46 protein-coding genes and 1 pseudogene are annotated in these 47,369 nt (G+C 68.3%); 21 read left to right on the top strand and 26 right to left on the bottom strand.

Translation table 11 applies throughout. The annotated features are described in order from the left end of the window. Window positions 1-962: ribokinase (locus LRM18_RS17850; protein ID WP_270955172.1), on the bottom strand; the 962-nt coding region annotated here is incomplete at its 3' end. A gap of 25 nt (window positions 963-987) precedes the next feature. Beyond that, complete coding sequence (locus LRM18_RS17845; protein WP_049466534.1) at window positions 988-2,286, bottom strand: nucleoside transporter C-terminal domain-containing protein; 1,299 nt, start codon at window positions 2,284-2,286, stop codon at window positions 988-990. Between the two features lie 193 nt (window positions 2,287-2,479). On the opposite strand from LRM18_RS17845, the gene LRM18_RS17840 reads away from it, so the two are divergent. The 5 genes from LRM18_RS17840 to LRM18_RS17820 all read left to right on the top strand — a co-directional run bounded on the left by LRM18_RS17840 (window position 2,480) and on the right by LRM18_RS17820 (window position 7,896). Next, the gene (locus LRM18_RS17840; RefSeq protein WP_270955171.1) at window positions 2,480-3,451 is read left to right on the top strand and encodes an aldo/keto reductase; all 972 of its coding nucleotides are present in this window, start codon (window positions 2,480-2,482) and stop codon (window positions 3,449-3,451) included. A gap of 290 nt (window positions 3,452-3,741) precedes the next feature. Continuing rightward, entirely contained in the window at window positions 3,742-3,936 is a 195-nt protein-coding gene (locus tag LRM18_RS17835) for a hemin uptake protein HemP (RefSeq protein ID WP_270955170.1), read from the top strand. 154 nt (window positions 3,937-4,090) lie between these two features. Further along, window positions 4,091-6,283 carry a TonB-dependent hemoglobin/transferrin/lactoferrin family receptor gene (locus LRM18_RS17830; protein ID WP_281058430.1) on the top strand — a complete coding sequence of 731 codons (2,193 nt, stop codon included), beginning with the start codon at window positions 4,091-4,093 and terminating at the stop codon, window positions 6,281-6,283. Between the two features lie 4 nt (window positions 6,284-6,287). Continuing rightward, a complete protein-coding gene (locus LRM18_RS17825; RefSeq protein ID WP_049466538.1) occupies window positions 6,288-6,887 on the top strand; it encodes a hypothetical protein in 600 nt (199 codons plus the stop codon). A gap of 73 nt (window positions 6,888-6,960) precedes the next feature. After that, window positions 6,961-7,896, top strand: a complete 936-nt coding sequence (locus LRM18_RS17820) for a DUF6607 family protein (RefSeq protein WP_270955169.1) — start codon at window positions 6,961-6,963, stop codon at window positions 7,894-7,896. 102 nt (window positions 7,897-7,998) lie between these two features. On the opposite strand, the gene LRM18_RS17815 is transcribed toward LRM18_RS17820, so the two are convergent. Beyond that, a complete protein-coding gene (locus LRM18_RS17815) occupies window positions 7,999-10,509 on the bottom strand; it encodes an FtsX-like permease family protein (protein WP_270955168.1) in 2,511 nt (836 codons plus the stop codon). Continuing rightward, on the bottom strand, window positions 10,506-11,153 hold the full coding sequence (locus tag LRM18_RS17810) for an ATP-binding cassette domain-containing protein (protein WP_053462195.1): 648 nt from the start codon (window positions 11,151-11,153) through the stop codon (window positions 10,506-10,508). The genes LRM18_RS17815 and LRM18_RS17810 overlap by 4 nt, the downstream gene beginning before the upstream one ends. A gap of 75 nt (window positions 11,154-11,228) precedes the next feature. Here LRM18_RS17810 and LRM18_RS17805 point away from each other — a divergent pair, with 75 nt between their 5' ends. The 3 genes from LRM18_RS17805 (at window position 11,229) to LRM18_RS17795 (ending at window position 14,096) form a co-directional block, all read left to right on the top strand. Next, on the top strand, window positions 11,229-11,870 hold the full coding sequence (locus LRM18_RS17805; protein ID WP_270955167.1) for an arylesterase: 642 nt from the start codon (window positions 11,229-11,231) through the stop codon (window positions 11,868-11,870). A gap of 87 nt (window positions 11,871-11,957) precedes the next feature. After that, window positions 11,958-12,671, top strand: coding sequence for a response regulator transcription factor (locus tag LRM18_RS17800; RefSeq protein WP_002811889.1), 714 nt, complete (start codon window positions 11,958-11,960; stop codon window positions 12,669-12,671). Between the two features lie 153 nt (window positions 12,672-12,824). Further along, window positions 12,825-14,096: a HAMP domain-containing sensor histidine kinase gene (locus tag LRM18_RS17795; RefSeq protein WP_053462197.1), complete on the top strand. Its 1,272-nt coding sequence runs from the start codon at window positions 12,825-12,827 to the stop codon at window positions 14,094-14,096. A gap of 93 nt (window positions 14,097-14,189) precedes the next feature. On the opposite strand, the gene LRM18_RS17790 is transcribed toward LRM18_RS17795, so the two are convergent. After that, a complete protein-coding gene (locus tag LRM18_RS17790; RefSeq protein ID WP_049466550.1) occupies window positions 14,190-14,891 on the bottom strand; it encodes an SGNH/GDSL hydrolase family protein in 702 nt (233 codons plus the stop codon). 213 nt (window positions 14,892-15,104) lie between these two features. On the opposite strand from LRM18_RS17790, the gene LRM18_RS17785 reads away from it, so the two are divergent. The 9 genes from LRM18_RS17785 to LRM18_RS17745 all read left to right on the top strand — a co-directional run bounded on the left by LRM18_RS17785 (window position 15,105) and on the right by LRM18_RS17745 (window position 22,469). Further along, window positions 15,105-15,500, top strand: coding sequence for a diacylglycerol kinase (locus LRM18_RS17785; protein WP_064237688.1), 396 nt, complete (start codon window positions 15,105-15,107; stop codon window positions 15,498-15,500). Window positions 15,501-15,533: 33 nt separating this feature from the next. Beyond that, window positions 15,534-16,283: a TerC family protein gene (locus tag LRM18_RS17780; protein WP_005408127.1), complete on the top strand. Its 750-nt coding sequence runs from the start codon at window positions 15,534-15,536 to the stop codon at window positions 16,281-16,283. A 229-nt stretch (window positions 16,284-16,512) separates the two neighbouring features. Beyond that, window positions 16,513-17,673 carry an MFS transporter gene (locus LRM18_RS17775; RefSeq protein ID WP_270955157.1) on the top strand — a complete coding sequence of 387 codons (1,161 nt, stop codon included), beginning with the start codon at window positions 16,513-16,515 and terminating at the stop codon, window positions 17,671-17,673. 563 nt (window positions 17,674-18,236) lie between these two features. Then, on the top strand, window positions 18,237-18,857 hold the full coding sequence (locus tag LRM18_RS17770) for a LemA family protein (protein ID WP_049404134.1): 621 nt from the start codon (window positions 18,237-18,239) through the stop codon (window positions 18,855-18,857). A 3-nt stretch (window positions 18,858-18,860) separates the two neighbouring features. Further along, window positions 18,861-19,748 carry a TPM domain-containing protein gene (locus LRM18_RS17765; protein ID WP_270955156.1) on the top strand — a complete coding sequence of 296 codons (888 nt, stop codon included), beginning with the start codon at window positions 18,861-18,863 and terminating at the stop codon, window positions 19,746-19,748. After that, a complete protein-coding gene (locus tag LRM18_RS17760) occupies window positions 19,748-20,242 on the top strand; it encodes a TPM domain-containing protein (protein WP_049470590.1) in 495 nt (164 codons plus the stop codon). The genes LRM18_RS17765 and LRM18_RS17760 overlap by 1 nt, the downstream gene beginning before the upstream one ends. A 51-nt stretch (window positions 20,243-20,293) precedes the next feature. Next, window positions 20,294-21,181, top strand: coding sequence for a prolipoprotein diacylglyceryl transferase (gene lgt, locus LRM18_RS17755; protein WP_053506405.1), 888 nt, complete (start codon window positions 20,294-20,296; stop codon window positions 21,179-21,181). After that, window positions 21,178-21,972 carry a thymidylate synthase gene (locus LRM18_RS17750; RefSeq protein WP_270955155.1) on the top strand — a complete coding sequence of 265 codons (795 nt, stop codon included), beginning with the start codon at window positions 21,178-21,180 and terminating at the stop codon, window positions 21,970-21,972. The genes lgt and LRM18_RS17750 overlap by 4 nt, the downstream gene beginning before the upstream one ends. A gap of 5 nt (window positions 21,973-21,977) precedes the next feature. After that, window positions 21,978-22,469 (top strand): dihydrofolate reductase, encoded by a 492-nt coding sequence (locus LRM18_RS17745; protein ID WP_270955173.1) that lies wholly within the window; start codon window positions 21,978-21,980, stop codon window positions 22,467-22,469. A gap of 124 nt (window positions 22,470-22,593) precedes the next feature. On the opposite strand, the gene LRM18_RS17740 is transcribed toward LRM18_RS17745, so the two are convergent. From LRM18_RS17740 to LRM18_RS17695, 10 genes and pseudogenes are all read right to left on the bottom strand, one after another. After that, window positions 22,594-23,238: a DUF1287 domain-containing protein gene (locus LRM18_RS17740; RefSeq protein WP_270955154.1), complete on the bottom strand. Its 645-nt coding sequence runs from the start codon at window positions 23,236-23,238 to the stop codon at window positions 22,594-22,596. Continuing rightward, on the bottom strand, window positions 23,235-24,251 hold the full coding sequence (locus tag LRM18_RS17735) for a symmetrical bis(5'-nucleosyl)-tetraphosphatase (protein ID WP_103282782.1): 1,017 nt from the start codon (window positions 24,249-24,251) through the stop codon (window positions 23,235-23,237). The genes LRM18_RS17740 and LRM18_RS17735 overlap by 4 nt, the downstream gene beginning before the upstream one ends. A gap of 15 nt (window positions 24,252-24,266) precedes the next feature. Further along, on the bottom strand, window positions 24,267-24,650 hold the full coding sequence (gene apaG / locus LRM18_RS17730; protein WP_008268668.1) for a Co2+/Mg2+ efflux protein ApaG: 384 nt from the start codon (window positions 24,648-24,650) through the stop codon (window positions 24,267-24,269). A gap of 13 nt (window positions 24,651-24,663) precedes the next feature. Continuing rightward, entirely contained in the window at window positions 24,664-25,467 is an 804-nt protein-coding gene (gene rsmA / locus LRM18_RS17725; protein ID WP_270955153.1) for a 16S rRNA (adenine(1518)-N(6)/adenine(1519)-N(6))-dimethyltransferase RsmA, read from the bottom strand. Beyond that, a complete protein-coding gene (pdxA, locus tag LRM18_RS17720; RefSeq protein ID WP_053506410.1) occupies window positions 25,464-26,444 on the bottom strand; it encodes a 4-hydroxythreonine-4-phosphate dehydrogenase PdxA in 981 nt (326 codons plus the stop codon). Before pdxA ends, rsmA begins: the two co-directional genes overlap by 4 nt. Before the next feature lie 18 nt (window positions 26,445-26,462). Further along, window positions 26,463-27,791, bottom strand: a pseudogene (locus LRM18_RS17715) (peptidylprolyl isomerase); the annotation flags it as partial. Continuing rightward, on the bottom strand, window positions 27,788-30,268 hold the full coding sequence (lptD, locus tag LRM18_RS17710) for an LPS-assembly protein LptD (protein ID WP_080355593.1): 2,481 nt from the start codon (window positions 30,266-30,268) through the stop codon (window positions 27,788-27,790). The pseudogene LRM18_RS17715 and the gene lptD, both read right to left, overlap by 4 nt. Before the next feature lie 89 nt (window positions 30,269-30,357). Continuing rightward, window positions 30,358-31,296 (bottom strand): histone deacetylase family protein, encoded by a 939-nt coding sequence (locus LRM18_RS17705; protein WP_270955152.1) that lies wholly within the window; start codon window positions 31,294-31,296, stop codon window positions 30,358-30,360. A gap of 9 nt (window positions 31,297-31,305) precedes the next feature. Continuing rightward, window positions 31,306-31,860, bottom strand: coding sequence for a cob(I)yrinic acid a,c-diamide adenosyltransferase (locus tag LRM18_RS17700; protein WP_049470556.1), 555 nt, complete (start codon window positions 31,858-31,860; stop codon window positions 31,306-31,308). 8 nt (window positions 31,861-31,868) lie between these two features. After that, window positions 31,869-32,453: a hypothetical protein gene (locus LRM18_RS17695; RefSeq protein ID WP_049470553.1), complete on the bottom strand. Its 585-nt coding sequence runs from the start codon at window positions 32,451-32,453 to the stop codon at window positions 31,869-31,871. Window positions 32,454-32,562: 109 nt separating this feature from the next. Here LRM18_RS17695 and ubiH point away from each other — a divergent pair, with 109 nt between their 5' ends. Both ubiH and LRM18_RS17685 read left to right on the top strand, forming a co-directional pair. After that, window positions 32,563-33,771: a 2-octaprenyl-6-methoxyphenyl hydroxylase gene (ubiH, locus tag LRM18_RS17690; protein WP_270955151.1), complete on the top strand. Its 1,209-nt coding sequence runs from the start codon at window positions 32,563-32,565 to the stop codon at window positions 33,769-33,771. Further along, window positions 33,768-34,949, top strand: coding sequence for a UbiH/UbiF family hydroxylase (locus LRM18_RS17685; protein WP_270955150.1), 1,182 nt, complete (start codon window positions 33,768-33,770; stop codon window positions 34,947-34,949). The genes ubiH and LRM18_RS17685 overlap by 4 nt, the downstream gene beginning before the upstream one ends. Window positions 34,950-35,018: 69 nt before the next feature. Here LRM18_RS17685 and LRM18_RS17680 read toward each other — a convergent pair whose 3' ends face one another. From LRM18_RS17680 to LRM18_RS17655, 6 genes are all read right to left on the bottom strand, one after another. Further along, window positions 35,019-35,417 (bottom strand): EF-hand domain-containing protein, encoded by a 399-nt coding sequence (locus tag LRM18_RS17680; RefSeq protein WP_206633235.1) that lies wholly within the window; start codon window positions 35,415-35,417, stop codon window positions 35,019-35,021. 65 nt (window positions 35,418-35,482) lie between these two features. After that, window positions 35,483-36,550, bottom strand: coding sequence for a 23S rRNA (cytidine(2498)-2'-O)-methyltransferase RlmM (gene rlmM, locus LRM18_RS17675; RefSeq protein ID WP_182068352.1), 1,068 nt, complete (start codon window positions 36,548-36,550; stop codon window positions 35,483-35,485). Further along, a complete protein-coding gene (locus LRM18_RS17670) occupies window positions 36,534-37,094 on the bottom strand; it encodes a nucleoside deaminase (RefSeq protein WP_019661129.1) in 561 nt (186 codons plus the stop codon). Before LRM18_RS17670 ends, rlmM begins: the two co-directional genes overlap by 17 nt. A 96-nt stretch (window positions 37,095-37,190) precedes the next feature. Further along, entirely contained in the window at window positions 37,191-37,913 is a 723-nt protein-coding gene (locus LRM18_RS17665) for a DUF6348 family protein (protein ID WP_154330079.1), read from the bottom strand. 50 nt (window positions 37,914-37,963) lie between these two features. Next, on the bottom strand, window positions 37,964-38,617 hold the full coding sequence (locus tag LRM18_RS17660; protein WP_049469715.1) for a membrane protein: 654 nt from the start codon (window positions 38,615-38,617) through the stop codon (window positions 37,964-37,966). Between the two features lie 43 nt (window positions 38,618-38,660). Beyond that, entirely contained in the window at window positions 38,661-40,409 is a 1,749-nt protein-coding gene (locus LRM18_RS17655) for a glutamine--tRNA ligase/YqeY domain fusion protein (protein ID WP_053506418.1), read from the bottom strand. Between the two features lie 352 nt (window positions 40,410-40,761). Here LRM18_RS17655 and LRM18_RS17650 point away from each other — a divergent pair, with 352 nt between their 5' ends. Further along, on the top strand, window positions 40,762-41,025 hold the full coding sequence (locus tag LRM18_RS17650; RefSeq protein WP_049467989.1) for a DUF2007 domain-containing protein: 264 nt from the start codon (window positions 40,762-40,764) through the stop codon (window positions 41,023-41,025). 30 nt (window positions 41,026-41,055) lie between these two features. Continuing rightward, window positions 41,056-41,721, top strand: coding sequence for a peptide-methionine (S)-S-oxide reductase MsrA (msrA, locus tag LRM18_RS17645; RefSeq protein ID WP_032956996.1), 666 nt, complete (start codon window positions 41,056-41,058; stop codon window positions 41,719-41,721). Between the two features lie 675 nt (window positions 41,722-42,396). On the opposite strand, the gene LRM18_RS17640 is transcribed toward msrA, so the two are convergent. The 5 genes from LRM18_RS17640 to ahpC form a co-directional block, all read right to left on the bottom strand. Then, window positions 42,397-43,353, bottom strand: a complete 957-nt coding sequence (locus LRM18_RS17640; protein ID WP_103282772.1) for a transaldolase — start codon at window positions 43,351-43,353, stop codon at window positions 42,397-42,399. Window positions 43,354-43,403: 50 nt separating this feature from the next. Continuing rightward, window positions 43,404-43,808 carry a nucleoside diphosphate kinase regulator gene (gene rnk / locus LRM18_RS17635; RefSeq protein ID WP_053462222.1) on the bottom strand — a complete coding sequence of 135 codons (405 nt, stop codon included), beginning with the start codon at window positions 43,806-43,808 and terminating at the stop codon, window positions 43,404-43,406. A gap of 123 nt (window positions 43,809-43,931) precedes the next feature. Then, a complete protein-coding gene (locus LRM18_RS17630) occupies window positions 43,932-44,894 on the bottom strand; it encodes a LysR substrate-binding domain-containing protein (RefSeq protein ID WP_103282771.1) in 963 nt (320 codons plus the stop codon). Between the two features lie 85 nt (window positions 44,895-44,979). Beyond that, the gene (ahpF, locus tag LRM18_RS17625) at window positions 44,980-46,572 is read right to left on the bottom strand and encodes an alkyl hydroperoxide reductase subunit F (protein WP_049466519.1); all 1,593 of its coding nucleotides are present in this window, start codon (window positions 46,570-46,572) and stop codon (window positions 44,980-44,982) included. Between the two features lie 223 nt (window positions 46,573-46,795). Continuing rightward, window positions 46,796-47,359: an alkyl hydroperoxide reductase subunit C gene (gene ahpC, locus LRM18_RS17620; RefSeq protein ID WP_005408159.1), complete on the bottom strand. Its 564-nt coding sequence runs from the start codon at window positions 47,357-47,359 to the stop codon at window positions 46,796-46,798. Between the last annotated feature and the right edge of the window lie 10 nt (window positions 47,360-47,369).

Genomic DNA, 47,369 nt, shown 5'->3' with positions numbered 1-47,369 from the left:
TTGGCTTCGGAATCGGCCGGGGTGAAGCGCGGCATCGCTGCAGCGGCGCCTTCCTTCTCGGTCGAACGACCGGCGAACTGGTTGGCGAAGCGTACGTGGCGGGCGAACGGTGCATCGGCCACCTGTGCCAGCGACGCAGCCAGCGCACCGTTGAAGGCATCACCGGCACCGGTGGTGTCGATGGCCTGCACCTGTTCGGCACCGACGCGGTAGTACGGCTGGGTGTCGCCGCGCAGGTTCTCGTCGGCGTGCGAGACGAACACGCCCACCGAACCCAGCGTCACCACCACGGTACCGTTGCCGACCAGCTTGCGGCACAGCGCGTGCAGGCTGGCGCCATCCAGCGCGGCGACGTCGTTGGCATCCACGCGCTCACCGACATGGCGGCCGAGCAGGGCGGCGAACTCGGTCTCGTTCGGGGTGATCACATCGGCCAGCTTGAGCAGGCCGATGGTCGAGGGCGCATCGGCCGGCGCGGTGTTGAGCACGGTGGTGACACCGGCCTCGCGGGCCGTGGCCAGCGCCGCTTCGATGGTCTGCACCGGCGATTCCAGCTGCACCAGCACCACCTTGGCACCGGTCAGCAGGGCCTGCTGCTGTTGCAGGAAATCGGTGCCCAGCGCGGCGTTGGCGCCCGGTCCGATCACGATCGTGTTGCGGCCACGCGCATCCACGTAGATGCCGGCGGTGCCGGTCGGCTCGCTGCTGGCCTCGGCGATCAGCGCGAAGCCATCCTGCGCAGCCAGTTCACGCGCAGTGGCGCCACCGGCGTCATCGCCCAAGGCGCACACGAAGTGCGTCTGGGCACCGGCGCGGCAGGCCGCCACGGCCTGGTTGAAGCCCTTGCCCCCGGGGCCGGTGCTGTAGCGGCCGGCAATGGTCGCACCCGGTGCCGGCAGCGACTCGCACCGCCACACGTGATCGACATTGAAGGAACCGACGACAACGACACTGCTGCTCATAGGAAATCTTTTCTCAACCAGGGGTTCAACTGAAGTGCGTGAGCACGCCGGCGATGGTCGCCGTCATGAAGGTGGCAATGGTACCGCCCAGCACCGCGCGCAGGCCGAACTTGGCCAGGTCGTGGCGACGTTCCGGGGCCAGGCCGCCGATGCCGCCGATCTGGATCGCGATCGAGCTGAAGTTGGCAAAGCCGCACAGTGCATAGGTGGCAATCAGGCGACCTTCGGCGGACAGGCTCACGCCGGGGATCTGGCCGTTCACGATCTGCGACAGCTCGGTGTAGGCGACGAACTCGTTGATCACGACCTTCTGGCCGATCAGCGAGCCGACGGTGGTGGCGTCGGCCCACGGCGTGCCGATCACCCAGGCGATCGGGGCCAGCACGTAGCCGAAGATGGTCGACAGGTTGGTCGGCTTGCCGATGGCAGCGGCCAGGCCGGTCACCTCGCCGAACCAGGTCAGCGGGGCGTTCAGCAGCGCGATCAGGGCGATGAAGGCCAGCAGCATCGCGCCGATGTTCAGCGCCAGCTTCAGGCCGTCGCCGGCACCGGCAGCGGCCGCATCGATGATGTTGCTGGAGGTCTTTTCGACTTCCATCTTCACCGTGCCGCGGGTCAGCGGGGTGCCGGTTTCCGGAATCAGCAGCTTGGCCACGACCAGGGTGGCCGGTGCGGCCATGATGCTCGCTGCCAGCAGGTGCTTGGCGTAGAAGGCCTGCTGCGCCGGGTCGCCACCGCCGAGCATGCCCACGTAGGCCGCCAGCACGCCGCCGGCGATGTGCGCCATGCCGCCGATCATCATGGTCAGCAGCTCGGACTGGGTCATCCTGGCGATGTACGGGCGCACGGTCAGCGGCGCCTCGGTCTGGCCGATGAAGACGCTGGCGCAGACGCTGGTGGTTTCCGCGCCGGACACGCGCATCACCTTGGTGATCGACCAGGCCATCACGCGCACGATCGCCTGCATGACGTTGAGGTGGTACATCACCCCCATCAGCGCCGAGAAGAAGATGATGGTCGGCAGCACCTGGAAGGCGAAGATGAAGCCGTAGTTCTTGGTGTCCATCAACGAGCCGAAGATGAAGCCCGAGCCCTCGTTGACGAAGCTGAGGATCTTGACGAAGCCCTTGCCCAGCGCATCGAACACGTCGCGCCCGCCCGGCACCAGGATCACCAGCGCCGCAAAGGCGATCTGCAGGGTGATACCGGTGGCAACCAGCTTCCAGTCAACTGCACGCTTGTTGTTGGAAAACAACCAGGTGATGCCGATCAGCACCGCCAACCCGAACAGGCCGAAGCCGATCCTGCCCAAACCTTCGACCATGTGAGTGACTCCCCTGGGGCGTCGCGAAAAACGGGAAGCCTAGTGCAGGGCAGGGGCCGGGGCAAGAAAAAGCAGCGTGCGCGCACCCAACGGTACCGATCGGGCCAGCAACGGCAAGGGCTTGCGGCCGGCGACGGCAGGTAGAATGGGGTTCGATCCCGGCCCGGATGCGGGCCCGCAGCAGGAGATTCGCATGCAATACCGTCGCCTGGGCTCTACCGGCCTGCCGATTTCCGCCCTGTCCTTCGGCGCCTGGGTGACCTTCGGTGACCAGATCCCGCGCGACGAGGCCCGCAACCTGGTGGCGGCCGCCTGGGACCACGGCGTCAACTTCTTCGACAACGCCGAGGGCTATGCCAACGGCCGCGCCGAACAGGTGATGGGCGATGTGATCGCCGACCTGCGCCTGCCGCGCGACGGCATCTGCGTCTCCAGCAAGGTGTTCTTCGGCAGCGCCAAGGACCCACGGCCGACCCAGCGCGGCCTGTCGCGCAAGCATGTGACCGATGCCTGCCACGCCGCGCTCAAGCGCCTGCGGGTGGAGTACCTGGACCTCTACTACTGCCACCGGCCGGATCCGGACGCGCCGATCGCCGAGACCGTGCACGCCATGGACACCCTGGTGCGGCAGGGCAAGATCCTCTACTGGGGCACCTCGGAGTGGTCGGCGGCGCAGATCCAGCAGGCGCTGGACATCGCCGAAGCGCACAACCTGCAGGGCCCGTCGATGGAACAGCCGCAGTACAACCTGCTGCACCGCGAGCGTGTCGAGGTCGAGTACGCGCCGCTGTATGCCGGTGCCGGGCTGGGCACCACCATCTTCTCGCCGCTGGCCTCGGGCCTGCTGACCGGCAAGTACGACCAGGGCATCCCGGCCGATGCGCGGCTGGGCCGCGAGGGCATGGAATGGCTGCAGGCGCTGGTGCTGGGTGACGACACCGAGGCCCGCCTGGCCCAGGTGCGCCGCTTCAGTGCGGTCGCGCGCGCACTGGGGCAGGCGCCGGCCACGCTGGCCATCGCCTGGTGCCTGCGCAACCCGAACGTCTCCAGCGTGATCCTCGGCGCCAGCCGGGTCAGCCAGCTGCTGCAGAACCTGCAGGCACTGGACGTGCTGGAGCAGGTCGACGCGGCCGCCTGGGCCGACGTCGAAGCCGCCTTCGCCTGAACCCCAGGGCCGACCGGGCCTGGGGCTCGGTCGGGACGGCTCGGCCGAGGGAACGGGAACGGGAACGGTAGAGTCGACTGTCAGTCGACTGCTTCGAATGACCGACGGCTTCGAGCAACCGCAGTCGACTGACAGTCGACTCTACACGGCTGCGTCGTCCTTTGATTGACATGATCTATCGAATTTCAGAATTCGATCATTAATCTCATCAATCAAATTGAGAATGGTTGTTGATTGTCAACTGAGAATCATTATCATTTAACTCGTCCCTCGCACGAGTCCAGATGCTCATGAATGCTCAACCTGTACTGCTGCGCCCCGAAACGCTGACCCTCCGCGATCGCCCGGTCCGTTTCGTTCCGCCGGAAGAGGTCATCGACAGCGAGGCCCTGCTCAAGGGCCGTCGTGAAATCCTGATCCAGCACGGCGACCGCTTCTATCGCCTGCGGCACACCAGCAACGACAAGCTGATCCTGACCAAGTAATCGCGGCCTGGTCGCCCGCCCGCCCTCCCTCCTGCCGGCCGCGCCGGCAGGGTGGGCGACCCGTCCGCTCCCGCTCTCTCCCCCCCGGTCTACCGCGTGCACCTTCCGGGTGTGCCGGTAACCGGGGGTTCCCCTGCCTGACCGAACGAACCCGATGACCCGCCCTACCGCCCTTTGCGTTGCCGTCTGGATGGCCCTGCCGCTGTCCGCCCATGCTGCTGACGCGGCCACCGCCGCACCCGATGCGCGCGAATTCGACCGCGTGCAGGTCACCGCCACCCGCACCGAGCGGGCGGTCAGTGACGTGGCGGCCACCGTCGATGTCATCGACCGCGAGCAGATGGACCGGCACCTGGTGCAGGACATCAAGGACCTGCTGCGCTACGAGCCGGGCCTGTCGGTCAGCCGCAGTGCCGCGCGCTTCGGCCTTGGCAGCATCCGCATCCGCGGCCTGGACGGCAACCGTGTGCGCGTGCAGACCGACGGCATCGCCATGCCCACCAGCTTCGCGATCGGTTCGTTCTCCAACGCCAACCGCAACTTCACCGATCTGGACACGCTCAAGCGCGTGGAGATCGTGCGCGGTCCGGCCAGCTCGCTGTATGGCTCCGATGCGCTCGGGGGCGTGGTCGCCTTCGTCACCAAGGATCCGGCCGATTACCTGAAGGATGGCAAGGACAGCTACGTCGGCCTGAAGTTCGGCTACGACGGCGAGTGGAAGGGCCTGCTCGGCGGCGTGACCGGCGCGTTTGGTGGCGAGCACTGGAGCGGCATGGTCAACCTCAACCATCGCCAGGGCCAGGAAACCGGCAACAAGGGCGATGTGCGCAGCCTCGACAACACCCGCACTGCGCCCAACCCGCAGGACCGCGACGGTCGCAGCGGCCTGGCCAAGCTGGTCTATGCGCCCAGTGAAGACCAGCGTTTCCGCCTGACCGTGGAAGGCAACGAAGACACCACCGATACCCACGTGCTGTCCTCGATCGACCGCACCACCACTACCGGCATGAAGGCACGCGATACCCAGAACCGCACCCGCGTGTCGTTCGCCCATGAAATGGATGCGCTGGACAAGGGCTTCGCCGACAGCCTGCACTGGCAGCTGTATACCCAGCACAGCGAGACCACCCAGGTCACCGACGAAGACCGTGCCAACCGCAGCCGTCGCCACCGCGCGTTCAATTTCGACCAGCGTGTCTACGGCCTGCAGGCACAGTTCAACAAGGCGTTCAGCACCGGCAGTGTCGAACACGCGCTGACCTACGGCTTCGAGGGCGCGCGTACCGAGATCCGCCAGAAGCGCGACGGCTACCAGGTGCTGGCCAATGGCCAGACCAGCACCACCATCCTGCCCGACGCCTTCCCGGTACGCGATTTCCCGATCAGCAAGACCACCGAGCTGGGCCTGTACGCGCAGGATGAAATGCGCATGGCCGGCGGCAAGCTGTCGCTGGTGCCGGGCGTGCGCGTGGACCGCTACGAACTGAAGCCGGAAGTGGACAGCATCTTCGCCGAGGACAATCCCGGCGTTGCGGTGGCCAGGCTGACCAAGACCAGCGTCTCGCCGAAGCTGGGCATGGTCTATCGCTTCACCGACGAATGGTCGCTGTTCGCCGGCTACTCGCGTGGCTTCCGCTCGCCGCCGTACAACGACGTCAACCTCGGTTTCACCAACTTCGCCTTCGGCTACACCGCCATTCCCAATCCGGACCTGAAGCCGGAAACCAGTGATGGCCTGGAGCTGGGCCTGCGCTTCCTGTCGCCGGTGGCCTACGTCAGCGTCAGCGGCTACTACAACGAGTACAAGGACTTCATCGAGTCGCAGTCGCTGGTCGGCACCAACGCGCAGGGCCTGATGGTGTTCCAGTCGCGCAACATCGCCGATGCGCGCATCTACGGTGCTGAACTGAAGGCCGGCGTCGACTTCGGCCAGATCAGCCCGGGCCTGCAGGGCTGGGCACTGCGCAGTGCGGTGGCCTGGTCGCGCGGCGACAACAAGACCGAAGACACGCCGCTGGATTCGGTCGACCCGCTGCGCGGTAGCGTCGGCCTGATGTACGACACCGATACCTGGGGCGTCGAACTGGCCGGTACCTTCGTCAAGCGCAAGGACCGCGTCACCGCAGCGACGGTGTACCGCCCGGCCGGCTACGGTGTGGCCGACCTGATGGCGCACTGGAACTTCGCGCCGGGCGCCACTTTCAACGTCGGTGTGTTCAACCTGGGCGACAAGCGCTACATCGACTGGTCCAACGTGGGCTCGACACTGTCGCCGACCAGCCGCGTGCTGGATCGCTACACCAGCCCGGGCCGCACCTTCTCCGCCAGCCTTGCCGTTTCCTGGTGACCCCATGAGCCGAGCACTGTCCGCACGCAGGAATGACACCATCGCCGCGCTGCACAGCGCGGCCTGGCCGACCCCGGCACAGCTGGCCACGCTCGGCACCGTGCTGTGCCTGTACCACGCCGATGGCAACGAGCTGGGGGGCTGGCGGCAGGCCGTACGCGTGCACGCCTGCCAGGGCGTGGACAGCGAAGGCCTGCGCGAAAGCCTGTGCTTCCTCGATGGCCGCGGCCGCTGCGTGTGGCGCCTGTACCTGCTGCCCGACAGCGATTTCCTGGCCTGGGACCGGCTGGTCGCGGCGCTGCCGCCGGGCCCGGCGCACGACAGCGAGGGCAGTGTCGGCGAGCGCCTGTGGCGGCGCCTGGCCGGCCATCTCGGTGGCCAGCGCTGGCGGCTGTGTGCGCTGCGCCTGCATGCCGCCGACGACGGCCGCACGCTGGCGGCCAGCCTGTCGACGCTGTCGTCGCTGGGCGCGACCGCCGCGCGACGTATTGCGCGCCTGGAAGGCGCCGAAGGCGAGCTGGTCGTCGACGATTGCTGCTGCGCCGATGCCGCACGTCGACCTGCGGCGCGCCTGCCCGGCGAGCCGCCACTGATCCGCCTGTGATCGGCGGCGGGCCGAATGTCCGTTGGCCACCGATGGCCTCTCATTACATCTGCAACCCCGAAGGAAGACCCCGATGAAGCTCCAGACAGCCAGCGTCCTGCTGCTGCTCGCCACCGGCGGCGTGGCCAGCGCGCAGCCCTCCGACGTCGCCCGCGACCACGACAGCATTCTTGCCCTGCAGGGCGAGTACACCGTCGATTTCGCATTCGACGAGACCGTGCTGCTGAAGCCCGGCTACGAGCGCGCCCCGGCGATGCGCAGCGGCGGCAACGAGCTGGTGATCGTGGTCGAGGACACGCCGAAGCGCATCGTGCTGCAGCACCTGCTGCTGGATGAGAAGAGCGGCCACATCACCAAGCACTGGCGCCAGGACTGGGTCTACGAAGCACACAGCCGCTTCGAGTTCAGCGCCGACCAGACCTGGCAGGTGCGCCGCATTCCCGCAGCGGTGAACCAGGGCGCCTGGACCCAGTGCGTGTACGAAGTGAGCGACGCACCGCGCTACTGCGGCACCGGCAAATGGACCTACACCAACAACGTGCCGAGCTGGACCAGCGACCTGAGCTGGCGCCCGTTGCCGCGCCGCGAGTACACCAAGCGCAGCGACTACAACGCGCTGGCCGTGGTCAACCGCCACACGCTCACGCCCAATGGCTGGACCCACGAGCAGTTCAACACCAAGGTGCAGCGCAACGCCGACGGCAGCCAGGTGGAGATCGCCCGCGAGTTCGGCTTCAACGACTACGTCAAGACCACCGAGGTCGACTTCACCCCGGCGCGTGACTACTGGAAGGCCACTGCCGGTTACTGGGCCAAGGTGCGCCAGCGTTGGGACGGTTTCCTCGGCCAGGCCCCGGGCGTGCACCTGAAGACCAGGATCGATGGCATGGCGATGATCATTCCGCTGTTCACCCAGGCCGAAGCGATCCAGTCTGGCAAGAAGGTGAAGGACAAGCAGATCGACGAAGTGTTTGCCAAGTACGTGGAAAAGGCGCCGAAGGAAGGCTGATCGCCGCGGTGGAGAAGGGTGCCGGGCGTACCCGGCACCGCATCCACCTGCTTCCGGTGGGTGCCGAGCCTGCTCGGCACGCCGTCCGGAGGCGCAACCGATTCAGGCCTCGCGCAGCGCCAACGCCGGCGGCGTATGCAGGATCGCCCGCGTACCCCACCAGCCCGCCAGCAGGCTCAACCCGATGCCGACCACGCCGCCGATCAGCAGGCCCGGCCACGGCGGCAGCAACGGCAGCTCGAACACCTTCTGCGACACCGCCACACCGATCGCTGCGGCCGCGCCCACCGCCAGCATCGCCGCCAGCGTGCCCAACGCGCCGAACTCCACCAGCACGGCACCGCGCAGCTGGCGCCGGGTCGCACCCAGCGTGCGCAGCACCGCGCTGTCGTAGCGGCGCTCGCCGGCGGTGGCCTGCAGCGCCGCCAGCAGCACCAGCACGCCGGCCAGCAGGCTGAACACCATCACCAGTTGCACCGCCTGCGCCACGCGCTCCATCACGTCGCGCACCTGCGAGATCACCGCGTCCACGTCCAGCAGCGACAGGTTCGGCTGCGCGCGCACCAGCTCGCCCAGCCCGGCCGCGTTGCCGGACGGCAGATGGAAGGCCGACAGCAGGTTGTGCGGCGTATCGCCCACCGCGTTGGGGTTCAACAGCACGAAGAAATTCGGCCGGAACGTGTTCCAGTCGGCCTTGCGGATGCTGGTGACGGTGAACTCGCGCTGCTGCTCGCCTACGGAAATCGTAATGCGATCGCCCAGGTGCGCGCCGTAGCGCCGCGCCCAGCCGGTTTCCACCGAGGCTTCCGCCGCGGTGCTGCCGGCCTGCCAGAAGCGGCCTTCCAGCAGCGCATTGGCGGGCGGGAACGTGCTGCGCCAGCTGAAGTTCAACGGCCGGTTCTCGTCGTCGTCCTCGCGGGGGCCGTTGCTCGTGCCGTTCCCTTCGGCGGCGGCCGGGTCCACGCGCAGCGGCGGCTTGCCGTTGATCGCGATCAGGCGGCCGGTCGCCATCGGCTCGATGCTGGCGTCGCCGGCGCCCAGTCCACGCAATGCGGCCAGCACACTGTCGCGTTGCTCGGGCTGGATGTTGATCAGGAAGTAGTTCGGCGTATCCGCAGGCAGGCGCTCGCGCCACTGCTGCAGCAGGCCGGGGCCGGTCACCGCCAGCAGCAACAGCGCGCACAACGACAGCGACAGCCCGACCAGCTGCATCACTGCCAGCATCCGGCGCCGGGTCAGCGCGGCCAGGCCGAGCCGCCAGTGGCCATGCAGGCGGTGCTGCAGGCCGCGCAGCAGCTGCAGCAGCACGAAGCCGACCGCACCGGCCGCCAGCGCCAGCGCGGCCAGGCCGCCGAGCACCCACAGCGCCAGTTTCAGATCGCCGGTGACCTGCACCGCCAGCAGCAGGCTGGCCGCCAGCGCCGCCACATAGGCCAGCAACGACGCCGGCGGCAGGGCGGCGAAGGAACGGTTGAGCACGCGCATCGGCGGTACCCCGCGCAGGCGCAGCAGCGGCGGCAGGCCGAAGCCGAACAGCAGCAACAGGCCAATGCCCGCGCTGGTCAGTGCCGGCATCGCTTCCGGCAGCGGAAGGCGCTGCGGCACCAGGCTGCCCAGCACCTGCACCAGGCCTTCCTGCGCGGCCATGCCCAGGCCGATGCCGAGCGCGCAGGCCGGCACCGCCAGCATCAGCAGCTGCAGCGCCAGGCCCAGCAGGATGTCGCGCTGGCGCGCGCCCAGGCAGCGGAGGATCGCGACCTGGTCGATGCGGCGCAGCGCGAAGCGGTTGGCCGCCAGCGCGGTGGCCACACCGGCCAGCAGCACCGCCAGCAGCGCGCTCAGGCCGAGGAAGCGCCCGGCCAGATCGAACGCCTGGCGCACGCCGCGCTGGGTGTCGTCCACGCTCAGCAGGCGCAGGCCCTTGACCTGCGGCAGCAGCCACTGGCGCAGGGCGGCAACCTGATCGGCCGGTCCGGCAAACATCAGCCGGTAATTGATGCGGCTGCCGGGACCGAGGAGGCCGGTGCCCTCCACATCGGCGCGGTTGACCAGCAGGGTGGGCGACAGTGTCAGCAGGTCGCCGCCGGCATCCGGCTCGGCCTCGATGATGCCGGCGATGCGCAGCGTGCCGGCGCCGAATTCGAGGTCATCGCCGGCCTTCAGGCCCAGTCCCTGCAGCAGGCGCGGGTCGGCATAGGCCTGGCCCTTGGGCGGCATGCCGGCACCTGTGATCAGCGCCCCGCCGGGCGTGGCCCGAACCCGCAGCGTGCCGCGCAGCGGATAACCCGCCTGTACCGCCTTGATGCTGGCCATCTGGCTGGCATCGCCGTTGAAGAGCACGCTGCCGAAGCTGGCGATGCGGGTATGCGCCAGGCCACGCCGTTGCGCCTCGTCGGCGAATGCCTGCGGCGGATCATCGCGCCCGGCGATGCCGAGGTCGCCGCCGAGCATTTCCGCCGCGCTGCCGGTCAGCGCCAGGTTGACCCGGTTCACCAGCGTGCCCACGGCGGTCATCACCGCCACGCCCAGCACCAGCGCGGCGAACACGGTCAGCAGATCGCCGGCCAGGGCTTCGCGGCGCAGCGCGCGCCACGCGTGACGCAGCAGCTTCATGCCTGCGCCCCGCGCTCGACCGGCAGCAGGCGGCCGTCATCGATGCGGTGGATGTACTGGCAGCGCTGGGCCAGGCGCAGGTCGTGGGTGACCAGGACGAGGGTGGTGCCGCTGCCGGCGTTGAGTTCGAACAGCAGGTCGCTGATGTGCTGGCCGGTGGCATGGTCGAGCGAGCCGGTCGGTTCGTCGGCGAACAGGATGCGCGGGCGGGTGACGAAGGCACGTGCCAGCGCCACGCGCTGCTGCTCGCCACCGGACAGCTGGCGCGGGTAGTGGCGGGCGCGATGGGCCAGGCCGACCTGGGCCAGCACCTGGTCCACCCGTGCGCGGTCCTCGCGTCCGGCCAGTTCCAACGGCAGCGCGACGTTCTCGGCGGCAGTCAGCGCCGGCAGCAGGTGGAAGCTCTGGAACACGAAGCCTACCTCGCGCGCGCGCAGCTGGGCCCGAGCTTCCTCATCCAGGTCGCCCAGGTTCTGGCCCGCCAGCGCGATGTGGCCGCGGCTGGGCAGGTCCAGTCCGGCCAACAGGCCGAGCAGGGTGGTCTTGCCGGACCCCGAGGCACCGACGATGGCCACACTGGTACCTTCATGGACGGTCAGGGTGATGTTGTCCAGTATGTGGACTTCACCCTCCGGGCCCTGCACGGACTTGCCGACCTGGTCGACGGCGATGGCGACGGGCGCGCTGCGGGGGGACAGGCTGTCGATGAGGAGACTCCAATGCGCAAGACGGGATGGAGCCGGCGAGCCGGCGCGATGATGGTGCTGCTGCTGGGATTGCTGCTGCCCGGGCTGGCCGGAGCCAAAGGCCCGGCGGGCACGGTGCTGGTCCTCGGCGACAGCCTCAGTGCTGCCCACAATATCCCCGCCGACGCCGGCTGGGTCAGCCTGCTGCAGCAGCGGGTCAGGCAACAGTCGAAAACACCGGCGCGCATCGTCAATGCCAGCATGAGCGGAGAGACCACTGCCGGCGCGCTGACCCGCCTGCCGGGCCTGCTGGCGAAGGAAAAGCCGACGGTGGTGGTGATCGCGCTGGGCGGCAACGACGCGCTGCGCGGGCTGACCCCGGCACAGGTGCAAGGCAACCTGGAAAAGATGGTGCAGGCCAGCCAGAAGGCCGGCGCCAAGGTGCTGCTGCTGGGCATCGACGTGCCGCCCAACTACGGGCCTGCTTACCGCCAGCGCCTGGCTGCGGCCTACAAGGCGCTCGCCACGCAGTACAAGGTGCCGCTGCTGCCGTTCCTGCTGGAAGGCGTGGCCCTGCAGCCGGACATGATGCAGGCCGATGGCCTGCACCCCACGGCGCAGGCGCAACCGAGGGTGCTGGACAACGTCTGGCCGCTCCTGCGGCCCCTGCTCTGAACGATTTACAACCCTCTTGACGGAACTTCACATCGCGTCCACCGTCGATCCGGCATGTTTCACAAAGCTGAAGTTAGAGGGAATCACATGCGTCAGACGAAGGAGACCTCCGGCTTGGTGCTGGTGGTCGAAGACAACCGCAACATCTCCGAGATGATCGGGGAATACCTGGAAGGTCGCGGCTTCGAAGTCGACTATGCACAGGACGGCCTGGATGGCTACCGCCTTGCGGCGGAGAACAGCTATGACGTCGTGGTGCTCGATCTCATGTTGCCGCGCCTGGATGGCATCGAAGTATGCCGTCGCCTGCGCAACGATGCGCGCAAGTCCACACCGGTGCTGATGCTCACGGCACGCGACACGCTGGACGACAAGCTCACCGGCCTCGGTTTCGGCGCCGATGACTACCTGACCAAGCCCTTCGCGATCCAGGAGCTGGAAGCCCGCCTGCGCGCGCTGATCCGTCGCGAACGCCGCCAGGTCGGTTCGGAAGTGCTGAAGGTCGCCGACCTGGTGCTCGACCCGGTCAGCATGCGTGCCACCCGCGCCGGCACCGAGCTGCAGCTGTCGCCGATCGGCCTGCGCCTGCTGACCATCCTGATGCGCGAATCGCCGCGCGTGGTCACCCGCCAGGAGATCGAACGCGAGATCTGGGGCAATGGCCTGCCGGATTCGGACACCCTGCGCAGCCATCTGTACAACCTGCGCAAGATCATCGACAAGCCGTTCGACCGTCCGCTGCTGCACACCGTGCAGAGCGCCGGTTACCGCATTGCCGATATCGCCCAGCCGATGGCCTGATCGGGGCCAGGCCGGTGCAGCATCAGGCCCGGCCGGGCAACGACCCCGCACCGGGCACGGATGACCGGCCGGCGCTGCCGCCGGTCATCCTCCGTGCACGACTACGGCGCAGCGCGCTGCCTATAATCGCAGCGCTCTGACCGGGACCCCGCAATGCCGCACGGCCTGCCGCGCAAGATCCGTATCGCCTTCATCCTGCAGGCAGTTCTGGCCAGCCTGGGCATCCTGCTCGGTGCCTGGCTGGTTTCGCTGGTGATCAAGCACAGCCTGGTCGGCGCCGCCCTGCGCGAGGAAGCGGCCTATTACTGGACGCTGCACGAAGCCTCGCCGGTACAGCCACCGCCCAACACCCAGAACATCCGCGGCTACCTGCTGGAAAGCGGGCAGTCGGCGCTGTCCCTGCCGGCCAACCTGCGCAACCTGGAGCCGGGGTTCCACGAGCTGCGCGGGGACGACCAGCTGGTACTGGTCGATGTACGTCCGGCCGGCCGCCTGTACCTGGTGTTCCTGCGTTCGCGTGCGGAGATGCTGGCGTTCTGGTTCGGCATCGTGCCGGTGCTGCTGACCCTGTTGGCGGTGTATGGCGCCAGCTGGGTCACCTACCGTGCCTCCAAGCGCTTGGTGTCGCCGGTGAACTGGCTGGCACGGCGCGTCTCGCGCTGGGACCCGGGCCACCCCGAAGCGGCCGATCTGGAGCCGAACAAGCTGCCGGCGGACATGCAGGGCGAGACCCGGCAGCTGGCGGCCGCCCTGCATTCGCTGGCCAACCGGGTCAGCGCGCACGTGGCCCGCGAGCGCAACTTCACCCGCGATGCCAGCCACGAGCTGCGCACGCCGTTGACCGTCATCCGCGTGGCCAGCGACATGGCGTTGGGCGATGAGACCCTGCAACCACGCCTGCGCCGCAGCCTGCAGCGCATCCAGCGTGCCGGCCGTGACATGGAAGCGGTGATCGACGCGTTCCTGATCCTGGCGCGCGAGGCCGATGTCGAACCGCAGATCGAGCTGTTCGATGTCAACGACATCGTCCGCTACGAGGTGGACAACGCCAACGAACTGCTGGGCAACCGGCCAGTGTCGGTGCACCTGCACAGCGAAGGCCCGGTGCAGCTGCACGCACCGCCACGGGTGCTGCAGGTGGTGGTCAGCAACCTGGTGCGCAACGCCTGCAGCTACACCGACGAAGGGCGCATCGACGTGCACGTGCTCAACGATCGCGTGGTGGTGCGCGACAGCGGCATCGGCATGTCCGCCGAGGCGCTGTCGCGCGCGTTCGAGCCGTTCTACCGCGCCGAGCCGAGCCGCCCGCAGGGAACCGGCCTGGGCCTGTCGATCGTACGCAGGCTGTGTGATCGCTTCGGCTGGAAGGTCAGCCTGGCCAGCGAGCCAGGGCAGGGCACCGAGGCCACGGTGATCTTCCGCTGATCCCCCGACCCCATTGCCCGTGATTCAGTAGATCCACGCCATGCGTGGATGGGGTTGCGGTAGCGCCGGGCCATGCCCGGCGTCCGCAGTCCCTCAGTTGCAGTGGACCTTAGGCGCCAGCGCCTTGGTCCAGATCGCGTAGCCGGCCGGGGTCATGTGCAGCATGTCCTCGCGGAACAGTGTCGCATCCGGCTGGCCGTCGGCGCCGAGCATCGGCGTGTAGATGTCGGTAAAGCCGGTGTTGGGCAGCCTGGCCAGCGCAGCCTTGATCAGCGCGTTGGCTTCCTTGATTGCCGGCAGCAGGTGCGCGCGCGACGGGCTCGGCTTGATGGACAGGTATTCCACCCGGGTCTTCGGCAGGTCGCGGTGCACGCGCTGCACGAAGGCGACCACATCGTCGCGCACCTGCACGGCGCTGCGGCCGCTGTTGAGGTCGTTGTCACCGGCGTAGAAGAACACCTTGCACGGCGCATACGGCACCACGATGCGGTCGGCATACCAGGTGCTGTCGCGCACTTCCGAACCGCCGAAGCCGCGGTTGAACACCGGCTGGCCGGGGAAATCGGTGGCCAGGCTCTCCCAGAAGCGGATGGAGGAGCTGCCGATGAACTCGATGCCACCGCGCGGCGGCGGGTTCGCCTGGTCCGCGCTGGCGAAGTGGGCCATGTCGCCGGCCCAGGCCACGTTGGAGACCTGTTCGGGCACCTGCGGCGGCCTGGCCGGGCCCAGGGCCTGGGCAAGCGGTGCGGCAGTCAGCAGGCCCAGCATCAGCAGGCAGGTGTGGCGACGGGACATCAGGCGCTCCAGCAGGCAAGGGAAGACCCATCATAGGAGCATGGCGCGGCCCGGTGCTTGCCCCTGGCAGGCCATTCGCCCGGGCCGCCGGGGATAGGGCCGGCGGCCTTGTGGCAAAATGGCGGCCGTCTGCCTATTCCTGTGCACCCATGATTCCCTGCCGTGCGTCTGAGCGGTTGCTGCGCCGCGCCCCTGTTGCTGGACGTTCCACCCGTGGCTGATCAGTTCGGTCATCTGCCGCGCGGCCCTCGCCGCATCTTCCAGGCCGCCCGCTGGTCCTGGCAGGGCCTGCGGGCCGCCTGGCTGCACGAGTCGTCGTTCCGGCTGGAGGTGTACCTGCTGATCCTGCTGACGCCCGCCGCGGTCTGGCTGGGCCAGACCCCGGTCGAACGCGCGTTGCTGATCGGCTCGATGCTGCTGGTACTGGCCATGGAGCTGGCCAACTCGGCCATCGAAGCGGTCATCGAACGCTACGGCAGCGAGATCCACGAACTGGCCGGCCGTGCCAAGGACATGGGCTCGGCGGCGGTGTTCGTGCTGATGATGAACGTGCTGCTGTGCTGGGCGCTGGTCGTGGTTCCGCACGCGCTGGCCGGCAGCTACGGCTGAAACCCCATTCCCCCACTGCCTTGAAGAGTTTCCATGTCCTTTGAGTTCCTCGCCGACCCCAATGCCTGGGTGACCCTGTTCACGCTCAGCGCGCTGGAAATCGTGCTCGGCATCGACAACCTGGTGTTCATTTCCATCGCGGTCAGCAAGCTGCCGGAAGAGCGTCGTCCGTTCGCACGCAAGCTGGGCATCGCGGTGGCCTGCATCACCCGCATCGGCCTGCTTGTCTCGCTGGCCTACCTGGCGCACATGGCGGCCAACCTGTTCACCGTGGCCGGCATGGGCATCTCCATCCGCGACCTGGTGCTGATCGTCGGCGGCCTGTTCCTGATCATCAAGGGCTGCATGGAGATCAAGGAGCTGATCAGCGGCGGCGAGGATGAAGACCCCAGCACCACCAAGGCCTCGGCCGTGTTCGGCTACGTGATCGCGCAGATCGCGGTGATCGACATCGTGTTCTCGCTGGACTCGGTGATCACTGCCGTCGGCATCGCCGACCACATCCCGGTGATGGTGGCCGCCATCCTGCTGTCGGTGCTGGTGATGCTGCTGGCCGCCAACCCGCTGGGCCGCTTCATCGACGCCAACCCCACCGTGAAGATGCTGGCGCTGGCCTTCATCCTGATGATCGGCGCGGTGTTGATCCTGGACGGCCTGGACGTGCACGTGCCCAAGCCCTACATCTACGCTGCGATGGGCTTCTCGGTGCTGGTCGAGTGGCTGAACCTGCTGATGCGCCGCCGCGCCCGCGAGCACAACGTGCCGGGTGCCGGCAACTGGTAAGCACGCCACCGGCGTACACGTTTCCCCCAGAACCCCCGGCCCCGGCCGGGGGTTCTGCGTTGTGGGGGCCCCGGCTCTGCAACCGCCCAGGGGTTTTTGCACGGATGGCGGATTTGCGGGGTCCACTTGTGAATCAGGATCAACAGTGTTTTCCCGGGCCGAGGCTTAATCCGGCGCAGCAAAGCGCGCAGGCTACGCACTCCCGATTCCCGCCCCCCAGGAAACCCCCATGAATTCCAGAGCCGCCTTGCTGGCGCTTGCCGTTGGCGCCTTCGCCATCGGAACCACCGAGTTTGCCCCGATGGGCCTGCTGCCGGTCATCGCCGACGGCGTGGGGGTCTCGATCCCCACCGCCGGCATGCTGATCACCGCCTACGCCGTGGGCGTGATGCTGGGCGCGCCGGTGATGACCCTGCTGATGGGCCGTTTCGGCAAGCGCACCGCGCTGATGCTGCTGATGTCGATCTTCGTGGTCGGCAACCTGCTGTCCGCGCTGGCCCCCAACTACGGACTGCTGCTGCTGTCCCGCCTGGTCACCAGCCTCAACCACGGCGCGTTCTTCGGCATCGGTGCGGTAGTCGCCGCCAGCCTGGTGCCGAAGGAAAAGCAGGCTGCGGCCGTGGCCACCATGTTCATGGGCCTGACCATCGCCAACATCGGCGGCGTGCCGCTGGCGACCTGGGTAGGCCAGCAGCTGGGCTGGCGCCTGTCCTTCGCGGGCACTGCGGCGCTGGGCCTGATCGCGATCACCGCACTGGGCTTCGCGCTGCCGGCGTCCGCGCCGGGACCGCGCCCGGACGTGCGCCGCGAACTGAAGGCGATCCTGCAGCCGCAGGTGCTGCTGGCGATGGCCACCACCGTGCTGGGCGCCGGTGCGATGTTCACCCTCTATACCTACGTCGCACCGGTGCTGACCGAATTGACCGGCGCCTCCAATGCCTTCATCGCGATGTCGCTGGCACTGATCGGCATCGGCTTCACCTTCGGCAACGGCATCGGCGGGCGCATGGCCGACTGGTCGCTGGATGGCGCCACCCGCATCCTGCTGGCCGTACTGGCGGTGCTGATGTTCGTGCTGCCGCTGGCCTTCATGAGCCACGCCACTGCGGCGCTGGGCGTACTGCTGTTCGGCGCGGCGACCTTCGCCCTTGTGCCGCCGCTGCAGATCCGGGTGATGCAGGTGGCCAGCGAGGCGCCGGGCCTGGCGTCGTCGATCAACGTGGGGGCGTTCAACCTGGGCAATGCGGTGGGTGCGGCGCTGGGCGGTGCGGTGATCAGCTCGGGCCTGGGCTACGCCGCGATTCCGGTGGCCGGTGGCCTGCTGGCGGCATCGGGCCTGCTGCTGGCGTGGCTGGGGCGTCCGCGCACTGCGGTGGCCGAGGTCTGCTGAGGGGGGGGGCCGGCAGGGCTTGCAGCCCTGCACCCGCTACAGGCCAAGGCAACGGCCGAAGCAACAGCAACCGCAACAGCCGGCGCTGGTTTTCTGAGGGTTGGGCGGGGCGGTGTGGGTTGGCAGGACACGCCGTGAACCCATCCATGGGGGCTCGATGGCGCCATCCATGGCGCCAACGGTCCTGCCAACCCACACCGCCCCACCTCCGACAGATTGCTGCGATCGGTCGGAACGGCGTCCCGCTCTGGCAGGTGTCGACCTTGATCGACTCGAATGCCTGAAAAACCGGCTTTTGCTTTTGATTTTTTGTTTTGATCTTCCCGCGGTGTGCAGGAAATTGTCCGTGGCCGGGAGGGTGGGTTGGCTGGGGGCGTGAGCGCCATGGATGGCGCGACCGAGCCTACATGGACGTATTCACGGCGTCCCCCAGCTGACCCACCCTCCCGGCCGATCCCGATAGCGCTTCCTTGCCAACCACCGCGGAGGGGGCGGCGCCCGATGGCCGGTCTTTCACCCGGACCATGGCATGCTCGGCGCCAAGCCCACCCGGAACCTCCGCCATGCGCCTGTTCACCCGTGTCCTGCCCCTGATGCTGCTGGCCTCCCTGCTGTCCGGCTGCGGCTACAACGCCATCCAGCAGAAGGATGAGGCGGTCAAGGCCAGCTGGTCCGAAGTGCTCAACCAGTACAAGCGCCGCGCCGATCTGGTGCCCAACCTGGTGCAGACGGTGAAGGGCTTTGCCAGCCAGGAAGAGCGTGTCCTGACCGAAGTCACCAACGCCCGTTCGCGCGTCGGCCAGATCAACGTCAACGCCGACGACGAAGCCTCGCTCAAGCAGTTCCAGCAGGCCCAGGGTGAACTCGGCAGCGCACTGTCGCGGCTGCTGGTGGTCACCGAGAACTACCCGGTGCTGAAGTCCGACCAGAACTTCCGCGACCTGCAGGCCCAGCTGGAAGGCACCGAAAACCGCATCACGGTCGCGCGCGGCCGTTACATCCAGCAGGTGCAGGACTACAACACCTACATCCGTTCGTTCCCGCAGGTGGTCACCGCCAAGATCTTCGGCTACAAGACCAAGCCGAACTTCACGGTGGACAACGAAGCGCAGATCTCCAACGCACCAGCGGTCGATTTCGGCAACGCGCCGCAGCAGCAGCCGGCACCGCAGCCGGGCCACTGACCGATGCGCCTGGCCACCGCGCTGCTGGCCCTGCTGCTGTGGCTGCCGCTGGCAGCGCAGGCACAGCCGCTGGCGCCGATCCCTGCGCTGGACTCGCCGGTGGTCGATACCACCGGCACGCTGGACGCCACGCAGAAGCAGGCGCTGGTGCAGCAGGCGATCGAGCTGCAGCAGCGCAAGGGCAGCCAGCTGCAGGTGCTGGTGGTGCCCACGACCCAGCCGGAGGACATCGCGCAGTACACCACGCGGGTCTTCGACCAATGGCAGATCGGCCGCAAGGGCGTGGATGACGGCGTGCTGCTGGTGGTGGCCAAGGATGACCGGCGCGTGCGCATCGAGCCGGGCTACGGTCTTGAAGGCGCCATCCCCGATGCCATCGCCAACCGGGTCATCCAGGAATACCTGGTCCCGCGCTTCCGCAGCGGCGACTATGCCGGCGGCATCACCGATGCCACGGCGGTGCTGGTCAAGCTGATCGACGGCGAACCGCTGCCGGCACCGGTCAGCGGCCATCGCGGGCGCGAGCCCGGCGCTGGCGGCGACACCTGGTTCCTGGCGCTGTTCCTCGGCGTGTTCGCCGGCAGCATCCTGCGCGGCGTCTTCTCGCGCGTGCCGCGTCCGCTGCGCGGCCTGCTCGGCGGCGCGGGTGCGGCGCTGGCGGCGTTCCTGTTCACCTCCACGCTGCTGGCCAGTGGCCTGGCCGGCGTGGTCGGCCTGATCGTGGCGATGCTGTCCGGGCACCCGGGCCGCTTTGCCGGCGGTGGCGGTTGGGGCGGTGGCAGCTGGGGCGGGGGAGGCGGTTTCGGCGGAGGCGGTGGATTCGGCGGCGGTGGCGGCTGGGGCGGCGGCGGTGGCCGTTCCGGTGGCGGTGGCGCTTCGGGAGGCTGGTGATGATCCAACGTCTGTTCCGCCATGCATTTTCGCCCTCGGTGCGGCGCGCGTTCCCGCCGGCCACGTTGCAGGCGATCACCGAGGCCATCGCGGCCGGCGAGCAGCGCCACGGCGGGCAGGTGATGTTCGCGGTGGAAGCGGATCTGCCGCTGGCCGCGCTGTGGCACAAGGTCACCCCGCGCCAGGCCGCCGAGCAGGCGTTCGCCCGGCTGCGCACCTGGGACACCGCCCACAACAACGGGGTGCTGATCTACCTGCTGCTGGCCGACCACGCGATCGAGATCGTCGCCGATCGTGGCCTGCACGGCCGGGTCAGCCCGGCGCAGTGGCAGCGGGTCTGCACCCACCTGCGCGAGGGCCTGCGCGGCGCCCATCCGGTCGAGGCATTGCAGGATGCGATCGATGAGGTCTCCAGCCTGATCGAAGGGCACTTTCCCGCTTCGACGCGGTCAGACGATGACGGCCTGCCCAACACGCCCCAGCTCCTTGGTTGAGCCGGGGCGGCACTGGCCCGAGAATAGGCGTTCAACCGCAAGGCACCTTCCATGATCTATTTCCACGACATCGACCCCATCGCCCTTTCGCTGGGGCCGATCAAGGTGCATTGGTACGGCATCATGTACCTGCTTGGCTTCACCGCGGCCTGGCTGCTGGGCCGCACGCGCATCGCCGCGGGGCGCCTGCCGGGCGTCGATGCCAACGGATTCTCCGACCTGCTGTTCTACGCCATGCTCGGCGTGGTGCTGGGCGGCCGCATCGGCTACATGCTGTTCTACGCGCTGGGTGATTTCCTGCACAACCCGCTGCTGCTGTTCAAGGTCTGGGATGGCGGCATGAGCTTCCACGGCGGCCTGCTCGGCGTGCTGGGTGCCTGCTGGTGGTGGTCGCGCAAGCACCGCCTGCACTTCTTCGACACCATGGATTTCATGGCGCCGCTGGTGCCGCTGGGCCTGGGCTTCGGCCGCATCGGCAACTTCATCGGTGCCGAGCTGTGGGGCAAGTACACCGACGGGACCTGGGGCGTGGTGTTCCCGTCGGGCCTGCCGGCCCCGCTGAACCAGCTCGACACTGCCACCCTGCAGGCGCAGTTCGCCACCGGCGCATTGAACCCGTACGCCCGCCATCCGTCGCAGTTGTATGAAGCGTTCCTGGAAGGCCTGGTGATGTTCGTGGTGCTGTGGACGGTGTCGGCCAAGCCGCGCCACCGCTATCTGGTCGGCGGCCTGTTCGCGCTGATGTACGGCCTGTTCCGCTTCGCCGTCGAATTCGTGCGCATGCCCGACAACGGTGTCTACGTGGCCTTCGGCTGGCTGACCCGCGGCCAGATCCTGAGCCTGCCGCTGATCGCCTTCGGCCTGGTGCTGCTGGTGATGTCGCGCCGCGCGCCGGTGCTGCAGCCGCAGCCGCCGGTGGCCGCCGGGGGCAAGGCATGAAGGCCTACCTGGACCTGCTGGCGCACGTGCTCGAGCACGGCGCCGAGAAGAGTGATCGTACCGGTACCGGCACCCGCAGCGTGTTCGGCTGGCAGATGCGCTTCAACCTCAACGATGGCTTCCCGTTGGTCACCACCAAGAAACTGCACCTGCGCTCGATCATCCACGAGCTGCTGTGGTTCCTGAAGGGCGACACCAACATCGGCTACCTGAAGGACAACCAGGTGCGGATCTGGGACGAGTGGGCCGACGAGAACGGCGACCTCGGCCCGGTCTACGGCAAGCAGTGGCGCAGCTGGGCCACCGCCGACGGTCGCGAGATCGACCAGATGCAGTGGCTGGTGGAAGAGATCAAGCGCAACCCCGATTCGCGCCGGCTGGTGGTCAGCGCCTGGAACGTGGGCGAGCTTTCGCAGATGGCGCTGATGCCGTGCCACAACCTGTTCCAGTTCTACGTGGTGGACGGCAAGCTCAGCTGCCAGCTGTACCAGCGCAGCGGCGACATCTTCCTCGGGGTGCCGTTCAACATCGCCAGCTACGCGCTGCTGACCCACATGGTGGCGCAGGCCACCGGCCTGGGCGTGGGCGACTTCGTGCACACCCTGGGCGATGCCCACCTGTATTCGAACCACTTCGAACAGGCGCGCGAGCAGTTGTCGCGTGAACCGCGCGCGCTGCCGACGCTGTGGTTGAACCCGGAGGTGACCGACCTGTTCGGCTTCCAGTTCGACGACATCCGCATCGACGGCTACGACCCGCACCCGGCCATCAAGGCGCCGGTGGCGGTATGAGTGCCTTGAAGCTGTCGATGATCGTGGCGCTGGACCGCAACCGTGGCATCGGCCAGGGCAATGCCATGCCCTGGCACCTGCCGGATGACTTCAAGCACTTCAAGGCGCTCACCCTGGGCAAGCCGATCCTGATGGGGCGCAAGACGGCCGAGTCGATCGGCCGCGCGCTGCCGGGGCGGACCAACCTGGTGCTGACCCGCAGCGGCCAGGTGCCGTTCGAGGGCATGCGCGCGGTGGCGTCGCTGGACGAGGCCAAGGCCATTGCCGAAGCCGAGGGCGCCCGCGAGCTGTGCATCATCGGTGGCGGCGAGATCTTCCGTCAGCTGCTGGACCAGGCCAGCGACCTGTACCTGACCTGGGTCGATGCCGAAGTCCCCGCCGATACCCATTTCCCCGAAGTGGACGTGCAGGACTGGCAGGAAGTGAGCAGCGAGCCGCACCGGGCCGACGAACGGCACGCCCATGCGTTCCGCTTCGTGCACTACGTGCGCCGCTGATCGCGGAAGCAACGAAAACACCGACAGGGTAGAGTCGACTGTTAGTCGACTATCGCGCGCAGCGCGGGGTTTTCAGGGGGCGTCAGGAGCAGTCGACTAACAGTCGACTCTACCGGGACTGTCGCTACGGCATCCGGTAATGCCCGATGATCGCGTGCTGGAACAGCAGGTTCTCTTCGCGCGTGCCGCGCGCGATGTTGTGCAGCACCAGCGGTGTGCCATTGGCCAGGCGCCGGTCAGAAACGATGCCCACGTGCAGCAGGCCGTTGCCATTGAGCTTCCAGGCAACGATGTCGCCGGCCGCGTAGTCGGCGGCGAGGGCCGTGACCGGTTGCTGCCAGCCCTGGCGCTCGAACCAGCGCATCAGGTTCGGTACACGACGATGATCGATGTTGCGGTCCGGCCGTGACAGGCCCCAGATCGCCGGATAGGCACTGAAGCTGCCGCGCATGTCCTTATGCACGCGTGCCTGCAGGTCCAGACCCAGATCGCGCAGGGCGCGCACCACCACGTCCGTGCACACGCCGCGATCCAGTGGCACGTCGCCGCCGGGATAGGCCAGTACCTGGTAAGCAGGATCGTAACGGGTGGTGACGCCGATCTGCGCGCGGGCTGCGGCCACCAGTGGCGGCGAAGGGGCCTGCGGCTGCGTCGGCGCATGTGCTGCACCATCCGCAGCCGTGGGAGCAGGCGGCGAGCCGGGCTGGCAGCCGCTGGCCAGGGCCAGCGTCAGCAGCACCGTCCCTGGTGCCCAGCCGCGCCGCGTCACGCCTGCGGCGGGGGACTGTTGTTGGTGCCGCCACCCGCGCCGCCCCCTCCGCCACCACGACGGCGACGGCGGCGTGGGCCACGGTTGCCCGGGGTGGCAGCGGCGTTGCCGCCCTGTTCCTTGCCCTGCGTCGCAGCGGCGGGGCGCTCGTGCGCCGGTCGCGCGGGTGGGCGGGCGTTGGGCACTGGTGCCGGTACATCGCGGCCCGGGACCTGCACCACGCGCAGCTCGTCGGTATCCAGCTGGAGCGCGGTCAGCTTGCCGCCCCAGACCGCACCAGTGTCGATGGCGTGCACGCCCTGGGTGATGGTCAGGCCCAGCGCCGACCAGTGGCCGCAGACCACCTTGAGGTCGCGCTCGACCCGGCCCGGCACCTCGAACCAAGGATACAGCCCCTGTTCCTGTGTGCCCGGCGTGCCCTTGTCCTCGATGCCGATGCGCCCGCGCGGGGTGCAGTAGCGCATGCGGGTGAGCACGTTGATGATCGCGCGCGAGCGGTCGTAGCCGGACAGGTTCGGGGCCCAGCTCGGCTTGTCGCCGTACATGTTGCGGAACAGCTTGCGGTAGCCGGCGCCATGCAGCTGCACCTCGACCTCGGCGGCATGCTTCTCGGCCATCTGCGTGGTCCACTTCGGCGCCAGGCCGGCGTGCACCATCATCCAGCCCAGCTCGCGGTCCACGTGCACCAGCTTCTGCAGGCGCAGCCAGTCCAGCAGTTCGTCGCGGTCCTCGGCCTGCACGATGCGCAGCAGGTCCGGGTTGACCTTGCGCTGTTCCTCTTCGGTACGCGAACCGACGGCCAGCAGCGAAAGATCATGGTTGCCCAGCACCACCACGCTGTGCTCGCGCAGCGAGTGCACCAGCCGCAGCGTTTCCAGCGACTGCCCGCCCCGGTTGACCAGGTCGCCGCAGAACCACAGGGTGTCCTGCGCCGGGTCGAAGCGGATCTTCTCCAGCAACCGCTGGGTGACGTCATAGCAGCCCTGCAGGTCGCCGATCGCCCACACACTCATCGTTCGGCCTCCGTGTCAGTGCAGGGTGCGCGGGACGGCCAGCACGAACGGTGCGACCGGCGCGGCGAATTCGGTGCCATCGTCGGCGACCATGTCGTAGTGCCCCTGCATGGTCCCGTGATCGGTCCCCAGCATGACACCGGACGTGTAACGGAAGTCTTCACCGGGGCGCAGCCGTGGCTGCTCGCCGATCACCCCGTCGCCGTCAACGTGCTCGACACGGCCATTGGCATCGGTGATGCGCCAGTGGCGTGCGACCAGGCGTGCGGCGACCCGCCCCTGGTTGTGGATGCGGATCGTGTAGGCGAACGCGAAGCGGCCGTCTTCCGGGGCGGATTGATCGTCGAGGAAGCGCGGCGCGACTTCGACGGAGATGGCATATACGTCAGCGTCTTCCATACCGGCAGTGTAATCAGGAGGCATTGGCCAAAGCGATGAATTCAGCCACGTCCAGCTGTTCGGCGCGGGCATCGGGACGCACGCCGGCGGCGATGAACTGCTCGGCGGACACCACGTTGTTCAGGGCATTGCGCAGGGTCTTGCGGCGCTGCCCGAAGGCGGCCTTGACCACCTCGGCGAAACGCTTGTGGTCGTTGATGTTGATCGTGGCCGGGTCGCGCGGCACCAGCCGCACCACGGCCGAATCGACCTTCGGCGGCGGCCGGAACGCGCCCGGCGGCACCACGAACAGCGAGGTGACCTGGCAGTAGGCCTGCAGTATCACGCTGAGGCGGCCATACACCTTGCTGCCGGGGCCAGCGGCCATGCGGTCGACCACTTCCTTCTGCAGCATGAAGTGCATGTCGCGGATCACCGCGGCATGCTCCAGCGCATGGAACAGGATGGGCGAGGAGATGTTGTAGGGCAGGTTGCCGACCAGGCGGATCGGCTGGCCGCCGGCCAGTTCGGTGAAGTCCACGCGCAGCACGTCGCGGTGGACGATGGTCAGCTCGCCCAGCGGCTCGGCGGCGGCGGTCAGTGGCGCGATCAGGTCGCGGTCGAACTCGATCACCGTCAGCTGCGGGTGCACGCGCAGCAGCGGCAGGGTGATCGCGCCCTGGCCGGGACCAATTTCAACCAAGCGGTCGCCATCTTTCGGGTTGACCGCCATCACGATCTTGTCGATGTAGTGGCGATCGGCCAGGAAATGCTGGCCAAGCTGCTTCTTGGCCGGGGCGGTGAACACCGGGCCGGAGGGGGAATGCGGGGAATTCATGCGCTCAGTGTACGTTGCCGCGCAAGCTGCGCACACAGCGTCGCTGCCGCCTGCAGGCTGGAAGGATCGGCGATGCCACGCCCGGCCAGGTCCAGCGCGGTGCCATGGTCCACCGCCACGCGAGGGTAGGGCAGGCCCAGGGTCAGGTTCACGGCCTGTTCGAACCCTGAGTACTTCAACACCGGCAGGCCCTGGTCGTGGTACATCGCCAGCACGGTGTCGAAACCGGCCAGCTTGGCCGGCAGGAAGGCGGTGTCGGCCGGCAGCGGCCCGACGAGGTCCAGGCCCTCGGCGCGCAGCCGCTGCAGCAGGGGAATGACCAGGTCCAGTTCCTCGCGGCCCAGATGGCCGTCTTCGCCGGCGTGCGGGTTCAGGCCGAGCACGGCGATGCGCGGCGCGGGCAGGCCGAACTCGCGGCGCAGTGCCGCATGCACGGTGCGCAGGGTGTGCTCCAGGCCGGGGGCGGTGATCGCATCGGCCACCTCGCGCAGCGGCAGGTGGGTGGTGGCCAGCGCCACGCGCACGATGTGGTTGGCCAGCATCATCACCACCTTCACCCCGGCCTGGTCGGCCAGCAGTTCGGTGGTACCGCTGTAGGCGATGCCGCCTTCGTTGATGACTGCCTTGTGCACCGGGCCGGTCACCACACCGTGCAGTTCGCCGGACAGGCAGGCCTGGCCGGCGCCAAGCAGGGCGTCGATGACCGCGCCGGCATTGGCCGGATCGGCCTGGCCGAAGTGGCTGGGCGCAGCGTTGCGGACGGCGCGCAGGCGCAGATCGCCGGGCACGCGTGCTTCGGCGTCCTCGGGCAGCAGTTGCAGCGGCAGGTTCAGCGCGGCCGCGGCCGCGCGCAGGGTGTCCGGGTCGGCAAAGGCCAGCAGCCGGCAATCCTCACGCGGCTGCTGGACGAGGCGGACACACAGTTCCGGGCCGATCCCGGCGGGCTCGCCCGGTACCAGCGCGAGCTCGGGGCGCATCGGTCAGGACTGCGGCGGGGTGGCGGTGTTTTCCGCGCGGTCGCCGCTGCGGAAGCTGACGTAGGCTTCGCCACGCAGTTCCTGCAGGAAGCGGTTGTACTCGTCTTCCAGCTTGCGGCGGCCGATGGTCTCGCGGACCTGGGCACGCTGGTTGTCGGTGGTCACGTCGGTCTGGCGGGTCGCCACGCGCTGCACGATGTGCCAACCGGCGTCGGTGCGGAACGGCTGGCTGACGCCACCGTCCTGCAGGCCTTCGACCTGCTGGCCGAACGCCGGACCGAACGCGTCGGCCGGGAACCAGCCCAGATCACCGCCCTGGCCCTTGCTGTTGTTGTCCTCGGAGGACTCCCGGGCCACGGCCTGGAAGTCGGCACCGCCGGCAATGCGGGCACGCAGGGTGTCGATCTTGGCCTTGGCGGCGGCGTCGGTCTGGTGGTCGTCCACGCGCACCAGGATGTGGCGGCCGTGGAACTCGGTGACCGTATGCTCACCGGCGGCGGCGCTGGCATCGCGCACTTCCACCAGCTTCAGCAGCTGGAAGCCGCTCGGGCCGCGGATCGGGCCGACCACTTCGCCGGGCTTCATCTTTTCCATCAGCTGGGCGAACGCGGTGGGGATCTCGTCCAGGCTGCGCCAGCCCAGGTCGCCGCCTTCCAGTGCGTTCGGGCTGTCCGAATAGCGCACGGCTGCGGCGTTGAAGTCCAGCTCGCCCTTGTCCAGCAGCGTCTTCACGCCATCGGCCTTCTTCTGGCCGGTGGCGATCTGGTCGGCGTTGGCGCCGTCGGGCAGGGCGATCAGGATGTGCGCCAGGTGGTACTGGTTGCCCACCGTGGCCTGCTGCTTCAGCGCGGCGTCGACTTCGCCCTCGCTGACGCTGATGCGGCTCTGCGCGAAGCTCTGGCGCAGGCGCTGCACGGTGATCTCGTCACGCACCGAAGCGCGGAAGTCGTTGAAGTCGATGCCGTCATGGGCCAGGCGCTGGCGCAGGGCGTCCAGGTTCGACCCGTTCTGCTGGGCGATGGAGTTCATCGCCTGGTTCAGCTCCTGGTCGCTGACCCGGATGCCGCTGCCCTGGGCGCGGGCCACCTGCAGCTTGACCAGCACCAGGCGCTCGAGCACCTGGCGGCTGAGCACGTCTTCCGGCGGCAGCTGGTTTTCACGGCCGGCGTACTGCGCCTTGATGTTGGCGATCGCACGCTGGAGCTCGCTCTGCAGGATCACGTCCTCATCGACGACGGCGGCAATGCGGTCAAGCGGCTGCGCCTCCTGGGCAAGCACCTGCAGGGGGGCGGACACGCTGGACACCGCCAGCAGCGAGGCGAGAAGAACGGGGAAGCGCTTGGTCATGGGATCAGGTTCGGATCGTAGTCATCCCGGGTCGCCCCGGTGTTGCTCGGCGGCACGAGATAGAGGTCGTCGCGGTTGTAGCCGAGGATAGCACGGCGCAGGGTACGGTCCGTGTCCTGGCCCAGGGAGCTCAGACCCTTGAGCACGAACTCCAGCTGGATGGCGTTGTTCATCTCGCCTTCGCGGTTGCGGACGTAGCGGCGGGCGACCGCACGCACGGCCAGGCAGCAGCTGTCCCACTGGACGCCGGCGATGATTTCCAGCGGTTCCTTGTCCTGCAGCGAGTAGTAGTAGCGGCCGACCAGGCTCCAGCGCGCATTCAGCGGGTACAGGAACGACAGGTCGGCCTGTTCCAGCAGCGTGCGGTCATGCTTGTTGGCGGTGGCCGGGGCGCCGGAGTTGATGCGGTAACGGTAGCTGAGGTTGATCACGCCATCGTTGGGCATCAGGTAGCGGGCGCGGACGCTGGCCAGATCCTCGCGCTTGTACTTGGGGTCCCACTGGTAGGTGGCACCCAGGGTCCAGCGGTCGTTGATCATGTAGTTGCCGTCGGCGATCCACGCCGACTTGCCCTTCTCCACCGGCGCGCCGCCCGGGGTGACGGTCACCCGCGACTCGTCGAAGTACTGGATCTGGCCGATGGCGGCCGAGAACCGTTCCTTGCCGGTGGTCTGGTCGATGAAGCGGGTGCCCAGTGCCAGGGTCAGCTGGTTGGCATCGTTCTGGCGGTCGGCGCCGGTATAGCGCGAGTCGCGGAACAGCTGGCCCCAGCTGAAGGTGAAGTCACGGGTGTCGAAGATCGGCAGGTCGTCCTGGTTGCGGTACGGCGTGCGCAGGTAGAACAGGCGCGGTTCCAGCGTGTGCAGGAACGACTTGCCGCCGATGGTGGTCTCGCGATCGAAGAACAGGCCGGCGTCGATGCTGCCGATCGGCAGGCTGCGGCTGGGCGATTTGTTGCCGCGCAGCTGCTCCGGCGTGGCGGTGTTCGGGTCGATGCCCTGCGAGACCAGCACGTTGCGGCGGACGCTGTCGGCCAGGCCCTGGTCCAGGTCGTAGCCGGTGTAGCGGTAGGCCAGGGTCGGGGTGACGTACCAGGCCGCGCCGCTGATCGGGAACGACACGTACGGCTTCACGTCCAGGCGCGAGCCGCCGTACATGCGCTGGGTCTGGCCGTTGCGCGTGTACTGCAGGTCCGGGCCGGCGCTGGCGTCGTACTTGAAGTTGATGTCGTCGTGGGTAAAGCGCACCGCTTCGGCGTAGACGCCGGTTTCCAGCCACGGCAGGACCGGCTTGTCCCAGTTGAAGTACAGGCGCGGCTGGCGGTTGTAGGGCAGCGCGCTTTCGTTGAGGGTGTAGTCGGTCAGCTGCCAGCGGTCGGCCATGATGCCGGCCGTCCAGTTCTTGCCGGTGCCGTACAGGCCCACGGTGCTCTGCAGGTTCGAGGCGGTCACCCCGACCAGGCGATTGGCGAAATCCTCGACGTAGCGCTCGTCGCTGACCCAGGCCAGGTTGGCGCGCGCCTGCCAGTGGTCATCCACGTTGTGGTAGCCGCTGAACATGACGCGGCCGCGGTCGCGGTCGCGCAGCTTGTCGTTGGGGATGTAGGCGGTCAGCAGCTCGCCGCGGCCGCCGTTGTAGAGGTAGCGGAACTCGTTGTCGAGCATCAGGCCACGCCGGCTCATGTAGCGCGGCATCAGCGTGTCGTCGTAGTTCGGCGCCAGGTTCAGGTAGATCGGCTGGGTGTAGTCGAAACCGTTGCGGCCGGACATGCCCAGCTGCGGGAACAGCAGGCCGGTCTTGCGGCGGTCATCGATCGGGAACTTGAAGTACGGCGCCCACAGCACCGGCACCTTGCCGATGCGCAGCACGGCATTGCGCGCGGTGCCGAAGCCCTCGTCGTTGTCCACTTCGATCTGCGGCGCCGACAGCTTCCACACCGGCTGCGACGGGTCGCAGGTGGTGTAGGTGGAGCGGTGCATCTGGCCGACCGCACCCTGCAGGTCGACCGACTCGGCGTCGCCGTTGCCGCGGCGCGACACCAGCTGGTACTTGATGTCGGTGATCTTGTGGGTGTCGCTTTCCTGGTTGCCCTCGGCGCGCTTGGCGACCATGCGGATCGAGGAGTCCTGGTAGCGGACATTGCCGTCGGCGATGTAGTTGCCGCTCTCGGTATCGAAACTCAGCTTGTCGGTGCCGACGAACTGGTCGCCCCGGCGCAGTGCCACGTTGCCTTCGTACTGCGGCACGGTGGTGGTGCCCAGCAGCTGGTCGCCCTCGATGTCGGTCGGCTGCTGCTCGCGCGCGGCGCTGGCGGCGGCCTTGTCCTGCCCGGGGACCGGGGTGGGGGCATCGGTGAACGCGGGAATCACGTCGGTAGCCGGGCACAGGCCCCAGTTGAGCGGCTTTTCATCGGCCATTGCCGGCAGGCAGATGGCGATGCTCAGAGGCAGGGGAAGCAGGCGGAGGGCTCGGCGCACGCGGTTCGGATTCGGGCGAAAACGGACGGTAGCTTGCCCCATCCCTTGCATAGGGGCAATGAAGGCGGACGGATCCCGCCGGTTCGGGTTCATCCGGCGGCGGTCCCGGCAGGGGCCGGCATCAGGGCCCGGACATGGGCCACGCTGCATTCGGCAAGGGCCTGCAGGTCGTAGCCGCCTTCCAGCATCGAGACCACCCGGCCGGCCGCATGGCGGCGCGCCAGCGCATGCAGTTCGCGGGTGATCCAGGCGAAATCGTCGGTTTCCAGCATCAGGTCGGCCTGCGGGTCGCGCAGGTGGGCATCGAAGCCGGCCGAGATCAGCAGCAGCTGCGGGCGGAAGTCGTCGATGGCCGGCAGCATCTCGTCGGCCCACACATTGCGGAAGCGGAAACCGCCGCTGCCCGGGGGCAGCAGGATGTTCATCAGGTTGCCCGCACCGCGGTCGCGGCGCAGGCCGGAATTGGGGAACAGCCCGGCCTGGTGGGTGCTGTAGTAGGACACCCGGGCGTCGTGCTGGAAGATGTCCTGGGTGCCATTGCCATGGTGGACATCGAAATCGACCACGGCGATCCGCTCCAGGCCGTGGCGGTCACGGGCGTGGGCGGCGGCGATGGCGATGTTGTTGAGCAGGCAGAAGCCCATCGCCGTGCTGCTGGTGGCGTGGTGGCCCGGTGGCCGCACCGCGCAGAATGCCAGCGGGTCCCCGCCCAGCATCACCGCGTCGACCGCCGCCACGCCGGCGCCGGCGGCATGCACGGCGGCACTGGCCGAGCCGGGCGAGGTCCAGGTGTCCATGTCGAGCTGGCGCAGCGGCGCGGTCTGCGGCTGCAGCACGAAGTCGAGCAGGGCGCTGTCGTGGACGCGGGTCAGATCGCCGAACTTGGCCGGCGGCGCCTCGCGCCAGTCCAGCTGGCCGGGGAACGCGGCGTGCAGGGCATCCAGCACATGCTGCAGGCGTTGCGGGCATTCCGGATGACCGGCGCCGGGGTCATGCAGCAGGCAGGACGGATGGGTGAAGACCAGCATCGTGCCGACTCAGCGCTGGCGCTGCTGCGGCTGCCACAGCGCTTCGCCGTGGCCATCGGCGCGGGCCAGCACCCGGGCCAGCACGAACAGCAGGTCCGACAGCCGGTTGAGGTACTGCAGCGCCTCGCTGCGCACGGCCTCGTGGCGGGCCAGGGTGACCGTCTCGCGCTCGGCGCGGCGGACGATGGTGCGGGCCAGGTGGCAGCGGGCGGCGGCCTCGCCGCCGGCCGGCAGGATGAATTCCTTCAGCATCGGCAGGCCGGCGTTGTAATGATCCAGCTGCTGCTCCAGGGCGGACACGTCGGCGGCGTGGATCGCGGCGTGGCCGGGAATGCACAGCTCGGCGCCCAGGTCGAACAGCTGGTGCTGCAGATGCACCACCAGCGCGCGCACGTCGTCGGGCAGCGCCGTGGCCAGCAGCAGGCCGAGCGCGGCATTGGCTTCGTCGACGGTACCGTAGGACGCCACGCGGGCGTCATCCTTGGCCACGCGCTGGCCGTCGCCAAGGCCGGTGCTGCCGTCGTCGCCGGTGCGGGTGTAGATGCGCGAGAGGCGATGGCCCATGGCGTGGCTCAGTGACGGATGTCGCGGCGGGCCTGCTGGAGCTTCAGTACCTGCTCCACGGCCAGCTGCAGGGCGGCCGCCAGCGCCACGTAGATCGCCGTCGTACGCAGGTACGGGCCGAACCACTGCGCGTAGTTCTGTGCCCAGCCGGCCAGCGTCGGTTCGGCCACGTTGCGGCTGGTCCAGTAGAAGCCGCCCTGTGCCAGCAGGTGACAGACCGCCACCGAGGCCACCAGCAGCAACGTGCCCTTGGCCAGCACCGGCCAGCGTGCGCCCTGGTAGTTGCGGCCCAGCAGCATGCCGCCGGCCCACAGCGAGAAATACGCCGGCAGCAGCAGCCAGTAGCCCGGCGACACGCAGTAGTGCTGCCAGAAATCCAGGCCGCTGCTGCGGATCACGATCCAGTCCACCAGCACGGCGAACACCATCAGCAGCGGGAACGCCCAGCGCGTCCAGGTGGCCAGGTAGAAGCCACCGATGAAGAACACGGCCCAGGAGGCATCGGGGATCGCCGCGAAGTGGTTGACCCGGGTCGCCGCCAGCACCAGCACGAGCACGGACAGGACGAAGGCACGGTTGGCGGTGGCGGACATGGCAGCGGGCCCGGAGCGGATTCAGGTTTCATTCTAGCCCGCCGCGCCGGTTGGCGCAGGTCGGGCGCCGTTGGGTGTTCGGGCGGGGCGAGCGCGTATCATGAACACCATGAGTGAACGACATGACGTGCTGATCGTCGGTGGTGGCCTGGTCGGTGCCAGCCTGGCCATCGCCCTGGACCGGCTGGGCCGCGACGTGGGCCTGCTCGAAGCCAGCCCGGCCGGCGAGCTGCCGGCGGTGTTCGACCAGCGCAACCTCAGTTTCGCCGCTGCCACGGTCAACGCACTGACCGCCCTGCGGGTCATGCAGAAGCTGGCGATGGCACCGGGTCCGATCCGCCGCATCCATGTCAGCCGTGCCGGCGATTTCGGCCGCGTGCAGCTGGAGGCGGCCGACTACGACCGGCCGTGGTTCGGCCAGGTGGTGGTGGCGCGGGACTTCGGCCAGGCGCTGGAAGCGCGCCTGCAGGAGCTGCCGCGGCTACGGCGCTACCGGCCGATGCGGTTCCTGGGCCTGGGCGAGGTGGTCGACGGTTACCGCCAGGTGCGGGTGGCCGACGAGGCCGGCGAGCGCGTGCTGCTGGCGCGGCTGGTGGTGGGAGCCGATGGCACGACCAGTGGCGTGCGCGACGCGCTGGGCATCGAGGTCGATCGCCATGATTTCCAGCAGACCCTGTTCGTGGCCCGGGTGCGCAGCCAGCGCGCGCCGGACGGCACCGCCTGGGAGCGCTTCACCGATACCGGCCCGACCGCGTTGCTGCCGCGGGGTGACCGTCATTTCGGCAGCGTGCACGGCGTGGCCCGCGAGCAGGCCGATGCGGTGATGGCGCTGGACGATGCCGCCTGGCTGCAGCGCCTGCAGAACGCGATCGGCTGGCGTGCCGGTCGCTTGCTCGAATCCGGCCCGCGCAGCGCGTATCCGCTCATCCAGGTGCTGGCGCGCGCGCTGGCCGGTGAACGCACGGTGCTGCTCGGCAATGCTGCGCAGACCATCCATCCGCTGGGCGCGCAGGGCTTCAACCTGGGCCTGCGCGATGCACTGACCCTGGCCGAACTGCTGGAGGATGCGCAGGACGATGCCGGCAGCGATGCTCTGCTGCAGGCCTACGTCGCGCGCCGCGAGGAAGACCGCCGGCAGACGGTGGCGTTCTCCGGTGGACTGGCGCGCCTGACCAGCAATCCGGCGCCGCTGATGCGGCCGTTGCGCAGCCTCGGCCTGGTGGCCGCGCAGCGCGCGTCGGTGCAATCGATGCTGGTCGGTGGCGCGATGGGCTTCCGCGGCGAAGTGCCACGCCTGTGCCGCGGAGAAGCCGCATGAGCCGGCGCGCCCGTCTTGACGTGGCCGTCGTCGGCGGTGGCGTGGTCGGTGCCGCGTGTGCGCTGGCGCTGGCCGATGCCGGACTGTCGGTGGCGCTGGTCGAGGGCCGCGAACCAGCGCCGTGGCAGGCCGCACAGCCGGACCTGCGCGTGTTCGCCTTCGCCGCTGACAATGTTCAGCTGTTGAACCGCCTCGGCGTGTGGCCGGCCATTGCCCAGGCCCGTGCCTGGCCCTACCGGCGCATGCAGGTGTGGGACGCGGCCGGTGGCGAGGATCTGCTGTTCGATGCCGATCGCTTCGGTCGACGCGAGCTGGGGTACATCGTCGAGAACGGCCTGCTGCAGGATCGCCTGTGGTCGGCATTGCCGGCGGCGGGCGTGCAGCTGCACTGCCCGGCACGGGTGGACGCGCTGGAGCAGGACGAGGACGGCGTGCGCCTGCGCCTGAATGACGGGCGTCGCCTGGAAGCGGCGTTGGCGGTGGCCGCCGACGGCGCCGAATCGACCCTGCGCCAGCTGGCCGGCATCGAGGTCGAGCGCTACGACTACCACCAGCGAGGCGTAGTGGCCTACGTGGACAGCGATCTCCCCAACCAGGCCACGGCCTGGCAGCGCTTCCTGCCGAGCGGGCCGCTGGCGCTGCTGCCGGTGGCCGAGCGCCGCAGCTCGATCGTCTGGACCCTGCCCGAGGACGAGGCGGCGCGCGTGCTGGCGCTGGACGAGGACAGCTTCAACCGCGAACTGACCCGCGCCTTTGCGGCACGCCTGGGTGAGCTGCGCTTGGCATCGCCACGTGCGGCATTCCCGCTGCGCCGCCAGTTGGCCCGTCACTACGTGGCCGGTCGCGTGCTGGCATTGGGAGACGCCGCCCATGTGGTGCATCCGCTGGCCGGGCAGGGCGTGAACCTGGGGCTGCGCGATGTCGCCGCCCTGCAGCAGTGGCTGGCGCCCTCGGCAGAGCGCCGCGGCCAGCCGCGGCTGTCACCGCAGCGCCTGCAACGCTGGGCACGCGAACGCCGCAGCGACAACCACGTCGCTGCCTACAGCTTCGATGCGATCAACCGCCTGTTCTCCAACGACGAAATGCACCTGACCCTGGCGCGCGGCCGCGCGCTGGGCTGCGTCGGCAAGTGGCCGCCGCTGGTGCAGGCGTTCTGGAAGCGCGCCGCCGGCGTCTGAAGCAAAAAGGGGACGGAGGGGATTAAGTCGCATGTGCACATGCGACTTAATCCCCTCCGTCCCCTTTTTTCAGTCAACCAGCCATCCGGCCAGGTCGGTGCGGTCCAGCTTGCCGCGATGTCTGCGGTCCAGCGAGTTGAATTCGTCGGCCAGCGCTGGGTTGGCCTGTGCTTCCTCGCGGCTGATGAAACCATCGCCATTCACGTCGAGGTCGCTGAAGCGGATGCGGTACTGGCCGACCACGCTGCTGGGCTCCAGCGAGCGCACGGTCACCTGGGCCTCGCCGGCCGGCTGTGCAATCTCGACGCTGCCGGTCACCCGCCCGGCATCCAGCGGTTGCTGGCGGATGGCACCGCCGGTCGGGCCCAGCGGCTGGCTTTGCGCAGGGGTCGATGGGCCGTGCTGGGCCATGACCGGTACCGCGGCCAGCAGGGTGGCCAACAGCACGGCGGAACGTGGAATGTCCATGACAGGCTCCTTGCCAAAGGGGTACCGGGAGCGTACTCCCGGCACCCTGTGCCGCCGATGACGGATCAGCGCAGCGGCGAGGCCAGCACGGTGATCTCTTCACGATCGTGATAGAGCTGCTTGGCGCGCACCACCAGCGGCTTGCCGGCCTGGTCCTGGAACAGGTCCAGGCACAGCCGGGTTTCGTCCCAGCGCTTCTTCATCGGCAGCTTCAGGTTGAAGATCGCGTGCCGGCACCAGCCTTCGCGGAACCAGGTGGCCATGCGTTCGGCGACGCGACGCGGCTGCTCGACCATGTCGCAGACCATCCAGTCCAGCGGTTGTTCCGGGTGCCAGTGGAAGCCGTCGGCGCGCAGGTGCTCGACCAGGCCGGTGTCCAGCACGTGCTGGCGCAGCGGGCCGTTGTCGATGCTCAGTACGTGCATGTGCTGGCGGGTCAGCACCCAGGTCCAGCCGCCGGGGGCGGCGCCCAGGTCGGCCGCGCGCATGCCAGGCCTGGCCAGCGCCTCGCGTTCCTCCGGCGTCAGCAGGGTCAGCAGTGCTTCGTCCAGCTTCAGCGCCGAACGCGAGGGCGCTTCGGGCAGCAGCTTCAGGCGCGGAATGCCCAGCGCCCACGGCGCGCTGTCGGCCGGGTCGGCCACGCAGACGAACGCATGGGTGCCGTCGACGAAGACCACGTGCAGGCGCGGCAGGCGGTTGTTCGGCTTGTCGCTGAGCTTGCCGGCCTTGCGCAGCGCCGGGCGCAGTGCATTGCCGAAGGCTCGCGCCAGCCCGGACAGCGGCTTACCAGCGTCCGAATCGGGGTGCTCCACCCACAGGTCGCCGAAGCGCGGCGCATCGGCCAGCACGTCCAGCATCGGGGTGATGCGATCGCTCGGGTCCAGCTGCGGCAGCTCGGCCAGCACGACCAGCTTCTGCCGCGCGAAGATCAGTTCACGCCAGCGCAGGCGTGGCGCCAGTGCTGCAGCGTCGTCGCACATGAAAAGCACATAGCCGTCATTGCGCTGGGTGCGCGCATAGCCAGCGAAACCGGCTTCACCGGCGCGGAACTGCAGCTCGCCGGCCAGCTCGGGTTCGAAGCCCTGCCGGCACAGGCACAGCAGGCCGATGCCGGTCTCAGTAACGGGCGCCATCGCTTTCCCCATAGGTTCGCAGCACGCTGCGCGCGGCGTCGCGGTCCAGGCCCTGCACCACTTCGATGCCGCGCTTGTTGAGTTCGCCCACCCAGTCGGCCGGCAGCGGGCCTTCGTCGAACGGCGTCAGTTCCTCGACGTCGGCCGCACTGGCACCGATCAGCAGCCGGTCGATGCCGGCCCAGACGGTGGCGCCGTAGCACTGGCAGCAGGGCTGCGAGCTGGTGGCCAGGGTGACCGGCGACAGCACCGCGTTCAGGCGCGGGGTCTGCAGGCGTTGCTGGGCCAGCATGTAGGCCATGTTCTCGGCGTGCGCCAGCGAGGTCGCGTGCGGCATCACCCGGTTGACGCCAGCGGCGATCACCTTGTCATCCGGACCGAACACCACGGCGCCGAACGGGCCGCCGCTGGCGTGCTCGACGTTCAGCCGCGACAGCTCGATCGCCAGCGCGACCTTGGCCTCGTCGCCCGGATATCGACGATCCAGGTCGATCTGGTCGTGGATCCAGGCGGGAAGGGTCAGGTGGACTTGCGCGTACAGCATCGCGGGGGTGCCTCGTAGGGATGGAAGAAGGTGCGGTTGCTTGGGAAACCGGCGCGCAGTGTAGCTGCACCGGCCTGTATCGGGTGTGGCGGTGGGTCAGCCCGGCGAGCCGGTGCGGATCACCACGTACTGCTTGCGGAACTCCAGCCCGGCCTGCGGCCAGCTGGCCGCGTAGGCGCGAAGCAGGGGCAGGGCGGCAGCGAAGTCGTGGCCGTTGACCCGGCAATCGGCCTCGCACAGGCCATCGGCATCGCGCGAGGCGAAAAGGCGGATGGCCAGGAAAGAACGCGTCTTCAGCAGCGCATCGAATGCATCGATGCTGCGGGTGAACAGGCAGCAGGGGCAGGAGCCATGATCGTCTTCGCTGCGGGGGCCGGTGTCCATCTCATGCTCGCGGTAATGCGCCAGTGGACCGAGCACCACGGTGCGTTCGAGTTCCTGGCCGTCATCGCCGGCCGGATAGGTCAGGCCCATCATCGGCAGCCCCTGCGCGTCTTCGGCGCCGATCGCGGTCTGCAGGGTCGCAAGGTCCACCCGTACCCAGGCCTGGAAGCCGGACAGCAGCGATGCCTGCTCATCGGTACCGTTGGCATGCTGGTACTCGAACAGGCCATCGGCGAACAGCACGGGATGCTGGCTCTCGATGACGGTGGAAGTCTGCCAGCCGCCGTTGTCGCGCGCGTGCGCGGCCACCGCATGCGGGGTCAGGCGCAGGCCGCTGTCCAGCAGCAGCGCGCCGCCGTCGACGCGGCTGGCGGTGCCGGCCTCCTGCAGGACCTGCTGCAGCAGCGGGAGGAGGGCGGCGGAGGTCGTGGTCATGTCAGGCCTGTGGGTGGATGGGGTGGAGCATCCAGGCAGGGCCTGGGGATCTAGCGGTCGAGCGCGTCGAGTTCGGCGCGATATCGCTGCGCGTCGGGTTGCTGCTGCGGATCGTTGCCGTGGTCGCGCAGCCAGCTTTCCAGCTCGCGGCGATAGTCGGCGCGGAACTCGGCATTGCCCGGGCTGAAGTGCAGCTTGCGCGCCGCCACCTCCACCCGCTCGCGCGCGCTGGCCCGGGCCTGGGCCAGCCCGTGCGGGGATTCGTTGGTGAGGATGACGAAGTTGCGCGGGAAACCCGGCGTGTACTTGACCACGAACGGCTGCTCGCGCGCCGGGATGCGGATGGCGTTTTCCAGCGGCCACAGCGAGGCGGTGTTGGTGTGGAACACCACGTCCACATCGCGGCCCTCGGCGGTACGCAGCACCCCTTCGTAGCGCCAGATGTACTGTTCGTTGAGCGTGGAGCTGGTCCGCTCGGCCTTGACGATCACCGCTTCACCGCGCTCGCCCACCATGTTGAGGAAGGTGGCGTTGAGGAAATGGCCGAGGAACATGTTGAGCATCGCCAGCGGGAACACCACGATGGCGTAGCCCGGAAAGCGCCGCCACCACGAGACCAGCCCGGCCAGCACCATCGCTGCAAAGAACGTCAGCAGCGGATGCTGCGAGATGAACCAGAGCAGGACGGAAAGGGCGGTGATCATCGTCGCGGTCGTGCGGGCGCCATCCAGGCGCCCGCGCAGGTCCTCAGGCCGACCAGGTGTCGCGCAGGGTCACGCTGCGGTTGAACACCGGCTTGGCCTCGCTGTGATCGCGGCGGTCGGCCACGAAGTAGCCGGTACGTTCGAACTGGAACGACTGCTCCGGCGCGGCGCTGGCCGCGGCCGGCTCGACATAGCCGGTGACGGTGCGGCGCGATTCCGGGTTGAGGTAGTCGCGGTAGGTCTTGCCTTCCGATTCGTCGTCCGGGTTCGGCACCGAGAACAGGCGGTCGTACAGGCGGATCTCGGCCGGCACGCCATGCACGGCGCTGACCCAGTGGATGGTGCCCTTGACCTTGCGGTTGGCGCCTTCCATGCCCGGGCGCGATTCCGGATCCAGCCAGCCGCGCAGCTCGGTGATGGTGCCATCGGCATCCTTGATCACTTCGTCGCAGCGGATGATGCCGGCGCCGCGCAGGCGCACTTCGCCACCCGGCACCAGGCGCTTCCAGCCCTTCGGCGGCACTTCGGCGAAGTCCTCGCGGTCGATCCACACCTCGCGTGCGAACGGTACTTCGCGGCTGCCGAAGCTTTCGTCCTTCGGGTGGTTGCTGAAGGTCAGCTGTTCTTCGTGGCCTTCCGGCAGGTTGGTCAGCACCAGCTTGACCGGATCGACCACCGCCATGCGGCGCGGCGCGGCGCTGTCCAGGTCTTCGCGCAGCGCGCCTTCCAGCACGCTGAAGTCGATCAGCGAATTCTGCTTGCTGATGCCCACGCGCTCGGCGAACAGGCGCATCGCGGCCGGGGTGTAGCCGCGTCGGCGCAGGCCCTGCAGGGTGGGCATGCGCGGGTCTTCCCAGCCGTCCACCAGCTGTTCGGTGACCAGCGCCATCAGCTTGCGCTTGCTCATCACCGTGTAGTTGATGTTCAGGCGCGAGAACTCGATCTGGCGCGGCTTGGCGGCTTCGCGCGGCAGGCCGGCATCGACCAGCGGCTGGGTCAGCGCGTCGTCATGGGCGAAATCGACGTTGTCCACGCACCAGTCATACAGCGGGCGGTGGTCTTCGAACTCCAGCGTGCACAGCGAGTGGGTGATGCCCTCGATCGAATCACCCAGCGCGTGGGCGAAGTCGTACATCGGGTAGATCGGCCACGCATTGCCGGTGTTCTGGTGCTCGACGTGCTTGATGCGGTACAGCGCCGGGTCGCGCAGGTTGATGTTGCCGCTGGCCATGTCGATCTTGGCGCGCAGGGTGCGCGCGCCATCCGGGAATTCACCGGCGCGCATGCGGCGGAACAGGTCGAGGTTCTCCTCGACGCTGCGGTCGCGCCACGGCGACGGACGGCCCGGCTCGGTCAGGGTGCCGCGGTAGGCGCGCACTTCCTCGGCCGACAGGTCGCAGACATAGGCCTTGCCCTGCTCGATCAGCTTTTCGGCGGCCAGGTAATAGGCTTGGAAGTAGTCCGAGGCGTGGCGCAGCTCGTTCCACTCGAAGCCCAGCCAGCGCACGTCGTCCTGGATCGCAGCCACGTATTCCGGATCTTCCTTGGCCGGGTTGGTGTCGTCGAAGCGCAGGTTGCAGACGCCGCTGAACTCACCGGCGATGCCGAAGTTCAGGCAGATCGACTTGGCGTGGCCGATGTGCAGGTAGCCGTTCGGCTCGGGCGGGAAGCGGGTCTTGATCGCCTGATGCTTTCCACTGGCCAGGTCCTCGCGCACGATCTGGCGGATGAAATCGCGCTTCTCGTGGCTGTCGGCGGGGGTCTCGGGGCTGGCGGGGGTGTGCTCGGACATGAGTCGGCGAAAAGAAAGGCAGAAAGACCAACAGTCTAGCGCGTACGGGGCAGGGCTGCCCGGTGGCGGATGGGGATGCCGGCCAGCGGCCGGCACTACCCGCCCATCTTCCGGTAGTGCCGGCCGCTGGCCGGCGGAACGCGGATCGACGCGCAGGTCGGTAGTGCCGGCCGCTGGCCGGCGGAACGCGGATCGACGCGCAGGTCGGTAGTGCCGGCCGCTGGCCGGCGGAATGTGGATCGACGCGCAGGTCGGTAGTGCCGGCCGCTGGCCGGCGGAATGGCCATGCGCCGTCACCATCACCATTCAGCCCCCGGGCGTATGCTGGAACCCTGTCCCACGGAGCCGCCGCATGCACATCGTGTACAAGGCCGACAACCTGTTCGACGCCCATCTGGTCAAGCACGCGCTGGAAAACGCCGGCATCCCGGCCTTTGTGTTCGGCGAGCAGCTGCTGGGCGGCATGGGCGAGCTGCCGTTGTTCGGCGTGCTGCGGGTCGGCATCCCCGACGCGGCGCGGCCGCAGGCGGAGGACATCATCGCCGCGCTGGACTTGGGCCCGGCCGCGGACGCCCCCATTTCCGATGCAGACGATTGGGCCGGACAGCCGGCGTAGGAGTGCATCATGTTGGGAATTGGCCAGGGCATCCTCGGCATCGGGGCCTTCAAGCAGCGCCTGCCGCGCCCGGAAGAGGCACTGCCGGGACGCGAGCAGCCGTTGCCGCTGCACAGCAACCAGCACTTCGTGAACAGCCATCCGCTGAAGGACCGCTTCGCCGGCCTGCAGCAGATCCGTTTCGCGCTGGGCTGCTTCTGGGGCGCCGAGCGCAAGTTCTGGACCGAGCCGGGCGTGTACAGCACCTCGGTCGGCTACGCCGGCGGCATCACCCCGAACCCGACCTATGAAGAGGTCTGCTCGGGCCTGACCGGCCACACCGAAGTGGTGCAGGTGGTGTTCGACCCGGCGGTGGTGAGCCTGGAACGGCTGTTGCAGCTGTTCTGGGAAAGCCACGACCCGACCCAGGGCATGCGCCAGGGTAACGACACCGGCACCCAGTACCGTTCGGCGATCCATGCCACTGACGAGGCACAGTACGCCGCTGCGCTGGCCAGCCGCGAGGCCTACCAGGCACAGCTGGATGCGGCCGGCTACGGCCCGATCACCACCGAGATCGTGTACCCGGCACCGGCGTACTACTACGCCGAGGACTACCACCAGCAGTACCTGGCGAAGAACCCGAACGGCTACTGCGGTATTGGTGGCACCGGCGTAAGCTGCCCGATCGGGCTGGATGTGGAGGCGCCGCGCTGACGCGCGGTGGTCCGCCTGCGGCGGGCAGAAGCCAAGGCCAAAGCCAAAGCGAAAGCCAAAGCCAAAGCCAAAGCCAAAGCGAAAGCGGCTCTGGGTTGCTGATGGTTGGGCGGGACTGGGGCGGCCGGCAGGACACGCCGTAAACCCGTCCATGGGGGCTCGATGGCGCCATCCATGGCGCCAACGGTCCTGCCAGCCGCCCCCGTCCCACCTTCGACAGTTTCCCGGTGACGGTGGGAAAGAGCATTGGGTTACTGACGAACTGTTGGAAAACAAAAAGGACGCGGCTTTCGCCGCGTCCTTTTTGTTTGTTTCTGCATTCCCCTTGGAGAGCCGAAGCCAGCGGCAGGAGCCGCTGCCAACGTCGCTTGCGACGGCCCGGCGGGTGCCGGTCAGGACGACCGGCATAGCCATGCTCGGCTCCGAGCAAGCGAAGCGCGCGACCCGCTGTTGCTCTTCTTTCTTTCTTCCGTGGCGGGCGGCCACAGGAAACTGTCAGAGGGCGGGCGGGTTGGGTTCGCGGGAGTGTCCGCCGCATGGATGCGGCGGCCAAGCCTCCAGGGATGGATTCACGGCGTCTCCCGCGAACCCAACCCGCCCGACCCAGCACGGCTGTTGCTTCATGCCTTTCGCGACCAACCGACCCGCCACGAGGGGCTCAGCCGTTGGCCGGAATCACAGTGCCGCGCGGATCCGCTCGCGCAGTGCTTCCAGATCCTTGGCAAACGCCTCGATACCCGTCGCCAGCTTCTCGGTGGCCATCGGATCGGCCGCCAGGTCCGCCGCGAACGTGGCCGCGTCGATCGGGGTCACCGCCGCGCCATCGGCGGCGCCGGCCACCAGCTTGCGCGGCAGCTCGCCGTGGTCGGCGTCCAGCTTCTCCAGCAGGTCCGGCGAAATCGTCAGGCGGTCGCAGCCGGCCAGCGCTTCGATCTGCGCGGTCGAACGGAACGAGGCGCCCATCACCACCGTCTTCGAACCACGGCGCTTGAATTCGGCATAGACGCCGCGCACGAACTTCACGCCCGGGTCTTCGTCGATGGTGGCCGGGGTCTGGCCGTTGGCCACGTACCAGTCCAGGATGCGGCCGACGAACGGGGAGATCAGGAACGCGCCGGCCTCGCTGCAGGCCAGCGCCTGGGTCGGGTTGAAGATCAGGGTCAGGTTGCAGTCGATGCCTTCGGCCTGCAGCACGCGCGCGGCTTCCACGCCTTCCCAGGTCGCGGCGATCTTGATCAGGATCTTCTCGCGCGGCACGCCGGCATCGGCGTACATCTGGATGAACTGGCGCGCCTTGGCCACGGTGGCAGCGGTGTCGTGGGCCAGGTCGGCATCCACCTCGGTGGACACCCGGCCCGGTACCAGCGTGCTCAGCAGCGCGCCGACGCCGATGGTCAGGCGGTCGGCCACCGCGTGCACCACGGTTTCACGGTCGCCGCCCTGCTGGCGGCCCCAGGCCAGTTCACGTTCGATCAGGTCGGCATAGACCGGCAGGTCCAGCGCCTTCTTCACCAGGGTCGGGTTGGTGGTGCAGTCCACCGGCTGCAGGCGCTTGATCGCCTCGTAGTCACCGGTATCGGCAACGACCACGGACAGTTCGCGCAGCTGGGACAGTTTGGACGGGGTACTCATTACGGCTCCTGGTGCAAGGGAATCGAATCGCGCGCGGTGCGCAGCGGTAATCAGGGGTGATCGTTGTGGACAGCCGTCACGCGCAGGCGCAGCTTGCGGCCGCCGGGCGCGTTCCAGTCGATGCTCTGGCCGATCGACAGGCCCAGCAGGGCGGTGCCGACCGGGGCCAGCACGGAGACCTTGCCTTCATCGACATTGGCTTCGCGGGGGAAAACCAAGGTCAGGACGTGCTTTTCGCCCGACACTTCATCTTCGCACTCCACGCGCGAATGCATCATGACGATGCCTTCGGGAATCTGGTCCGGCGCCAGCACAGTGGCCCGGTTGAGTTCTTCAGCAAGCGCGAGCGCGGCAGGCGTCTGGCTCAGCGCAGGGGACTCGAGCATGGCGTCCAGGCGGTCCATGTCGAAGGAAGAAACGGTGATCGACGGCGGCAGGCCGCTGGCGGTGTTCATGGTGAAGCTCCTTGGTTGAAAGCCATGCAAAAGGCGGCACCTGCTGGCGCCGCCTGTCTGTATTGTGGGGACAAATGCGGCCGGAATCGACTCCTGCCGATTCCGGGCCGGTGCTGCGGGGGCTCAGCCGTTCAGCGCGGGGCCGGGCGGGGCTGCCGCATCGGACGTGGCGTGCAGCGCGTCCAGGGTGAACAGTGCCTGCGGCAGGCGCTTGAACTGGTCGGCCAGCTCCATCAGGAAGTCGTTCATGGCCGAGCTGCGGCGCCAGATCATGGCGATGCGGCGGCTGGGACGACCCTCGCCGGTGAAATCGAGCAGGCGGATGTTGTTCGAGCGCGGCACCGGTGGCTGCACCGACAGGCTCGGCAGCAGGGTGATGCCGACGTCAGCGGCGACCATCTGGCGCAGGGTTTCCAGGCTGGTGGCGCGGAATTCGGACTTCTCGTTGGCGCCGAACAGGCGGCAGACTTCCAGCGCCTGGTCGCGCAGGCAATGCCCGTCTTCCAGCAGCAGCAGCTTCTGCGTGGCCAGCTCCTGCACGTCCAGGTGTTCGCGACGGGCCAGCGGGTGGCGGCCGGAGACGGCCAGCAGGAACGGTTCCTCGAACAGGAACTCGGCATGCAGCTGGTCATCGATCACCGGCAGCGCCAGCAACGCAGCATCCAGCTTGCCTTCGCGCAGGCGGTCCAGCAGCACGTCGCTCTTTTCCTCGACGAGCAGCAGTTCCAGCTCCGGGAAGCGTTCACGGATGCGCGGAATCACATGCGGCAGCAGGTACGGGCCGAGGGTCGGGAAGATGCCCAGGCGCACCGTGCCGGCTTCCGGGTCGCGGCTGCGTCGCGCCGCTTCCTTCAGCTGTTCCACTTCGGACACGATCACCCGTGCCCGTGCCGCCGCTTCCTGGCCGGCCGGGGTCAGCATCACCTTGCGCGGTGCGCGTTCCACCAGCGGCAGGCCCAGTTCCTCTTCCAGCTTGCGGATCTGGGTGGACAGCGTGGGCTGGCTGACGAAGCAGGAGGCGGCAGCCCGGCCGAAATGCTTGTGGTCGGCCAGGGCTACCAGGTACTTCAGATCACGTAGGTTCATCCTTACACCCCAAGGGTAACGGACCGGCTGACGGCGTGGTTACCCGACAGGCAGACAATGTTCCCGGTGATCTGGGAACGGTGGATCAGGCCGCTTCAGCAACGGCACCGCTGCTGTTGCTCACCGACGAGCGGATCAGGTGGTCGAACGCGCTCAGTGCGGCGGTCGAGCCGGCGCCCATGGCGATGATGATCTGCTTGTAGGGCACCGTCGTGCAATCGCCAGCAGCGAACACACCCGGCAGGTTGGTCTGGCCGCGGTCGTCGATGACGATTTCGCCACGCGGCGAAAGCGCCACCACATCCTTCAGCCACTCGGTGTTGGGCAGCAGGCCGATCTGCACGAAGATGCCTTCCAGCTCGACGCGGTGGGCATCGCCGCCGATGCGGTCCTTGTACACCAGGCCAGTGACCTTGCTGCCGTCGCCCAGCACTTCGGTGGTCTGTGCGCTGGTCAGCACCGTCACGTTGGCCAGGCTGCGCAGCTTCTTCTGCAGCACTTCGTCGGCACGCAGGCTGGAATCGAACTCCAGCAGGGTTACATGCGACACGATGCCGGCCAGATCGATGGCCGCTTCCACGCCGGAATTGCCACCGCCGATCACCGCCACGCGCTTGCCCTTGAACAGCGGGCCATCGCAGTGCGGGCAATAGGCCACGCCCTTGTTGCGGTACTGGTCTTCGCCCGGCACGTTCATCTGCCGCCAGCGCGCGCCGGTGGACAGGATCACCGAACGCGACTTCAGCACCGCGCCGTTCTCCAGCTGCACCTGCACCAGGCCGTCTTCGCCGGCCGGCACCAGCGCGCTGGCACGCTGCAGGTTCATGATGTCCACGTCGTACTCGCGCACGTGCTGTTCCAGCGCCGTGGCCAGCTTCGGGCCCTCGGTCTCCTTCACCGAAATGAAGTTCTCGATGGCCATGGTGTCCAGCACCTGTCCACCGAAGCGCTCGGCGGCGATGCCGGTGCGGATGCCCTTGCGCGCGGCGTAGATCGCCGCTGCCGCACCGGCCGGGCCACCGCCGACCACCAGCACGTCGAAGGCGTCCTTGGCGGCGATCTTCTCGGCGTCGCGCTTGCCGGCATTGGTGTCCAGCTTGGCCACGATCTGCTCGAGGGTCATGCGGCCCTGGTCGAACACTTCACCGTTGAGGTACACGGTCGGCACCGACATGATCTCGCGCTTCTCGACTTCGTCCTGGAACAGGGCGCCGTCGATGGCCACGTGCCGGATGCGAGGGTTGAGCACCGCGGCCAGGTTCAGCGCCTGCACCACGTCCGGGCAGTTCTGGCAGGACAGCGAGAAGTAGGTTTCGAACGCGTACTCGCCTTCCAGGTTCTGCACCTGCTCGATCAGCTCGGCGGTGGCCTTGGACGGATGACCGCCGACCTGCAGCAGCGCCAGCACCAGCGAGGTGAATTCATGGCCCATCGGCAGGCCGGCGAAGGTCAGGTGGATATCCTGGCCCGGCGTGCCCAGGTCGAAGGACGGCACGCGGCCCTGGCCATCGCGCAGGACCTGCAGCGAGATCTTGTCCGACAGGCTTTCCAGGGTCTGCAGCAGCTCCAGCATTTCCTGCGACTTGGCGCCGTCGTCGGCGTGCGCGGTGATCTGGATCGGGCGGGTCACGCGCTCCAGATAGGTCTTCAGCTGCGACTGCAGGTTGGCGTCCAACATCGGTCTTCTCCTGGCTTCAGGCAAACAGGGGGCGTGGCACCGCTGTACAAGGTAGCGGACCAGCTGGGGGTAGGGGTGAACCCAAGACAGCGACCGTGGAAGGGGCTGGCTGGCCAAGGCGGGCGAGCGTTGGCTGTCTTGGGTTCACCCCCACGCCGGCAGAGCACCGGCATGGGGATGAAGGGCGCGCCGTGGCGTGGGGCCATGGCAGGCCGGTACGGCGTTAGATCTTGCCGACCAGGTCCAGCGACGGGGTCAGGGTCTTCTCGCCTTCCTTCCACTTGGCCGGGCACACCTGGTTCGGGTTGGCGGCGGTGAACTGGGCAGCCTTCAGCTTGCGCAGGGTCTCGGAGACGTCACGGGCGATCTCGTTGGAGTGGATCTCCAGGGTCTTGATCACGCCTTCCGGGTTGATGATGAAGGTGCCGCGCAGGGCCAGGCCTTCTTCCGGAATGTGCACGCCGAAGGCGTTGGTCAGCTGGTGGGTCGGGTCGCCGACCAGCGGGAACTGGGCCTTGCCGACGGCCGGCGAGGTTTCGTGCCACACCTTGTGCGAGAAGTGGGTATCGGTGGTGACGATGTAGACCTCGGCGCCGGCCTTCTTGAACTCGGCGTAATGGTCAGCTGCGTCCTCGATCTCGGTCGGGCAGTTGAAGGTGAAGGCGGCCGGCATGAAGATCAGGACGGACCACTGGCCCTTCAGGCTGGCGTCGGAAACCTTGATGAACTCGCCGTTGTGGTACGCGTTGGCTTCGAACGGCTGGATCTGGGTGTTGATGAGAGACATCATTTTTCCT

The organism is Stenotrophomonas sp. PI_27, from assembly GCF_027854495.1.
GTDB lineage: Bacteria > Pseudomonadota > Gammaproteobacteria > Xanthomonadales > Xanthomonadaceae > Stenotrophomonas > Stenotrophomonas pavanii.
This window is presented reverse-complemented; position numbering and strand designations above follow the sequence as displayed.

Bases quoted from the DNA above. Each gene is read 5' to 3' on its own strand.
- LRM18_RS17845 (WP_049466534.1), bottom strand. From the start codon at position 2,286: ATGGTCGAAGGTTTGGGCAGGATCGGCTTCGGCCTGTTCGGGTTGGCG.
- LRM18_RS17840 (WP_270955171.1), top strand. From the start codon at position 2,480: ATGCAATACCGTCGCCTGGGCTCTACCGGCCTGCCGATTTCCGCCCTG.
- LRM18_RS17835 (WP_270955170.1), top strand. From the start codon at position 3,742: ATGAATGCTCAACCTGTACTGCTGCGCCCCGAAACGCTGACCCTCCGC.
- LRM18_RS17830 (WP_281058430.1), top strand. From the start codon at position 4,091: ATGACCCGCCCTACCGCCCTTTGCGTTGCCGTCTGGATGGCCCTGCCG.
- LRM18_RS17825 (WP_049466538.1), top strand. From the start codon at position 6,288: ATGAGCCGAGCACTGTCCGCACGCAGGAATGACACCATCGCCGCGCTG.
- LRM18_RS17820 (WP_270955169.1), top strand. From the start codon at position 6,961: ATGAAGCTCCAGACAGCCAGCGTCCTGCTGCTGCTCGCCACCGGCGGC.
- LRM18_RS17815 (WP_270955168.1), bottom strand. From the start codon at position 10,509: ATGAAGCTGCTGCGTCACGCGTGGCGCGCGCTGCGCCGCGAAGCCCTG.
- LRM18_RS17805 (WP_270955167.1), top strand. From the start codon at position 11,229: ATGCGCAAGACGGGATGGAGCCGGCGAGCCGGCGCGATGATGGTGCTG.
- LRM18_RS17800 (WP_002811889.1), top strand. From the start codon at position 11,958: ATGCGTCAGACGAAGGAGACCTCCGGCTTGGTGCTGGTGGTCGAAGAC.
- LRM18_RS17795 (WP_053462197.1), top strand. From the start codon at position 12,825: ATGCCGCACGGCCTGCCGCGCAAGATCCGTATCGCCTTCATCCTGCAG.
- LRM18_RS17790 (WP_049466550.1), bottom strand. From the start codon at position 14,891: ATGTCCCGTCGCCACACCTGCCTGCTGATGCTGGGCCTGCTGACTGCC.
- LRM18_RS17780 (WP_005408127.1), top strand. From the start codon at position 15,534: ATGTCCTTTGAGTTCCTCGCCGACCCCAATGCCTGGGTGACCCTGTTC.
- LRM18_RS17775 (WP_270955157.1), top strand. From the start codon at position 16,513: ATGAATTCCAGAGCCGCCTTGCTGGCGCTTGCCGTTGGCGCCTTCGCC.
- LRM18_RS17770 (WP_049404134.1), top strand. From the start codon at position 18,237: ATGCGCCTGTTCACCCGTGTCCTGCCCCTGATGCTGCTGGCCTCCCTG.
- LRM18_RS17765 (WP_270955156.1), top strand. From the start codon at position 18,861: ATGCGCCTGGCCACCGCGCTGCTGGCCCTGCTGCTGTGGCTGCCGCTG.
- LRM18_RS17760 (WP_049470590.1), top strand. From the start codon at position 19,748: ATGATCCAACGTCTGTTCCGCCATGCATTTTCGCCCTCGGTGCGGCGC.
- lgt (WP_053506405.1), top strand. From the start codon at position 20,294: ATGATCTATTTCCACGACATCGACCCCATCGCCCTTTCGCTGGGGCCG.
- LRM18_RS17750 (WP_270955155.1), top strand. From the start codon at position 21,178: ATGAAGGCCTACCTGGACCTGCTGGCGCACGTGCTCGAGCACGGCGCC.
- LRM18_RS17735 (WP_103282782.1), bottom strand. From the start codon at position 24,251: ATGAGTGTGTGGGCGATCGGCGACCTGCAGGGCTGCTATGACGTCACC.
- apaG (WP_008268668.1), bottom strand. From the start codon at position 24,650: ATGGAAGACGCTGACGTATATGCCATCTCCGTCGAAGTCGCGCCGCGC.
- rsmA (WP_270955153.1), bottom strand. From the start codon at position 25,467: ATGAATTCCCCGCATTCCCCCTCCGGCCCGGTGTTCACCGCCCCGGCC.
- pdxA (WP_053506410.1), bottom strand. From the start codon at position 26,444: ATGCGCCCCGAGCTCGCGCTGGTACCGGGCGAGCCCGCCGGGATCGGC.
- LRM18_RS17705 (WP_270955152.1), bottom strand. From the start codon at position 31,296: ATGCTGGTCTTCACCCATCCGTCCTGCCTGCTGCATGACCCCGGCGCC.
- LRM18_RS17700 (WP_049470556.1), bottom strand. From the start codon at position 31,860: ATGGGCCATCGCCTCTCGCGCATCTACACCCGCACCGGCGACGACGGC.
- LRM18_RS17695 (WP_049470553.1), bottom strand. From the start codon at position 32,453: ATGTCCGCCACCGCCAACCGTGCCTTCGTCCTGTCCGTGCTCGTGCTG.
- ubiH (WP_270955151.1), top strand. From the start codon at position 32,563: ATGAGTGAACGACATGACGTGCTGATCGTCGGTGGTGGCCTGGTCGGT.
- LRM18_RS17685 (WP_270955150.1), top strand. From the start codon at position 33,768: ATGAGCCGGCGCGCCCGTCTTGACGTGGCCGTCGTCGGCGGTGGCGTG.
- LRM18_RS17680 (WP_206633235.1), bottom strand. From the start codon at position 35,417: ATGGACATTCCACGTTCCGCCGTGCTGTTGGCCACCCTGCTGGCCGCG.
- rlmM (WP_182068352.1), bottom strand. From the start codon at position 36,550: ATGGCGCCCGTTACTGAGACCGGCATCGGCCTGCTGTGCCTGTGCCGG.
- LRM18_RS17670 (WP_019661129.1), bottom strand. From the start codon at position 37,094: ATGCTGTACGCGCAAGTCCACCTGACCCTTCCCGCCTGGATCCACGAC.
- LRM18_RS17665 (WP_154330079.1), bottom strand. From the start codon at position 37,913: ATGACCACGACCTCCGCCGCCCTCCTCCCGCTGCTGCAGCAGGTCCTG.
- LRM18_RS17660 (WP_049469715.1), bottom strand. From the start codon at position 38,617: ATGATCACCGCCCTTTCCGTCCTGCTCTGGTTCATCTCGCAGCATCCG.
- LRM18_RS17655 (WP_053506418.1), bottom strand. From the start codon at position 40,409: ATGTCCGAGCACACCCCCGCCAGCCCCGAGACCCCCGCCGACAGCCAC.
- LRM18_RS17650 (WP_049467989.1), top strand. From the start codon at position 40,762: ATGCACATCGTGTACAAGGCCGACAACCTGTTCGACGCCCATCTGGTC.
- LRM18_RS17640 (WP_103282772.1), bottom strand. From the start codon at position 43,353: ATGAGTACCCCGTCCAAACTGTCCCAGCTGCGCGAACTGTCCGTGGTC.
- rnk (WP_053462222.1), bottom strand. From the start codon at position 43,808: ATGAACACCGCCAGCGGCCTGCCGCCGTCGATCACCGTTTCTTCCTTC.
- LRM18_RS17630 (WP_103282771.1), bottom strand. From the start codon at position 44,894: ATGAACCTACGTGATCTGAAGTACCTGGTAGCCCTGGCCGACCACAAG.
- ahpF (WP_049466519.1), bottom strand. From the start codon at position 46,572: ATGTTGGACGCCAACCTGCAGTCGCAGCTGAAGACCTATCTGGAGCGC.
- ahpC (WP_005408159.1), bottom strand. From the start codon at position 47,359: ATGTCTCTCATCAACACCCAGATCCAGCCGTTCGAAGCCAACGCGTAC.